50 protein-coding genes and 1 pseudogene (2 of these 51 only partly in view) are annotated in these 57,671 nt (G+C 62.9%); 30 read left to right on the top strand and 21 right to left on the bottom strand.

Features of this window, described 5'->3' with window-relative positions:
* Nucleotides 1-905: the 5' portion of an isovaleryl-CoA dehydrogenase gene (locus LPB73_RS04945; RefSeq protein WP_305801699.1), read on the bottom strand. The gene continues 268 nt to the left of window position 1, outside the view; the window shows 905 of its 1,173 coding nt (coding positions 1-905); the start codon lies at nucleotides 903-905; its stop codon lies beyond the left edge, outside the window.
* Between the two features lie 259 nt (nucleotides 906-1,164).
* Here LPB73_RS04945 and LPB73_RS04940 point away from each other — a divergent pair, with 259 nt between their 5' ends.
* From LPB73_RS04940 to LPB73_RS04910, 7 genes are all read left to right on the top strand, one after another.
* On the top strand, nucleotides 1,165-2,361 hold the full coding sequence (locus LPB73_RS04940) for a cytochrome P450 (RefSeq protein WP_231081074.1): 1,197 nt from the start codon (nucleotides 1,165-1,167) through the stop codon (nucleotides 2,359-2,361).
* Between the two features lie 48 nt (nucleotides 2,362-2,409).
* Entirely contained in the window at nucleotides 2,410-3,681 is a 1,272-nt protein-coding gene (locus LPB73_RS04935; protein WP_231079801.1) for a cytochrome P450, read from the top strand.
* A 67-nt stretch (nucleotides 3,682-3,748) separates the two neighbouring features.
* Nucleotides 3,749-4,924 carry an acyl-CoA dehydrogenase family protein gene (locus LPB73_RS04930; protein WP_231079800.1) on the top strand — a complete coding sequence of 392 codons (1,176 nt, stop codon included), beginning with the start codon at nucleotides 3,749-3,751 and terminating at the stop codon, nucleotides 4,922-4,924.
* Between the two features lie 9 nt (nucleotides 4,925-4,933).
* Complete coding sequence (locus tag LPB73_RS04925) at nucleotides 4,934-6,028, top strand: CaiB/BaiF CoA transferase family protein (RefSeq protein WP_231079799.1); 1,095 nt, start codon at nucleotides 4,934-4,936, stop codon at nucleotides 6,026-6,028.
* 25 nt (nucleotides 6,029-6,053) lie between these two features.
* Nucleotides 6,054-6,905 carry an FAS1-like dehydratase domain-containing protein gene (locus LPB73_RS04920; protein WP_231079798.1) on the top strand — a complete coding sequence of 284 codons (852 nt, stop codon included), beginning with the start codon at nucleotides 6,054-6,056 and terminating at the stop codon, nucleotides 6,903-6,905.
* 340 nt (nucleotides 6,906-7,245) lie between these two features.
* Complete coding sequence (gene mdlC, locus LPB73_RS04915; RefSeq protein WP_231079797.1) at nucleotides 7,246-8,874, top strand: benzoylformate decarboxylase; 1,629 nt, start codon at nucleotides 7,246-7,248, stop codon at nucleotides 8,872-8,874.
* A gap of 29 nt (nucleotides 8,875-8,903) precedes the next feature.
* Nucleotides 8,904-11,246, top strand: coding sequence for a molybdopterin guanine dinucleotide-containing S/N-oxide reductase (locus tag LPB73_RS04910; RefSeq protein WP_231079796.1), 2,343 nt, complete (start codon nucleotides 8,904-8,906; stop codon nucleotides 11,244-11,246).
* Nucleotides 11,247-11,490: 244 nt separating this feature from the next.
* On the opposite strand, the gene LPB73_RS04905 is transcribed toward LPB73_RS04910, so the two are convergent.
* Nucleotides 11,491-12,285, bottom strand: a complete 795-nt coding sequence (locus LPB73_RS04905; protein ID WP_231079795.1) for an SDR family oxidoreductase — start codon at nucleotides 12,283-12,285, stop codon at nucleotides 11,491-11,493.
* Nucleotides 12,286-12,370: 85 nt separating this feature from the next.
* On the bottom strand, nucleotides 12,371-13,069 hold the full coding sequence (trhA, locus tag LPB73_RS04900) for a PAQR family membrane homeostasis protein TrhA (protein WP_089265299.1): 699 nt from the start codon (nucleotides 13,067-13,069) through the stop codon (nucleotides 12,371-12,373).
* A 224-nt stretch (nucleotides 13,070-13,293) separates the two neighbouring features.
* Here trhA and LPB73_RS04895 point away from each other — a divergent pair, with 224 nt between their 5' ends.
* Both LPB73_RS04895 and LPB73_RS04890 read left to right on the top strand, forming a co-directional pair.
* Nucleotides 13,294-14,757 (top strand): YcjX family protein, encoded by a 1,464-nt coding sequence (locus tag LPB73_RS04895; RefSeq protein WP_231079794.1) that lies wholly within the window; start codon nucleotides 13,294-13,296, stop codon nucleotides 14,755-14,757.
* Nucleotides 14,754-15,782 carry a YcjF family protein gene (locus LPB73_RS04890; protein WP_231079793.1) on the top strand — a complete coding sequence of 343 codons (1,029 nt, stop codon included), beginning with the start codon at nucleotides 14,754-14,756 and terminating at the stop codon, nucleotides 15,780-15,782. The genes LPB73_RS04895 and LPB73_RS04890 overlap by 4 nt, the downstream gene beginning before the upstream one ends.
* Nucleotides 15,783-15,944: 162 nt before the next feature.
* Here the strand turns inward: LPB73_RS04890 and LPB73_RS04885 are convergent, their stop codons facing one another.
* Nucleotides 15,945-17,543, bottom strand: coding sequence for a glycosyltransferase family 39 protein (locus LPB73_RS04885; protein WP_231079792.1), 1,599 nt, complete (start codon nucleotides 17,541-17,543; stop codon nucleotides 15,945-15,947).
* Between the two features lie 119 nt (nucleotides 17,544-17,662).
* On the opposite strand from LPB73_RS04885, the gene LPB73_RS04880 reads away from it, so the two are divergent.
* The 3 genes from LPB73_RS04880 (at nucleotide 17,663) to LPB73_RS04870 (ending at nucleotide 20,358) form a co-directional block, all read left to right on the top strand.
* Nucleotides 17,663-19,423 (top strand): adenylate/guanylate cyclase domain-containing protein, encoded by a 1,761-nt coding sequence (locus LPB73_RS04880; RefSeq protein ID WP_231079791.1) that lies wholly within the window; start codon nucleotides 17,663-17,665, stop codon nucleotides 19,421-19,423.
* 166 nt (nucleotides 19,424-19,589) lie between these two features.
* Nucleotides 19,590-19,835: a hypothetical protein gene (locus tag LPB73_RS04875; RefSeq protein ID WP_068734241.1), complete on the top strand. Its 246-nt coding sequence runs from the start codon at nucleotides 19,590-19,592 to the stop codon at nucleotides 19,833-19,835.
* Nucleotides 19,836-20,157: 322 nt separating this feature from the next.
* Nucleotides 20,158-20,358, top strand: coding sequence for a cold-shock protein (locus LPB73_RS04870; RefSeq protein WP_068734210.1), 201 nt, complete (start codon nucleotides 20,158-20,160; stop codon nucleotides 20,356-20,358).
* Nucleotides 20,359-20,639: 281 nt separating this feature from the next.
* On the opposite strand, the gene LPB73_RS04865 is transcribed toward LPB73_RS04870, so the two are convergent.
* Both LPB73_RS04865 and LPB73_RS04860 read right to left on the bottom strand, forming a co-directional pair.
* Nucleotides 20,640-21,281 carry a hypothetical protein gene (locus LPB73_RS04865; RefSeq protein WP_414716859.1) on the bottom strand — a complete coding sequence of 214 codons (642 nt, stop codon included), beginning with the start codon at nucleotides 21,279-21,281 and terminating at the stop codon, nucleotides 20,640-20,642.
* Nucleotides 21,282-21,373: 92 nt separating this feature from the next.
* Nucleotides 21,374-21,838: an Lrp/AsnC ligand binding domain-containing protein gene (locus LPB73_RS04860; protein WP_068734214.1), complete on the bottom strand. Its 465-nt coding sequence runs from the start codon at nucleotides 21,836-21,838 to the stop codon at nucleotides 21,374-21,376.
* A 112-nt stretch (nucleotides 21,839-21,950) separates the two neighbouring features.
* On the opposite strand from LPB73_RS04860, the gene putA reads away from it, so the two are divergent.
* From putA to LPB73_RS04845, 3 genes are all read left to right on the top strand, one after another.
* Nucleotides 21,951-24,953: a bifunctional proline dehydrogenase/L-glutamate gamma-semialdehyde dehydrogenase PutA gene (gene putA, locus LPB73_RS04855; protein WP_231079790.1), complete on the top strand. Its 3,003-nt coding sequence runs from the start codon at nucleotides 21,951-21,953 to the stop codon at nucleotides 24,951-24,953.
* A gap of 277 nt (nucleotides 24,954-25,230) precedes the next feature.
* Entirely contained in the window at nucleotides 25,231-26,436 is a 1,206-nt protein-coding gene (locus LPB73_RS04850) for a CaiB/BaiF CoA transferase family protein (protein ID WP_231079789.1), read from the top strand.
* 217 nt (nucleotides 26,437-26,653) lie between these two features.
* Nucleotides 26,654-27,220 (top strand): fasciclin domain-containing protein, encoded by a 567-nt coding sequence (locus tag LPB73_RS04845; RefSeq protein WP_175368393.1) that lies wholly within the window; start codon nucleotides 26,654-26,656, stop codon nucleotides 27,218-27,220.
* A gap of 71 nt (nucleotides 27,221-27,291) precedes the next feature.
* On the opposite strand, the gene LPB73_RS04840 is transcribed toward LPB73_RS04845, so the two are convergent.
* The 3 genes from LPB73_RS04840 to LPB73_RS04830 form a co-directional block, all read right to left on the bottom strand.
* Nucleotides 27,292-27,450 carry a hypothetical protein gene (locus tag LPB73_RS04840; RefSeq protein WP_231079788.1) on the bottom strand — a complete coding sequence of 53 codons (159 nt, stop codon included), beginning with the start codon at nucleotides 27,448-27,450 and terminating at the stop codon, nucleotides 27,292-27,294.
* A gap of 12 nt (nucleotides 27,451-27,462) precedes the next feature.
* Entirely contained in the window at nucleotides 27,463-28,977 is a 1,515-nt protein-coding gene (locus tag LPB73_RS04835; protein WP_231079787.1) for a hypothetical protein, read from the bottom strand.
* 94 nt (nucleotides 28,978-29,071) lie between these two features.
* Nucleotides 29,072-30,043, bottom strand: coding sequence for a hypothetical protein (locus LPB73_RS04830; RefSeq protein ID WP_231081289.1), 972 nt, complete (start codon nucleotides 30,041-30,043; stop codon nucleotides 29,072-29,074).
* A gap of 173 nt (nucleotides 30,044-30,216) precedes the next feature.
* Between LPB73_RS04830 and LPB73_RS04825 the strand changes: the two genes are divergently transcribed.
* A complete protein-coding gene (locus LPB73_RS04825; protein WP_231079786.1) occupies nucleotides 30,217-30,828 on the top strand; it encodes a glutathione S-transferase family protein in 612 nt (203 codons plus the stop codon).
* A gap of 122 nt (nucleotides 30,829-30,950) precedes the next feature.
* Here the strand turns inward: LPB73_RS04825 and LPB73_RS04820 are convergent, their stop codons facing one another.
* Genes LPB73_RS04820 through LPB73_RS04810 form a run of 3 tightly spaced genes read right to left on the bottom strand, consistent with a single transcriptional unit; the run spans nucleotide 30,951 to nucleotide 32,961 of the window.
* Nucleotides 30,951-31,448, bottom strand: coding sequence for a TPM domain-containing protein (locus LPB73_RS04820; RefSeq protein WP_231079785.1), 498 nt, complete (start codon nucleotides 31,446-31,448; stop codon nucleotides 30,951-30,953).
* Nucleotides 31,448-32,329: a TPM domain-containing protein gene (locus tag LPB73_RS04815; RefSeq protein ID WP_231079784.1), complete on the bottom strand. Its 882-nt coding sequence runs from the start codon at nucleotides 32,327-32,329 to the stop codon at nucleotides 31,448-31,450. Before LPB73_RS04815 ends, LPB73_RS04820 begins: the two co-directional genes overlap by 1 nt.
* Nucleotides 32,330-32,352: 23 nt before the next feature.
* Nucleotides 32,353-32,961 (bottom strand): LemA family protein, encoded by a 609-nt coding sequence (locus tag LPB73_RS04810; protein WP_089265314.1) that lies wholly within the window; start codon nucleotides 32,959-32,961, stop codon nucleotides 32,353-32,355.
* Between the two features lie 188 nt (nucleotides 32,962-33,149).
* Here LPB73_RS04810 and LPB73_RS29195 point away from each other — a divergent pair.
* The 6 genes and pseudogenes from LPB73_RS29195 to LPB73_RS04775 all read left to right on the top strand — a co-directional run bounded on the left by LPB73_RS29195 (nucleotide 33,150) and on the right by LPB73_RS04775 (nucleotide 42,330).
* Nucleotides 33,150-34,686: pseudogene (locus LPB73_RS29195) on the top strand (AMP-binding protein).
* A gap of 198 nt (nucleotides 34,687-34,884) precedes the next feature.
* Nucleotides 34,885-35,388: a helix-turn-helix transcriptional regulator gene (locus tag LPB73_RS04795; protein WP_175368385.1), complete on the top strand. Its 504-nt coding sequence runs from the start codon at nucleotides 34,885-34,887 to the stop codon at nucleotides 35,386-35,388.
* Complete coding sequence (locus tag LPB73_RS04790) at nucleotides 35,385-36,791, top strand: MATE family efflux transporter (protein ID WP_231079783.1); 1,407 nt, start codon at nucleotides 35,385-35,387, stop codon at nucleotides 36,789-36,791. Before LPB73_RS04795 ends, LPB73_RS04790 begins: the two co-directional genes overlap by 4 nt.
* Nucleotides 36,792-36,974: 183 nt before the next feature.
* Nucleotides 36,975-38,366 carry an MFS transporter gene (locus tag LPB73_RS04785; RefSeq protein WP_231079782.1) on the top strand — a complete coding sequence of 464 codons (1,392 nt, stop codon included), beginning with the start codon at nucleotides 36,975-36,977 and terminating at the stop codon, nucleotides 38,364-38,366.
* A gap of 198 nt (nucleotides 38,367-38,564) precedes the next feature.
* Nucleotides 38,565-39,986 (top strand): glycogen synthase GlgA, encoded by a 1,422-nt coding sequence (glgA, locus tag LPB73_RS04780; RefSeq protein WP_184519038.1) that lies wholly within the window; start codon nucleotides 38,565-38,567, stop codon nucleotides 39,984-39,986.
* Between the two features lie 130 nt (nucleotides 39,987-40,116).
* On the top strand, nucleotides 40,117-42,330 hold the full coding sequence (locus tag LPB73_RS04775) for an SLC26A/SulP transporter family protein (RefSeq protein ID WP_231079781.1): 2,214 nt from the start codon (nucleotides 40,117-40,119) through the stop codon (nucleotides 42,328-42,330).
* A gap of 5 nt (nucleotides 42,331-42,335) precedes the next feature.
* Here LPB73_RS04775 and cnbZ read toward each other — a convergent pair whose 3' ends face one another.
* From cnbZ to LPB73_RS04745, 6 genes are read right to left on the bottom strand one after another with little or no spacing between them, the layout of a single operon-like run.
* A complete protein-coding gene (gene cnbZ, locus LPB73_RS04770) occupies nucleotides 42,336-43,091 on the bottom strand; it encodes a 2-amino-5-chloromuconate deaminase CnbZ (protein ID WP_231079780.1) in 756 nt (251 codons plus the stop codon).
* 26 nt (nucleotides 43,092-43,117) lie between these two features.
* Complete coding sequence (locus tag LPB73_RS04765; RefSeq protein ID WP_231081071.1) at nucleotides 43,118-43,834, bottom strand: ABC transporter ATP-binding protein; 717 nt, start codon at nucleotides 43,832-43,834, stop codon at nucleotides 43,118-43,120.
* 7 nt (nucleotides 43,835-43,841) lie between these two features.
* Nucleotides 43,842-44,603: an ABC transporter ATP-binding protein gene (locus LPB73_RS04760; protein WP_231079779.1), complete on the bottom strand. Its 762-nt coding sequence runs from the start codon at nucleotides 44,601-44,603 to the stop codon at nucleotides 43,842-43,844.
* Entirely contained in the window at nucleotides 44,596-45,546 is a 951-nt protein-coding gene (locus tag LPB73_RS04755) for a branched-chain amino acid ABC transporter permease (RefSeq protein ID WP_231079778.1), read from the bottom strand. The genes LPB73_RS04760 and LPB73_RS04755 overlap by 8 nt, the downstream gene beginning before the upstream one ends.
* Nucleotides 45,543-46,409 (bottom strand): branched-chain amino acid ABC transporter permease, encoded by an 867-nt coding sequence (locus LPB73_RS04750; protein ID WP_089265322.1) that lies wholly within the window; start codon nucleotides 46,407-46,409, stop codon nucleotides 45,543-45,545. Before LPB73_RS04750 ends, LPB73_RS04755 begins: the two co-directional genes overlap by 4 nt.
* 27 nt (nucleotides 46,410-46,436) lie before the next feature.
* The gene (locus LPB73_RS04745) at nucleotides 46,437-47,654 is read right to left on the bottom strand and encodes an amino acid ABC transporter substrate-binding protein (RefSeq protein WP_231079777.1); all 1,218 of its coding nucleotides are present in this window, start codon (nucleotides 47,652-47,654) and stop codon (nucleotides 46,437-46,439) included.
* 158 nt (nucleotides 47,655-47,812) lie between these two features.
* On the opposite strand from LPB73_RS04745, the gene LPB73_RS04740 reads away from it, so the two are divergent.
* Nucleotides 47,813-48,718: a LysR family transcriptional regulator gene (locus LPB73_RS04740; RefSeq protein ID WP_231079776.1), complete on the top strand. Its 906-nt coding sequence runs from the start codon at nucleotides 47,813-47,815 to the stop codon at nucleotides 48,716-48,718.
* 5 nt (nucleotides 48,719-48,723) lie between these two features.
* On the opposite strand, the gene hutX is transcribed toward LPB73_RS04740, so the two are convergent.
* From hutX to LPB73_RS04725, 3 genes are all read right to left on the bottom strand, one after another.
* Nucleotides 48,724-49,230 carry a heme utilization cystosolic carrier protein HutX gene (gene hutX / locus LPB73_RS04735; protein WP_231079775.1) on the bottom strand — a complete coding sequence of 169 codons (507 nt, stop codon included), beginning with the start codon at nucleotides 49,228-49,230 and terminating at the stop codon, nucleotides 48,724-48,726.
* A 47-nt stretch (nucleotides 49,231-49,277) separates the two neighbouring features.
* Nucleotides 49,278-49,616: an antibiotic biosynthesis monooxygenase family protein gene (locus LPB73_RS04730; protein ID WP_068735293.1), complete on the bottom strand. Its 339-nt coding sequence runs from the start codon at nucleotides 49,614-49,616 to the stop codon at nucleotides 49,278-49,280.
* Between the two features lie 98 nt (nucleotides 49,617-49,714).
* The gene (locus LPB73_RS04725; protein WP_231079774.1) at nucleotides 49,715-52,096 is read right to left on the bottom strand and encodes a TonB-dependent hemoglobin/transferrin/lactoferrin family receptor; all 2,382 of its coding nucleotides are present in this window, start codon (nucleotides 52,094-52,096) and stop codon (nucleotides 49,715-49,717) included.
* Between the two features lie 255 nt (nucleotides 52,097-52,351).
* Between LPB73_RS04725 and hemP the strand changes: the two genes are divergently transcribed.
* From hemP to LPB73_RS04690, 7 genes are all read left to right on the top strand, one after another.
* Nucleotides 52,352-52,546, top strand: coding sequence for a hemin uptake protein HemP (hemP, locus tag LPB73_RS04720; protein ID WP_068735289.1), 195 nt, complete (start codon nucleotides 52,352-52,354; stop codon nucleotides 52,544-52,546).
* Nucleotides 52,543-53,523 (top strand): heme/hemin ABC transporter substrate-binding protein, encoded by a 981-nt coding sequence (locus LPB73_RS04715; protein ID WP_231079773.1) that lies wholly within the window; start codon nucleotides 52,543-52,545, stop codon nucleotides 53,521-53,523. The genes hemP and LPB73_RS04715 overlap by 4 nt, the downstream gene beginning before the upstream one ends.
* Nucleotide 53,524: 1 nt before the next feature.
* Entirely contained in the window at nucleotides 53,525-54,622 is a 1,098-nt protein-coding gene (locus LPB73_RS04710) for a FecCD family ABC transporter permease (protein ID WP_231079772.1), read from the top strand.
* Nucleotides 54,623-54,627: 5 nt separating this feature from the next.
* Nucleotides 54,628-55,449, top strand: a complete 822-nt coding sequence (locus LPB73_RS04705) for a heme ABC transporter ATP-binding protein (RefSeq protein WP_231079771.1) — start codon at nucleotides 54,628-54,630, stop codon at nucleotides 55,447-55,449.
* Between the two features lie 141 nt (nucleotides 55,450-55,590).
* Nucleotides 55,591-55,956 (top strand): response regulator, encoded by a 366-nt coding sequence (locus LPB73_RS04700; RefSeq protein ID WP_068735283.1) that lies wholly within the window; start codon nucleotides 55,591-55,593, stop codon nucleotides 55,954-55,956.
* A 116-nt stretch (nucleotides 55,957-56,072) separates the two neighbouring features.
* Complete coding sequence (locus LPB73_RS04695) at nucleotides 56,073-57,362, top strand: amidohydrolase family protein (RefSeq protein ID WP_231079770.1); 1,290 nt, start codon at nucleotides 56,073-56,075, stop codon at nucleotides 57,360-57,362.
* Between the two features lie 34 nt (nucleotides 57,363-57,396).
* Nucleotides 57,397-57,671, top strand: partial view of an FAD/NAD(P)-binding protein gene (locus LPB73_RS04690; protein WP_231079769.1) — the beginning only. The gene runs 1,084 nt beyond the window's last position; 275 of the gene's 1,359 nt are visible here — the first part of the coding sequence; its start codon is at nucleotides 57,397-57,399; the stop codon falls past the right edge of the window.

The following is a 57,671-nucleotide window of genomic DNA, read 5'->3' as shown; positions in this document are numbered from 1 at the left end:
GAACTCAGCGCGACATACATGTCAGCGATCTTGCCCTGCACGAGCTGGAAGTTGCCGATCGGCTCACCGAACTGTTTGCGCTCGTGCACATAAGGCTGCGCGACGTCGAGACAGGCCTGCATGATGCCGAGCGGGCCTGCCGCGAGCACCGCGCGCTCGTAATCGAGGCCGGACATCAGGACATTGACGCCGCGACCGACCTCCGCGAGCACGTTCTCCTCGGGCACCTCGCAATCTTCGAAGACGAGTTCGCAGGTATCCGAGCCGCGCATGCCCAGCTTGTCGAGCTTCTGCGCCGTCGAAAAACCCTTCATGCCCTTTTCGATGATGAAGGCGGTGATACCGCGCGGGCCGGCAGCCGGATCGGTCTTGGCATAGACCACCAGCGTCTGCGCCACCGGGCCATTGGTGATCCACATCTTGTTGCCGTTGAGAATGTAGCGGTCGCCCTTCTTGTCGGCGCGGGTCTTCATCGACACCACGTCCGAGCCCGAACCCGGCTCGGACATCGCGAGGGATCCCACATGTTCGCCCGAGATCAGCTTCGGCAGATATTTGCGCTTCTGCGCCTCGTTGCCATTGCGACGCAACTGATTGACGCAGAGGTTCGAATGCGCGCCATAGGACAGGCCCACTGACGCCGAGGCGCGCGAAATCTCTTCTACCGCGATAACGTGTTCGAGATAGCCGAGCCCGGCGCCGCCGAACTCTTCCTCCACCGTGATACCGTGCAGGCCGAGCGCGCCGATCTTGGGCCAGAGATCGAGCGGAAACTGGTTGGTCTTGTCGATGGCTTCGGCGCGCGGCGCGATCTCGTTCTGGGAGAAGTCACGCACGGTCTCGCGAATCGCGTCCGCAGTCTCGCCGAGATCAAAATTGAACATCCGTTGAGCGTTCGCAATCACAGGGTCGCCTCCGGTCAGAACGGCGCGCAAGCGCACCGGTTTTGTTGATTGAAATCACCATGTCACGGGCTGAACGGGCTGAGAAGAGGCATAAAGTGGTCCTTGCTCTTGGCCGCCCAACGGGTTGTAATTCATCCAAATAAGCCCTCCGGGACCAACCACGGAGGACATGCCAGGGAGAGAACCGATGCTCGATCGCGTCCAGGATTCCGACAGCAGCAAATCCGCCCAAGCCGCCGCTCACGCCCAAGCTTACGGGATGCCGCTCGATGAGTTCGATCCCGGCAATCCCGAACTATTCCGCACCGATACGTTCTGGCCTTATTTCGAACGGCTGCGCCGCGAGGATCCCGTCCACTACTGCAAGGACAGCATGTTCGGACCGTATTGGTCGGTGACCAAGTACAACGACATCATGCAGGTCGAGACCAATCACTCCACCTACTCCTCCGCCGCGGCTTTCGGCGGCATCACCATCCGCGATGCCGGTGTGCAGTTCCGCCGGCCGATGTTCATTGCGACAGATCCGCCGCATCACAGCGCCCAGCGCAAGACAGTGGCGCCGATGTTTGCGCCTCACCACATGGACGAGCTTTCGAGCCTGATCCGCAGTCGCACTGCCGAGGTGCTGGACTCCCTGCCCCGCAACGAGACCTTCGACTGGGTCGACCGCGTGTCGATCGAATTGACCACACAGATGCTGGCAACCCTGTTCGACTTTCCCTGGGAGGAGCGCCGCAAGCTCACCCACTGGTCGGATGTCGCCACAATGTTGCCACCCACGCCCGAGGCCGAGCTGGAGCGGCAGAGAGAACTGCGGGAATGCGGCGAGTATTTCGGGCGACTGTTTCAGGAGCGACTCAATGCGCCGCCGAAGAGCGACCTGATATCGATGATGGCGCATAGCGAGGCCACGCGGCATCTCGATCCGGAGAGCTTTCTCGGCAACATCATTCTGCTGATCGTCGGCGGCAACGATACCACGCGCAATTCGATGTCCGGCGGCGTCTACGCACTCAATCAATTCCCCGGCGAATATGACAAGCTGCGCGCCAATCCCGCGCTGATCGAGAGCATGGTGCCGGAGATCATCCGCTGGCAGACGCCGCTGGCGCATATGCGGCGCACGGCGGTGCAGGACACCGAGCTCGGCGGCAAGCAGATCAGGAAGGGTGACAAGGTCGTAATGTGGTACGTCTCGGGCAACCGCGATGACGAGGTCATCGAAAACCCCAACGAATTCATCATCGACCGCGTGCGACCGAACCGCCATCTGTCATTCGGCTTCGGTATCCACCGCTGCGTCGGCCTCAGACTTGCCGAACTTCAATTGAAGATTGTGTGGGAAGAGATCGTCAAGCGCTTCGACAGGATCGAAGTCGTCGGCGAGCCGCGCCGCGTCTTTTCGAGCTTCGTGAAGGGTTATGAAACACTGCCTGTGCGGATCGCTGGCTGAACCCGCGACCGCAACAGCTCAGGATCGATTTTTTGGAGAGCAGACGCCATGAATATCCAAGCCAGGATCAATCCTGACAAAGCCGAGATCCAGCGCGTCGCGCGCGAGATCGCCTATTCGACGCCGCTGAAGGATTTCCATCCCGGCGCGCCGAAATTGTTCGCGACCGATACGCTGTGGCCGTTCTTCGAACGGCTGCGCAAGGAAGAGCCGGTGCATTACTGCACCAATGCACCGATCGAGCCCTACTGGTCGGTGACTAAGTATCACGACATCATGCATGTCGACACCAATCACGGCATCTTCTCCTCCGACGTGAAGCATGGCGGCATCGCGATCCGCGACGTGCCGGAAGGCTATGACTGGCCGAGCTTCATCGCCATGGATGAGCCGAAGCACAGCGCCCAGCGCAAGACCGTGACGCCGATGTTCACGCCTGATCATCTCGACGAGATGGCGGTGCTGATCCGTGGGCGCGTCTGCAAGGTGCTCGACGGATTGCCGCGCGGCGAGACCTTCGACTGGGTCGAACGCGTCTCGGTCGAACTCACCACGCAGATGCTTGCGACCCTGTTCGACTTCCCGTGGGAGGAGCGCCGCAAGCTGACGCGCTGGTCGGACGTGTCCACCGCGCTCCCAAAAAGTGGAATCGTGTCGTCGGAGGAAGAGCGTCGCCGCGAGATGGACGAATGCGCCGCCTATTTCCAGAAGCTCTGGAATGAGCGCGTGAATTCCGACCCGCGGAATGACCTGATTTCCATGATGGCACATAGCGACGCGACGCGCTTCATGGATCCCGACACGCTGACGGGCAATATCATCCTGCTCATCGTCGGCGGCAACGATACCACCCGCAACACCATGACCGGTTCGGTGCTGGCGCTGAACGAGAACCCCGACCAGTATCAGAAGTTGCGCGACAATCCGTCGCTTATCGAGACCATGGTCCCGGAAGTGATCCGCTGGCAGACGCCGCTCGCGCATATGCGCCGTACCGCCATGCAGGATACTGAACTCGGCGGCAAGACCATCAAGAAGGGCGACCGGGTGGTGATGTGGTACGTCTCGGGCAACCGCGACGAGGAGGTCATCGAGCGCCCGAACGAGTTCATCATCGACCGCGCGCGGCCGAAGATTCACCTGTCATTCGGTTTTGGCATACACCGCTGCGTGGGCATGCGCCTGGCGGAGTTGCAATTGAGGATCGTTTGGGAGGAGATACTGAAACGGTTCGAGAACATCGAAGTTGTGGGGGAACCCAAGCGCGTGTATTCGAGCTTCGTTAAAGGCTACGAGACCCTCCCGGTTAAAATTACGTAAGACCGGAGGATTTCGTAATGCCGGTCAGGATTCATAATTTTCCCCTCAAGAAGAGAAGCTCAATTCCTTGACGAAACACCATCCCGCGGAACAGGACGAATTCCACGATATCCGCGATGCCGTTGCCAAACTGTGTGCACAGTTCCCCGGTGAATACTGGCGCAAGCTCGACCGCGAAATGGCCTATCCGAAGGCTTTCGTCGATGCATTGACGGAAGCCGGCTACCTGTCAGTACTGATCCCCGAGGAATATGGCGGCTCCGGCCTCAAGCTGTCGGCCGCAGCGGCGATCCTCGAAGAGATTCAGCGCGCCGGTTGCAACGGCGGCGGCTGCCACGCGCAGATGTATACGATGGGCACCGTGCTGCGTCATGGCAATGACGAGCAGAAGGCCAAGTGGCTGCCGAAGATCGCCAGTGGCGAAGTTCGCCTGCAGGCCTTCGGCGTCACCGAGCCGACCTCGGGCACTGACACATCCTCGCTGAAGACGGTGGCGAAGAAGGACGATAACGGCGACTACATCGTCAACGGCCAGAAGATCTGGACCAGCCGCGCCGAATATTCCGACCTGATGGTGCTGCTCGCGCGCACCACGCCGAAGGAACAGGCGGCGAAGCGCACCGACGGTCTGTCGGTGTTTCTGGTGGACATGAAAGAGGCCAAAAAGAACGGCCTCGAGATCCGCCCGATCCGCACGATGATGAACCATGCCACCACCGAAGTGTTCTTCACCGATATGAAGGTGCCGAAGGAAAACCTGATCGGCGAAGAGGGCAAGGGCTTCCGCTACATCCTCTCCGGCATGAATGCCGAACGCATCCTGATCGCCAGCGAATGCGTCGGCGATGCCAAGTGGTTCATCGCCAAGGCGAGCGCCTACGCCAAGGAGCGTCAGGTGTTCGGCCGCCCGATCGGCCAGAACCAGGGCATTCAGTTCCCCATCGCCAAGGCCTATGCGAATATGCGCGCGGCCGAGCTGATGGTGAAGGAAGCGCTGCGCAAATACGAAGCCGGCATGGAATGCGGCGCCGAAGCCAACATGGCCAAGATGCTCGCGGCCGATGCGTCCTTCGAAGCGGCCAATGCCTGTATCCAGACCCATGGCGGTTTTGGATTTGCCGAGGAATACGACGTCGAGCGCAAATTCCGCGAGACCCGTCTGTATCAGGTGGCGCCGATCTCGACCAACCTGATCCTGTCCTTCGTGGCCGAGCACGTGCTCGGCATGCCGCGCTCGTATTGAGATAGACATATGCTGCCGCTCAAGGGACTGACCGTCATCGCCGTTGAACAGGCGGTGGCTGCACCATTCTGCAGTTCGCGGCTCGCGGACGCCGGCGCGCATGTCATCAAGATCGAGCGCCCCGAAGGCGACTTTGCCAGGGGCTATGACGCCGCGGCGAAGGGCCAGAGCAGCTACTTCGTCTGGCTCAACCGCGGCAAGGATTCCGTCGTCGTTGATCTCGCCACGCCGGACGGCCGCAAGGCCATGGAAGAGCTGATCGCCACCGCCGACGTGCTGATCCAGAACCTCAAGCCCGGCTCGATGGACAAGCTCGGTTTCACCCGCGAGCGGCTGCGCAAGGATTATCCGCGGCTGATCTGCGCCACCATCACCGGCTATGGCGACACCGGCCCCTATGCCCATCGCAAGGCCTATGACCTGCTGATCCAGGCAGAGAGCGGACTCGCCTCCATCACCGGCGGCCCCGAAGGCCCGTCGCGCGTCGGCGTCTCCATCGTCGATGTCGCCACCGGCGCTGCCGCGCATGCGGCGATCCTGGAAGCGCTGATCGGGCGTTCGGTGACCGGCGAAGGCGCCGATATCCGCATCTCCATGTTCGACGTGATGGCCGACTGGCTCACCGTGCCGCTGCTCAATGCCGAAGCCGGCAATGAGCCGAAGCGCATGGGCCTCGCGCATCCCTCGATCGCGCCCTATGGCGTGTTTCGCTCGAAGGACGGCAAGGACATCCTGATCTCGATCCAGAGCGAGCGCGAATGGAAGATTCTCTGCGCCAAGGTGCTCGGCGATGCCGCGCTGGCGAGCGATTCACGCCTGGTCAACGGCGTCGAGCGCGTACGCAACCGCGCCTTTACCGACCAGACCGTCAGCGACATCTTCGGATCGCTCAGCCGCGATGAATTGCTGAAGCGCCTGACCGACGCCGACATCGCGTTTGCGGAAGTGAACACCATGGCGGATCTCACCACCCATCCGCATCTGCGCCGCATCACCGTGAACACGCCGAACGGCGAGGTGTCGTATCCGGCGCCGGCCGCGATCTGGGTCGACGCGCCGCGCAGCTATGGCGCGGTGCCCGGCATCGGCGAAGTGCAGAAGTGAACTTCAAGATCAGATGGAGGTCGTCATGACCGACAAGCTCGACATCGATCATCTCAAGCAGTGGATCGGTCGCACCATTGAGGCCTCCGACGTGGTCACCGCGCAGCTCGTGAAGGGCTTGCGCGCGACGCTGTTTCTCGACATCGGCACGCCGAAGCCCGGTGATGCCGCGCCCTTCACCACGCAGTGGTGCCTGGCGCAGCCGGTGGCGGCGATGGACAAGCTCGGGCCCGACGGTCATCCCGCGCGCGGCGGTTTCCTGCCGCCCGTGCCGCTGCCACGCCGCATGTGGGCCGGCGGTGAGTGCCAGTTTCTCGACCCGCTTGTTGTCGGAGATGAAGTCACACGCTCGTCGAAGATCCTCGACGTCAATCTGAAGACCGGCTCGACCGGCGCGCTGTGCTTCGTCAATGTCGAGCACCTGATCACGACGAAGCGTGGCCTCGCCATCCGCGAGCGCCAGGACATCGTCTACAGGGACATGCCGACCAGCATGGCGCCGCCGGCCCCCGCGCCGAAGGAAGTCCCTGCGGCCAAGCATCAGGAGACGCATTACGCCGATCCCGTGCTGCTGTTTCGCTACTCGGCGCTGACATTCAACGGTCACCGCATCCATTACGACCGCGACTATGTCACCAAGGTCGAATTCTATCCCGGCCTCGTGTTTCATGGGCCGCTGCAGGCGGCCTTGCTGGTGGAGTTCGCCGCCAAGCTGAAGGGCGGCAAGGCGCCGGCGAAATTCAGCTATCGCGGCGTGTCACCGCTGTTCGACGGCGCGGATTTTTCGGTGAATGCGAACGAGACGGCGGACGGGCTCGACGTCTGGACCGCCAACGACAAAGGCGCGCCGACCATGAAAGCGACCGCGAGCTGGTAGCCGCAGCGACGCTCTAACCTAACCTCTCCCCGCATTGCGGGGAGAGGTCGCCGCGTCTTCGCGGCGGGTGAGGGGCCGCACGCTATAGAGACCCAGGGGCCTCACCTATCGGATCTCGACTTTTCGATCCGCAATCTCCCCAACCTTTCGTGGGCCATGTGCCCCGCCCCTCACCCCACCCCTCTCCCCGCGCAAGAGCGGGGAGAGGGAGCGACGGCGCGCCTCCGCTCCGTCGGGGCGGTTTTGCCCCCTCCTCCCCGATTGACTCCCGGCCCTCTCCTGCTGTTGATGAGTCAACAACACACGGCAGACAACTGCCCGATCCCGTGAGGAAACGACCTTGGCCCGCGACAGCAAGACAACCGCCGCCCGTACTCCCGTGACCGTCAAGGACGCCACGCTGAACCTTCTGCGCGGCTTCGGCATCACCAAAGTCTTTGGCAATCCCGGCTCGACGGAACTGCCGTTTCTGTCCGACTGGCCCGACGATATCGATTACGTGCTCGGCCTGCAGGAAGCCTCAGTCATCGGCATGGCCGACGGCTATGCGCAGGCGACGCGCAATGCCGCTTTCGTCAATCTGCATTCCGCTGCCGGCGTCGGCCATGCGCTGGGCAATATCTACACCGCGCATCGCAACCAAACGCCGATGGTCATCACCGCCGGCCAGCAGGCGCGCAGCATTTTGCCGCTGCAGGCGTTTCTCTATGCCGAGCGCGCCTCGGAATTTCCGCGGCCCTATGTGAAATACAGCGTCGAGCCCGCACGTGCCGAGGATGTGCCCGCCGCGATCGCGCGCGCCTATTATGTGGCGATGCAGCCGCCTTGCGGACCGACTTTCGTGTCGGTGCCGATCGACGATTGGACGCATCAGGCCCAACCTCTTGAAGCACGTTATGTGAGCCGCGAGCTCGGGCCAGATCCCAAGGCGATGCAGGAACTCGTCGCCGCACTCGGCACAAGCAAGAACCCGGCGCTCATCGTTGGCCCCGGGATTGATCGCGCAAACGCCGTCGATCTCATGGTCAGCGTTGCGGAGAAGACGAAGGCTGCCGTCTGGGTCAGTCCGTTTTCGGCGCGTTGCAGTTTCCCGGAACTTCATCCGCAATTTGCGGGGTTCCTGCACGCCTCGCCGGCGCAGCTCTCCGACGCACTCCGCGAACACGATCTCGTCGTCGTGATCGGCGCGCCGGTATTCACCTTCCACGTCGAAGGTCATGCCGCAATCTTCGATGGCGACACCACGATCTTCCAGATCACGGATGATGCGGACTCGGCTGCCGTCGCACCGATCGGCACCAGCATCATTGCGACCATGAAGCCGGCGCTCAAGCTGCTGCTCGATCTGCTACCAGACACCAAGCGACATGTTGCGAAGGGCCGCATCCTGCCGCCACCGCCCGCGGGTGCTGACCCGATCCCGATAGATTATCTGCTGCACACGCTATCGCGGGCCATGCCTGCAGACGCGATGCTGGTGGAAGAAGCGCCGTCGCATCGCCCGGCGATGCAGAAGTATCTTCCGATGCGCGGTGCCAACAGTTTCTACACCATGACCTCAGGCGGTCTCGGCCACTCGCTGCCGGCCTCGGTCGGCATGGCGCTGGGCTATCCGGATCGTCGCACCGTGTGCCTAATCGGCGACGGCTCGGCGATGTATTCGATCCAGGCACTGTGGACCGCCGCGCAGCGCAAATTGCCTTTAACCATAGTGGTTATCAACAATTCCGGTTACGGCGCGATGCGTTCCTTCAGCCAGGTGATGCAGGTGCGTAATGTTCCCGGGCTGGATCTGCCCGGTCTGGATTTCGTCAAATTGGCCGAAGGCATGGGCGCGCATGCGGTGCGCATCAGCAAATCATCGGAACTTGCGCGTGCATTTACTGCCAGTCTGCAACATCCGGGCGTCAGCCTTGTCGAAGTCATCGTCGACTCGGCCGTTCCCGTGCTTTATGGACAGAAGCACTGATATGACGGGATCATAACGGAAGGTCAGGCATGACGAAGCAGGCAGGCGACTCCTCGAAGAAAACGCACAGCTCCCACTGGGGTGCCTTTTCCGGACAATGGGTCGACGGCAAGCTGGTCATCACGCCGCATCCGATCGACCCCGATCCGAATCCGATCATCCAGAATTTTCCCGACGCGCTCCGCCACAAGGCGCGCATCGCCAAGCCGATGGTGCGCCGTGGCTGGCTCGAGAACGACCCGGGCCCGGACGATCGTCGCGGCCGCGATGCATTCGTCGAGATGGAATGGGACGAGGTGCTCGACCTGCTCGCCGGTGAGCTAAAGCGCGTCAAGGACACCTACAGCGCCAAGGCGATCTATGGCGGCTCCTATGGCTGGTCCAGCGCCGGACGCTTCCATCACGCGCAGAGTCAGATCCATCGTTTTCTGAATGTCGCCCTCGGCGGCTATGTGCGCTCGGTGAACAGCTACTCGGCCGGCGCGTCGACGGTGCTCATTCCGCACATCCTCGGCAATTACGAAGATATGACCCGCCGCAATATCGGCTGGGATGAAATCGTCGAACACACCGATATTATTCTCGCCTTCGGCGGCATGAATACCAAGAACTCGCGCGTTGCCGGCGGCGGCATCAGCAAGCACACCGAACATCGCGACATGATCGCACTGAGCAAGCGCGGCGGCGAACTCGTGCTGATCTCGCCGCTGAAGAGTGACCTGCCCGATGAAGTGAACCAGGACTGGGTCGCCGCGCGTCCCGGCACCGATGTGGCACTGATGCTCGGCATCGCGCACACCGCCGTGATGGACGGCACCCATGATCGCGCGTTCCTCGACAGCCACACGCACGGCTGGGATATCTTCGAAGACTATCTGATGGGCCGCAGCGACGGCCAGCCGAAGGATGCCGCCTGGGCCGCTGCGATCACTGGCCTCAAGGCCGATGACATTCTCAAGCTCGCGCGTCGTCTGCCCGGCAAGCGCGCGCTGTTCGTGGTCGCGCATTCGCTGCAGCGCGCGAAGCATGGCGAACAACCGGTGTGGATGGCCTCGGTGCTGTCGGCGATGTTCGGACAATCGGGCCTGCCCGGCGGCGGCTTCGGCTATGCGCTCGGCGCCATCGCAAACTATGGCCGTCGCCAGAATGCCGTGCCGATCGCCGGCCTGCCGCAGGGCAAGAACGGCGTCAGCGAATTCATCCCGGTGGCGCGTGTCAGCGACATGCTGCTCAATCCCGGCGCACCGTTCGAATATAACGGCGCGCATATGACCTATCCGGATATCAAACTGGTCTATTGGGCCGGCGGCAATCCGTTCCATCACCATCAGGACCTCAACCGCCTGCGCAAGGCTTTCGCGCAGGTCGACACGCTGGTGGTGCACGATCTCGCCTGGACCGCATCGGCACGCCACGCCGACTTCGTGCTCCCCTGTACTATGAGCCTGGAGCGCGAGGACATCGGGTCATCGCAGACCGATCCGCTGATGGTCGCGATGCATCAGATGGCTGAGCCGTTTGGCGACGCGCGCGACGACTATGCGATCTTCACCGGCCTGTCGGAGCGTCTCGGCAAGGCCAATGAATTCACCGAAGGCCGCACGCCGCGTGAGTGGCTGAAACATCTCTATCAGCCGACCTATGACGGCCTGGTCGCCAAGGGCCTCGACGCGCCTGATTTCGATGCCTTCTGGGCGGCCGGCGAAGTGATGCTGCCGCAACTGCCGCTCGATGGCGGCACGCTGCGTGCATTCCGCGAGGATCCCGAGGGCACGCCGCTGCCGACCACCAGCGGCAAGATCGAGATCACTTCCGATACCATCGCCAGCTTCGGTTACGACGACTGCCCCGGCCATCCGGTCTGGCTGACGCCAGAAGACACTGTCGATGCGACCAACCCGCTGCAGCTTGTCGCCAATCAGCCGGCGTCGCGCCTGCACAGCCAGCTCGATTTCGGCGGCCATAGCAGCGCCGAGAAGCGCCGCGGCCGCGAGGTCGCGCGCATGCATCCGATCGATGCGGATGCGCGCGGCATCAAGGACGGCGACATCATCAAGCTGTTCAATCAGCGCGGTTCGTGTCTCGCCTCGGTGGTGGTCACCGAAGACGTGATGGCCGGCGTTGTGCAGCTGCCGACCGGCGCCTACTACGATCCCGAGGATCCGAACGAGGAGAAGCCGCTCTGCGTGCACGGCAATCCGAATGTGCTGACAAGGGACACCGGCACCTCGCGCTTGGCGCAGGGCTGCACGGGCCAGCTCACGGTGGTGAATGTCGAGAAGTTCACCGGCAACCTGCCGCCGATCCAGGCCTATGATCCGCCAGTCCCGGTGATCCGGCCACGCCCGCCGAAGCTGGAAGCGGCGGAATGATCTTACCTCTCCCCGCTCTTTGCGGGGAGAGGTCGCCGCGTCTTCGCGGCGGGTGAGGGGCCGCGCGCGACATTCGCCACAGCGCCAGTCTCTCGGGTCGCGAAATTCCTTGAACGACACGGCATCATTCAGAGAGATCCGAGAGGGCTTCTGTGTGGCTGGCCGTGTGCCATGCCCCTCACCCGGCGCTACGCGCCGACCTCTCCCCGCAAAGAGCGGGGCGAGGTTGAGAAAGCATCCACCCCTACTTCCCAAACGTCTCCCGCATCTTCGCCTGGATCTTGGCCATGCCGCCGATCCAGCGATCGTAGTTCTCGGTCTTCTTGCGCATGTAGTCGATGACCTGCTTGTGCGGCAGGATCAGGAACGTCTCCGCCTCGATGCCGGCGAGTGCATCCTGCGCCACCTGTTCCGGCGACAGGTTGCCGTCATTGGATTGCGGACCCTTCGGAATGTTCTTCAGCATATTGGTATCGACACCCTGCGGGCACAGGATCGAGACCTTGATGTTATCTGCCCGGTGGGAGATCGCGAGATTTTCGGCGAACCCCACCGCGGCATGTTTGGTGGTCGAGTAGGCCGGGCTGCCGACTTGCGAGAGGAGCCCCGCGGCAGAGATCGTGTTGAGGAAGTAGCCGCCGCCGCGCGCCTTGTAGAGCGGGATCAGATGCCGCGCCGCATAGACATGGGCCATCACATGAATCGCCCAGCTCTTCGCCCATGGTTCATCCGACGTGCCACCGGCATTCGGGCTCATGGGATCGAAGCCGCCGCCGATGCCAGCATTGGAGCAGAACAAAGCGATCGGCCCATAATGCCGTTCGGTCAGTTCGATCACATGCTGGATGTCTTTTTCCTTGCCGACATCGCATCGGAACGCGGCGCCGCCGATGGCCTCCGCAACGGCCGTCGCCCGCTCACCATCGAGATCGACGACGACGACTTTCGCTGCGCCTGCTTTATGAAATGTCTCGCATAGCGCCTGGCCGATGCCATTGGCGCCACCGGTCACGACGACGACCTTGCCGTCTACCCGCATGCCGCACTCCCTTTTTGTTTGTTTTTGTTTCTTATTAGAGCATGATCTGATCCGAAAACCGGTACCCACTTTTCGGGATCATGCTCTAGGTGCTCAGCACCATGTCGAGCACGGCCGTATAGTGGCATGCGGCGCCGAGCAGGACAAATGCGTGCCAGATGGCGTTCTGGAAACGCAGCCGCTGCCAGGCGTGGAATACGACGCCCAGCGTATACAGCGTGCCGCCGGCGGCGACGAACCACATGGTGAGCGGCGGCAGCGGCGTGAACACGGCGTCATAGGCCATCAATCCGCTCCAGCCCATGGCGAGATAGAGCACGACCGCAAGGCGATCGAAACGGCCGGGATAAACCAGCTTGATCACGATGCCGGTGATGGCGACGCTCCACACGCCGGCCAGCAGCGAGATCGCGAGCCGCGTGTTGGCGATCTGCGCGAAGAACGGCGTGTAGGTCGCTGCGATCAGCAAGTAGATCGCGGAGTGATCGAAGCGGCGCAGGAACCATTTTCGCGGCGACACCGGCCACATATTATAGATGGCCGACAGCACCAACATGGCCAGCAGGCCCACGGAATAGACCGAGACGGTCACCACTTCATAGGCGGTGGCGAAAACGGCAGCGAGCACGATGAGGACAGTGGCGGCGATCAGGCCGGAGAACACGCCGAGACCGTGAACGATGCCGTCGGCGATCAGTTCGGCACGGTCGTAATTCCAGCGGATCGCGCCGGCCACCATGTGAGCGGAATTACTGGTCAGTTCTTTGAATCGGAAAACGGTCATGGTGGCGTCAACCCGGCCGGTGCGATGCGGTGAGCTTGCCCCGTAAGCCCGCCTGTGACTTCCCCTGAAATCAGCGATAGATCATAGGCTGGAGATCGTCAACGAAAGCCAAACGACGAAGTAACGACGCTTTCGTGACGAACTTGATTTCAGTCAGACAATCGCCATTTTTAGAGGCAGACCAACACCCGCGCACCATTCACCATGATGAGCTTTCCCGCACGATGCCCAGCCTGTCCGAACTCGTCGAAGAAGCACGGCTGTCCGCGCGCGCATTGCTCGATTATGGCGATGGTCTGTTCAATCCCACGGTGCGGCTTGGGGTCACAGGCCTGTCGCGCGCCGGCAAGACGGTCTTCATTACCGCGCTGGTGCATGGCCTGACGCGCGGCGGACGCTTTCCCGTCTTCGAGTCGCTCGCCACCGGACGCATCGCCAAGGCGCGTCTCGCGCCGCAGCCCGACGATGCCGTTCCCCGGTTCGCCTATGAAGAGCATCTGCGCACGCTGATCGACGACCGCCGCTGGCCGAACTCCACCACCGATATCAGCGAGCTGCGTCTGGTCATCGACTATCAGCGCACGAGCGGCGCCGACCGCACGCTGACCCTCGACATCGTCGACTATCCCGGCGAATGGCTGCTGGATCTGCCGCTGCTCAGCAAGAGCTATGAGGAATGGTCCGCGGAGAGCCTTGCGCTATCGCGGCAGGGACCGCGCGCGGCGCTGGCTGCGGCGTTTCACGCGCATCTTGCCACGCTCGATCCCAATGCACCGGAGAACGAGCAGGCGACGCTGATCGCAGCAAAACTCTTCACCGACTATCTGCGCGCCTGCCGCGACGAACGCTTTGCCATGAGCCTGCTGCCGCCGGGCCGCTTCCTGATGCCCGGCAATCTCGCGGGCTCGCCGGCGCTCACCTTTGCGCCGCTCGACGTCGCCAGCGATGGCAGTGCACCGGATGGTTCGCTGTGGGCGATGATGAAGCGACGCTATGAGGCCTACAAGGACGTCGTCGTCCGCCCGTTCTTTCGCGATCACTTCTCGCGGCTGGATCGGCAAATCGTACTCGTCGATGCGCTCTCTGCCTTCAACGCGGGACCCGAAGCACTCCACGATCTCGAAGCCGCCCTCGCCGGCATTCTCGATTGTTTCCGCATCGGCCGCAGCACGATCCTCAGCACGCTGTTCCGCCCGCGCGTCGATCGCATCCTGTTTGCGGCGACCAAGGCCGATCATCTGCATCACCTCAGCCATGACCGGCTGGAGGATGTGCTCAGGCGCACCGTGACCAAGGCCGTTGCACGCTCGGAGTTGGCCGGTGCGTCGGTCGATGTCGTCGCCATCGCCGCCGTGCGCGCTACCAAGGAAGCGCTGGTGCAACGCGGCCGTGACAAGCTGCCGTCGATATTGGGCACGCCGGCCGCCGGCGAGGTCGCCAATGGCGAGACCTTTGACGGCGAGACCGAAGTCGCGACCTTTCCCGGCGATCTGCCGACCGATCTCGATGGCTTGTTCACCGGCGGTTCTTTCAAGGGCCTCTCGACAGATGGCGCCGACAAGGCCGACTATCGCTTCCTGCGCTTCCGCCCGCCGCAACTCACGCGCGATGGCGGCGAGGAGCCGGCACTGCCTCACATCCGCCTCGACCGCGCGCTCCAGTTCCTGATCGGAGACAGGCTGCAATGACCGACCGCACGCGCCGCCCGGCTACGTTCCGGCTCGACGATCCCCACGTCACCGTCCTGGACGCCGACGAGGACGCCGGCCACCTCAAACGCGGCACCATCCGCATCACGCCCGAAGCCGATCCGATGGCGGTGCCCGTCGTCATCGACGAGCCGCTACGGTCCGTCCGCACAGGCTTCCGATGGGGCACGCTGTTCTGGACCGGACTCGGCGGCCTCGTGCTGCTCGGCACGGGTCTGGGCGTCACGCAACTGGTCCGCGACCTGTTCGCGATCAATGACGGCCTCGGCTTTCTTGGTCTCGGCTTCGCCGCGCTGGTCAGCATCGCGCTGATCGCCATCATCGCACGCGAGGCGCTGAGCCTGATGCGGCTCGCCACCATCGAGAAGCTGCATACCCGCGCGCTGGCCGTGATCGCCAGCGACGACCATGCCGAAAGCCGCGCGGTGCTCGCCGACTTGCTGAAGCTCGCGCACGCCAATCCGCGCCTCGCCCGCGCACGCACCGCATTGCAGGGCCATGCCGACGATATCATCGACGGCGCCGATCTCATTCGCGTGGCCGAGCGTGAATTGATGAGCCCGCTCGATATTGAAGCGCGTCGCCTCGTCTCGGTCGCCGCGCAACGCGTCTCGGTGGTGACCGCCGTCAGCCCGCGCGCGGTGGTCGATGTGCTGTTCGTCGCCGCCGCGGCGGTCCGGCTGGTCCGGCAGCTCGCAAAACTCTACGGCGGCCGGCCGGGGACGCTCGGGATGATCACGCTGATGCGTCATGCCATCAGCCATCTCGCCATCACCGGCGGCATGGCCGCCAGCGACAGCATGATCCAACAGGTGCTCGGCCACGGCATCGCGGCAAAGCTCTCGCAGCGGCTCGGCGAAGGCGTGCTCAATGGCCTACTCACTGCGCGCCTGGGTCTCGCCGCCATCGACGTGACGCGGCCATTGCCGTTCACGGCGCTGCCACGCCCGCAGCTTGGCGATCTCGCGAAGGATCTGCTGCGCAAGCGGGATGGGGAAGAGTAGTCCCTCGCCCCGCTTGCGGGGAGAGGGTGGATCGAATGGCCGAAGGTCATTCGAGACGGGTGAGGGGGAGCCGGTGTTTCATTCGCGGGCTCCCCCTCACCCGCCTTCCACATGCTTCGCATGTGAAAGTCGACCTCTCCCCGCAAGCGGGGAGAGGTTATCTCAGCGCGCTGCCAGCTGAATGCGTGACGGCACAGTCATCTCCGCCAGGGCCGGCCAGCGATAGAACGGCGTATCGGGCTTCGGCGTCAGGTCAGGCGTCCAGCCGGTGAGCTTGTCGATCGCATAGTGCTTCATGGCCGTGCCGCGCCAGATGGTATCGACTTCGGCAACAGGCGTGAGCACTGCGCGGGTCGTCGCCAGCAGCGGGCGCTGATTGTCCGCGGTCTGCGCGATGTAAAGTCCGGTGTGCCCCTTAATTCTGTCCATGCCGGGATCGCGAAAACCGATAAATCTGGCGCGCTCGTTGACCTGCACCACCGGCACCCTGTCCTTGAGATGCCAGCGCAGCATCGCATAGGTGCGGTAGTCGGTCGTCGCGATCCACGTGGCGCCGGTGGTCTTCATGTCAGCCAATGCGCGGTCGGCCAGCACCTGATAGCCGCCCTCGCCGCCAAGCGGATCGTTCTTGCCGATCAGGTTCCATGGCGCGGCCACGCTATAGAGGAAGACCAGCACCACCAGCGGAATGCCGGTGGCGATGGCGGCGATGCTCCAGCCATAGGAGGCACGCACCATGCGCGGCGACCAGCCGTCGCCCGCGAGCTTCGTCAGGTTGATCGCCGCTGCAGCGATGCCGGCGGGCCACAGGAACATCGGCCAGGTATCGCCGACACGCAGGGTCAGCGACTTCCATGCAAAGAAAAAGAACGGCACCAATACGCAGGTGGCGAGCAGGATCGCGACCGGTTCGCGGCGGCGATAGCCACGCCATGCCGTGACGACAACCGCGGAGAGAATGACCGGCATCAGGATGAAGCCGACCTGACCGAACTGCAGGCCGAGAAAATCGCCGAGCGTGCGCAGCGACACCTCGTTGTTCGTGGTGGCGCGGATGAACTGGAACCTGAACGATGCCCAGTCGTGGCCGGCATTCCAGATCAGGACCGGCGACGAGATCGCCAGTGCGATCAGCACGGCCAGCCATGGATACGGGCTGCGCAGCCAGCGCCCGCGCCATTCCGGCACCAGCATGAAAGCGAGAATGCCCGGTACGAACATCACCACGGTCAGCTTCGACAGCAGCGCGAGACCACCGAAGACGCCGGCCGCGAGCCACCAGCGCCCGTCATGGCTTTCGGCAAGCCGCACCAGCGACCACAGCATCGCCATGGCGAAGGGGATCAACGCGACATCCGGCGCGACCTTGGCCATCAACAATCCGTAATACAGCGCCGCTTCCGACATCAGCACCGCCAGCAGCACCGCGCGCAGATCCTGCGTGACGCGGCGAACGATGTCGGCGAGCAGCAATTGCGTCACCGCCATCGCCACGATACCGGCGAAACGCGCGCCGAAATTGGTGTCGCCGAAGGTCAGCGTGCCCGCACGGATGAACCATGAGATCATCGGCGGATGATCGAGGAACGACAGCACGTTTTCCTTCGACCAGGTCCAGTAATAGGCCTCGTCGGTGCGCAGATCGAACAGCCCGGCATAGACCAGCCGCATCGCTGTCAGCGCGACCAGCAATGCACCGATCACCCAAAAGGCGCGGCGGGAGACATTCCGATCGAGGTAAGGGTCGGGGAAAGACGTCATCGCCGAGCTTTTCGGCGGACTTCGCCATGCTGTCAACTTGTTGACTTTACTGCTGGATAAGGTCTGTCCGGAGGCCGCTCCGGATGGCATCGGAGCGCGTCTCGCCGTAGGGTTTCGCCATGGACGCGACGTTCAAGACAGCCGGCAGGCCGCCCGGGGCCACCCCCGCCACCGCGTGGTGGCGCGGCATCGGGCTGCGCCAGGTCAGGCTGGTCTGCGGACTCGTGCTGTTCACCTATCTGCTCAGCCATTTTCTGAATCACGCGCTTGGCAATATCTCGCTCGACGCGTTGCAGACCGGCGTCGTCATCCATGCCGGCTTCTGGCAGTTCTTTCCGGTCGCGGTGACCTTCTATTCGGCGGTGACGATCCATGGCGTGCTCGGCATCTGGGCGCTGTTCGAACGCCGGCAATTCCGCTGGCGAGCCGTCGAGCCGCTGCAACTGGTCCTCGGGCTCAGCATTCCCGCACTCATCGTCGGCCATGTGGTCGCTGTCCGCCTGGGAGAAAACCTGTACGACATCAATCGCAGCTATCCTCAGGTGTTCTATGGCTGGATCACGTCGCCCGCGAAGACGTGGTCGATGTATCTCGTGGTGGTCGTCTCCTGGCTACATGCTTGTATCGGATTGTATTTCTGGCTGGGGCTGAAAGCACACTTCAGGAGCCTGGCGCCCTATCTTCTGTCGGCTGCCGTGCTGATCCCGACACTGGCGCTGCTTGGCATCTTCCAGGGCAAGCGTGAGGTCGAGGCCAAGCTGGCATCGCCGCAATGGCAGGCCGAGAATTTCGGCCCGGACCGGATGGGCACCGCTCCACAGCAGCAGACACTGGGCGACATCACCGACGATCTCCTGATCGGCTATCTCGCGCTGCTTGGTATCGTGCTCGCGGCCCGCGCCATCCGCATGGTCGTCGAACGCCGCGCCGGGATGATCAATCTGTCCTATAGCGACGGTCGCAAGCTGCGCGTCCCTCTCGGCCTCAGCGTGCTGGAAGCGAGCCTACGTCATCGCGTGCCGCATGCCAGCGTCTGCGGCGGACGCGCGCGCTGTTCGACCTGCCGCATTCGCGTCACCAGCGGTGTCGAGACATTGCCGGCACCTTCCGCGCGGGAAGCCTTCGTGCTGAGCAGGATCGGCGGCGCTGCAGATCCCGCGGTCCGGCTGGCCTGCCAGTTGCGGCCGACAACTGATGTGGCCTTCGTTCAACTGTTCGCGCCGCAGGTGACCAGCGCGAATGCGCACGCATCGCAGCCGGCGCGGATCGGCCAGGAGCGTTATCTCGTCTGCATGTTCGTCGACATGCGCGGCTCCACCATGCTCGCCGAGAAGCGGCTGCCTTACGACACCGTGTTCATCGTCAACCGCTTTCTCGACGCCGTCTCGCGAGCTGTGATCGCAAGCGGCGGCAAGCCCAACCAGTTCATCGGCGACGGCGAGCTGGCGCTGTTCGGCCTCGCCTGCGATCCGCAGACCGCGTGTCGTCAGGCCCTGCAGGCTGCACGGCTCATTGCCGAGAATATCGACGAACTCAATCGCGCCCTCGCCCATGACCTGCCGCAGCCGCTGCGTTTCGGCATCGGCATTCACGGCGGCGAAGTCATCGTCGGCGATATTGGCTATCGCGATCACATGGTGTTCACCGCACTCGGCGATGCGGTCAATGTCGCCGCGCGCCTGCAGGACATGACCAAGAGCCTCGCTTGCGAAGTCATCATCTCCGAGGAAGTAAGCACCACTGCAGGCCTCGCGGGTGACGCGCTGCCACAACAGGACGTTGCGATCCGCGGCCGTGCCGCGCCGATGAATGTCCGCACGATCACAGATGCGAAGGTGCTTTCGTCTCTCGTTACCAGCGACATGGTTTCCGCGTTTTAACACTGTTCCTGCAGGGCGCACACGCTTTGCTTGCCTGAACAAGCATTCAGAAAATTCCTACAGAATTTCTTCGAACCCGCTCCGAAATCGATGCGACGAATTTGCGATGGATCGAACAGACAGATCCCGCAACCAGCGCTTCGCGCATCACTGAAGGAGAATGACCATGTTTCGCAAACTCGCACTCGCATTCGTTGCAGCAGCTTCCCTCGGCGCGATGGCGCTCACGCCGTCCACCGCATCGGCCCATGGCTGGGGCTGGCATGGCCATCACCACCACTTCCATGGCGGCGGCTTCTACGGCCCCACTTTCGGCGTCGGCTATGTCGGTGGCGGCGGTGGATGCTATGTGAGCCGCCGCGTGATGACGCCCTACGGCCTACGCTGGCGCACGGTTAACGTCTGCTACTAATCCTCGCATGAGGGCTGCGAACCCCGGTCACCTTGGCCGGGGTTTTGCATTGCAGCGATATCACCCGCGTGCAGGCGACAACGCATGGTCGTATTGCGACCGAACCCGGCACTCTACTTTTGCGACCTTCCGCCGCGTCGGAAACATCCTGAATAGCGACGAATCCCGGCAAATTGGACAGATAACGGTCGGTTTGGACGATTTCTGCACGCCGTTTGAGCTATCAAGCTTGGCAATCCGCGGGTAACGTGCGCATGTCGGATATGCCGGTTTGCGGGGACCGGCAGTTCGTTATCGATTTTGATCCCGCGGAGACGACGTGATGACTAAAGGCACTGTGAAGTGGTTCAACCCGACGAAGGGTTATGGATTCATCCAGCCGGCGAATGGCGGCAAGGACGTGTTCGTTCATATTTCGGCAGTTGAGAAGGCTGGCCTTTCGACACTGAACGAAGGACAGACCGTTGAATTCGAGGAAGTTGCCAACCGCGGCAAGACCTCGGCTGAGAACCTCAAGGTCTGATACATCTGGTTTGATACCAGTGTGATCCGGCTGCTTCCCCGAAGTTTTCCAGATCACGCCTCAACAATGTAGAGCGCATTCGGCACGAGCGGTTTCCTCCAAAGGGGCACCTCTCCTGCAACGCAATCAGTTTCACGCAGGATTGCGCTAATTCGATCCGCGGTGTGCGCTCTAGCCTAACTCCAAAAACCCGAGCTGAGATCTTTCGAAGGTCCGCTCCTCAGAGCCGCCAGTTGACGTGACGCACGCCTCAGCGACGCGACGGCGCTCCATTCCCCGCTTCAGTTTTCCTTGACCCACTGATCGGCCGGTTTGACGTCCGGGAGCTGCGCATAGCCGCGCGTCCACATGTCGACGACCCATTCGGTGCCTGTCGCGCGGTCCAGCAGCACGGCGGTATTGTGCGGCGTCTGCAGCACCAGCGCATTGCCGCGATAGCGCGGATTGCCCACCGTGTGATGCTTGAGCAAACCCCAGTCCTGGATGATCAGCAGCAGGCTGGTGACGTTGCGCGTCGTGTCCCAGCAATCGAAATTGTGCTTGTCGTCGAAATAGCGGAAATCCGCATTGGCGATCCGCTTGTCGGTGCCGAGCACCGGGCCGACGCGGCGGTCCCACCACACCACCACCTTCTGCACCGCGGCGCGTTCCGCCACGGCCGACGCCTTGCCCGCGGCGAGAAGCTTGGTGAGCGCCGCCCTGTCGGCAGGCGTGAAATCGAAGGCGTGGCGACGCCGGCAGACGAAGCCGTAGCAGATGGTCATGGAACCGGCGGATGGCGGGTAGATCGACACCGACGTGTAGAGATCACTGACCTCGCGGGACATTTCGATCGCGCGCGCATGAGACGCGGAGAGGAGTCCTGCCGCAGCAAAAATTGCTGCCGCTACCGCGACACGAAGATTGAAGTGGCCTGCCCGCATGATTTGCTCCGAGAAAAACGCGCGGAAACCTAACGCAGGGTCTCCACGCTGCCAAGACAACGGCAAGGCAACGGTGGTGTTATCCCGGTTCGCTATCCCACCGGCAGCGGTGCGTCGCGCTTCACTTCTTCCATGACGGCGTAAGTGCGGCTCTCGCGCACGCCGGGCAGCGCCAGCAGGCTCTCGCCGAGAAAACGGCGATAGGCGCTCATGTCGGCAACGCGCGCCTTCACCAGATAATCGAAACCGCCGGCCACCATGTGGCACTCCAGCACTTCCGGCGCGAGCCGCACGGCGCGGGCGAAGCGCTCGAATACATCGGGCGTGGTCTTGTCGAGCAGAACTTCTACGAACACGAGGAGGCCGAGACCGAGCATCTGCGGGTTGAGCCGCGCGCCATAGCCTTCGATGTAACCGTCGCGCTGCAGCCGCTTCAACCGCTCGCCGATCGAGGTTGGGGACAGGCCGACCTTCTCGGCGAGCTCAACATTGGCGATTCGGCCGTCAGCCTGCAGGACGGCGAGGATTTTCCGGTCGATTTTGTCGATATCGCTCATATCGGAGGTATAGCACGGCTATTTCCGGAATATCTAAGGTAAAATCGCGATATCTCCTATCGAACTACGGAAAGACCGGGATTAGGCTTGCAGGATATTCAAGGAAACGCCCATGCCGCCCGATTTCATGCCTCCCTTCACCGCTCCCTATGCACCGGATGATGGGGCCATCGCCGCCGGGCTTCTGGCCGACGCAGCCATGACGCCCGCCCAGGACGCGCGGATCGACGCAACGGCAACGCGCCTGATCGACGCGATCCGCGCCAAAGACGACCGCTTCGGCGGCGTCGAGGACATGCTGCGGGAATATGCGCTGTCCACCAAGGAGGGCCTTGCGCTGATGGTGCTGGCCGAGGCGCTGCTGCGGGTGCCGGACGCACGCACCGCCGACGCCTTTATCGAGGACAAGCTCGGCCAGGGTGATTTCATCCATCACGAGACCAGGTCGAGCGCATTCCTGGTCAATGCCTCGGCCTGGGCGCTCGGCATCTCGCAGCGCGCGATCCAGCCCGGCGAGACGCCGACGGGAACGCTCGGCCGGCTGGCAAAGCGGATCGGCCTGCCCGCAGTGCGCACCGCGACGCGCCAGGCGATGCGGCTGATGGGCAGCCATTTCGTGCTCGGCGAAACCATCGACGCGGCGCTGGCCCGCGCCCGCACGCCGTCCGAGCGTCCGGCGCGCTATTCCTTCGACATGCTCGGCGAAGGCGCCCGCACTGCCGACGACGCGCAGCGCTATTTCGACTCCTATGCCTCGGCCATATCAGCCATCGGCCACGCCGCGGGCAACAACCTGCTGCCGGACCGGCCGGGTATCTCGGTCAAACTCTCGGCATTGCATCCGCGCTATGAGGCGGTGAGCCATGAGCGCGTGATGCATGAACTGGTGCCGCGCCTGATCGCGCTGGCGCAGCAAGCGAAGAGCTATCACCTCAATTTCACCGTCGATGCCGAAGAAGCCGACCGGCTCGAATTGTCGCTCGATGTCATCGATGCGGCCTTTGCCGATCCGTCGCTGGCGGGATGGGACGGTTTCGGGCTTGCGATCCAGGCCTATCAGAAGCGCTGCGCGGATGTGATCGACCACATCGACGCGCTGGCCCGCAGTCACGATCGCAAGATGATGGTGCGCCTCGTCAAGGGCGCCTATTGGGACACCGAGATCAAGCGCGCGCAGGAACGCGGGCTCATTGGCTATCCGGTATTCACACGCAAGGCGATGACCGACCTCAACTACATCGCCTGCGCGCGAAAACTGCTGGCATTGCGGCCGCGCATCTTCCCGCAATTCGCCACGCATAATGCGCTGACGGTAGCGACCATCCTCGAACTGGCCGGCCCCAGCGGCAGCTACGAATTCCAGCGCCTGCATGGCATGGGCGACGCGCTCTATGAGCAACTCGGCCAAGATAATCCCGCCATTCGCTGGCGCACCTATGCGCCGGTCGGCAGCCATCGCGATCTACTGGCCTATCTGGTGCGGCGCCTGCTGGAGAACGGCGCGAATTCATCTTTCGTGGCGATCGCCGCGGATGACGCTGTGCCGATCACGACGCTGCTTAAGCGGCCTACCGCGATCATCGGCGCGCCCGACGGCGCACGACATGCGAAGATTCCGCTGCCTGGCGATCTCTATAGATCCGAGCGCACCAATTCACACGGCATCGAATTCGGCGAACGCGCTGCGTTGAACAAATTGCTGGCCGAGATTGCGACCAGCAAGCCTGACATGGACAAGGTGGTCGATGCCAATGCCGAGCAGGCAGGTGCTGCAGTGACGGCAGCACGCGCCGGCTTTGCGTCATGGAGCCACACCCCGGCTGAAAAACGCGCGGCTATCCTCGACAACGCCGCCGATTGTCTGGAACAGCGCCGCGCGTCCTTCATCGCATTGCTGCAACAGGAAGGCGGCAAGACGCTTGATGATGCGCTGTCGGAAGTCCGCGAGGCCATCGACTTCTGCCGCTATTACGCCGCGCGGGGCCGCAAGCAATTCGGCACTAGCCAGACAATGCCCGGGCCCACCGGCGAGAGCAACGTGTTGAGCCTGCGCGGCCGCGGCGTCTTCGTCGCCATCTCGCCATGGAATTTTCCGCTGGCGATCTTTCTCGGCCAGGTCAGCGCCGCACTGATGGCGGGCAATACGGTTGTCGCCAAGCCGGCCGAACAAACGCCACGCATCGCGGCACGGGCCGTACGCCTGCTTCATGAAGCGGGTGTGCCCACATCAGCACTGCATCTGATCCTGGGCGACGGCCGCACCGGGGCGGCGCTCGTCGCGCATCCCGCCATCGCCGGTGTGGTGTTCACCGGCTCAACAGAGGTGGCGCGATCCATCAACCGCGCCCTCGCCGCCAAGGATGGCCCGATCGTGCCACTGATCGCCGAGACCGGCGGCATCAATGCGATGATCGTCGATGCCACCGCGCTGCCGGAACAGGTCGCCGACGATGTGGTGATGTCGGCGTTCCGGTCGGCCGGGCAGCGTTGCTCGGCACTGCGGCTACTATTGGTGCAGGTCGATGTCGCCGACCGCATGATCGAGATGATCGTGGGCGCGGCCCGGGAACTCAAGCTGGGCGATCCCCGTGATGCCGCCACCCATATCGGCCCGGTGATCGACGCCGAGGCGAAGCAGAAGCTCGATGCGCATATCGCGCGCATGACCATCGAGGCACGCGTACACTTTGCGGGCACGGCACCTGTAGGCAACTTCGTCGCGCCGCATATTTTCGAACTCGCGAGCGCACGTGGGCTCACCGAGGAAGTGTTCGGCCCGATCCTGCATGTGGTGCGCTACCGCGCTGCCGGCTTCGACAAGGTGCTGCAGGATATTGCCGACACCGGCTTCGGGCTCACGCTCGGCGTGCATTCGCGGATCGACGATATGGTTGAGCGCGTTATCGCGCGCCTGCCGGTCGGCAATGTCTATGTGAACCGCAACATGATCGGCGCCGTGGTCGGCGTGCAGCCCTTCGGCGGCTTCGGCCTGTCCGGCACCGGGCCGAAAGCCGGCGGCCCGCATTACCTCGCCCGCTTCGCCACCGAGCAGACCGTCACGATCAACACTGCCGCGGCGGGTGGCAATGCAGCATTGATGACAGATCAAAACTGATCCTTCTTACCCTCCCCTGGAGGGGGAGGGTCGGTGAGCAGCACGCAACGCGTGTTGCGAGACGGGGTGGGGTGAAGCCACAACGACGGAGCTTGCTGCTTCACCCCACCCGCTGCGCGCTATGCACGCAGCGACCCTCCCCCTCCAGGGGAGGGTTAGCTGAGCCCGTTGCATCACCCGTCGAAGATGGGTCAAATGCGCCACCGGATTCCAGATGGAATAAAATTCCGGCAGACGGCAAGAACAACACACAGAACAAAAGCGACGGGAGTGACGCATGGAAGACGGTCTGTTCAAAGGGCTGAAGGTGCTGGACTGCGCGAGTTTCATCGCCGCGCCCGCCGCAGCCACAGTGCTGTCCGACTTCGGCGCCGACGTCATCAAGATCGAACCGCCCGGTGCCGGCGACCCCTATCGCAATCTGCCCAACCTGCCCGGTTATCCCAAGAGCGAGCACAACTATGCGTGGATGATGGAGAGCCGGAACAAGAAGAGCCTCGCGCTCGACCTCGCCAAGCCGGAAGGCCAAGCGGTGCTCTACAAGCTCATCGCCGAAGCGGACGTGTTCATCACCAATTTCCCACCGCCGGTGCGCAAGCGCCTGAAGATCGCCTATGAGGATATCGCACCGCTGAACGAGAAGCTGATCTATGCCTGCTTCACCGGCTATGGCGACAAGGGCGCGGAAGCCGACAAGCCAGGCTTCGACTCGACCGCTTGGTGGGCACGCTCCGGCATGATGGATCTCGTTCGCGCCGACGAGGACACCACGCCCGCGCGTTCGATCGCCGGCATGGGCGACCATCCCTGCGCCATGGCGCTGTATGGCGCCATCGTCACCGCGCTTTACAAGCGCGAGAAGACCGGCAAGGGCTGCCAGGTGAAATCCAACCTGATGGCCAATGGCGTGTGGTCGTCGAGCGTGCTGGCGCAGGCCAAGCTGGTGGGCGCCAAGTTCGAGAAGCGCCGCTCGCGCGAGGAAGCGCTCAACGCCGTCACCAATCACTACAGGTGCCGCGACGGCCGCTGGATCATGCTGTCGCTGCTCGCCGAGGAGCGGCAGTGGCCGGCTTTCACCAAATGCCTCGGCCGCGAGGACCTGCGCGACGATCCGCGCTTCGCAACCAAACCGGATCGCCATGCGCGCTCGGTCGAACTGATCAAGATCCTGGACGAAGTGTTCGCGACCCGCGACCTCGCCGACTGGCGCGAGCGACTTGACGGCAATGGCCTCGTGTTCGGCTTTGTCGGCATCCTCGACGATATTCCGAACGATCAGCAGATGAAGGACAACGATGTGCTGATCCCGTTCGAGGGAACCGACATCCTCACCATCAACAGCCCGATCTGGATCGGCGGCGAGACCAAGCGCAAGCCGCATCTGCCGCCGTCGATCGGCCAGCACAGCGACGAGATCCTACGCGCTGCGGGCTTCAATGATACCGATATAGCGCGGTTGCGCGCTTCCGGCACGGTAGCATAGTCGCGCACGGCGGGGACTACGCAGCCCGCGCGAAAGAGTTTCAAATTGCGATGCGGCCTGTGATCACGAAGTGGTCACGGGCCGACCTGAAACCGTCTCTCCCAAAATGCGTAGCTGATCTTGTTAGCGCAACAGGCACTGGCCATGTCGCGCACGACGAGATCACGACGTCTGCGGATTCCCCGCCGGCGACGCCACTATCAACCGGGAGACGACCATGTCCAAGAAGCGCATTGCACTGCTGTCATTCGCCGCCTTCAGCACGCTAATGATTTCGGCGAGCTTCCTTGAGCCTGCTGCTGCCAAGATGATGAAGGGCGAGAACACCGTCATGGTAGGCGGCGCCGCGATGTATCCGTCCAAGAATATCGTCGAGAACGCCGTGAATTCAAAGGATCACACCACACTGGTCGCCGCCGTGAAAGCTGCCGGCCTCGTCGATACGCTGGCCAGCCCCGGCCCGTTTACCGTCTTCGCGCCGACCAATGCCGCATTCGGCAAACTGCCGAAGGGCACGGTCAATACGCTGGTGCAGCCCGAGAACAAGATGACCCTCACCAAGATCCTCACCTATCACGTGGTGCCCGGACGGCTCTCGGCGGCCGACCTCACCGATGGCAAGAAGCTGACGACTGTTGAAGGCGAACAGCTCACCGTCAAGCGTTCGGGCGGCAAGGTCACGATCGTCGATGCCAAAGGTGGCGCCTCCACGGTGACGATCCCGAACGTCAACCAGTCGAACGGCGTGATCCACGTCGTCAACACTGTGCTGATGCCGGGCTGATCGTTCCAACGCACAGTCCGAATTGACGCATCTCGCCTCTCCCTGTCCGCAGGGAGAGGCATATTTTTCGACTAGCGCGCCAGCAGCCAGCCGAAGAAGCCGAGCCCGAGCAGAACCGTTACACCGATCGCCCAGACGCTGACGCGGATGCTGCTTGTCGTCTGCTGTTTGCTCTCGTTCTCGGCGATCGCGATGTCGCGTTCCTTGATCTCTTTGTCGGTCTCGTTCATCGCGTCCTCATTTCATTTCACGAAACACATGCCGATTGCAGACGACGCATCCGCGCCAACCTGCTGACAGGCGAGACCTTCGGCACAGGTCCAGGACGCGAAGCTCTTGTCCGCGACGCCGTTCTGCTTCGGTCGATAACATGTCGCGCCCCAGCCATCGAGGAGAGGCGATCCCGCGAGTTCATTGTTACCACGCATCTGCGGGCGATCCGAAAAGCCGCGCGAAAAATCCGGCGCCTTTCCATCGCGTATCGCCATGACGATATCGCGACGGCGGGGCTGGTCACCGATGAAATGCGGCGATGCCGGAACCGTTCCCTGCGATTGCTCTGCCAGCGTATTCGCACCAGGAAAATGGAAGCCGCCGATGCCGCGGATCTGGTGACAGCCACCGCAGGTAATGTCGTTCAGCCGGCGCGCGAAGCCAGCGGGCGAGCGGATGTTCTCGAGCGCGCCGCCCTGCGCCACCGCCCGCTCCAGCGCGGCGATGACGCCACGCTCGCTGAACACACCCCTCCCCTTACCATCCGCTGCCATCAGCCCGAACTCCGGCTGTAGCGCCGACGGTGCAAAGCCGGCTGGTGTCGACGACAGCGACATGGTCGCAAGGAATTTCTCGGGGATCAAAACTGTACCGCGATCGAAAGCAAGGAGATTGACGGGCGCAAGCAGCCAGTCGCGAAACGCGCGACCGAGCGCCGCATCAGCCAGCAACCGGTCACGGTCGATCTGGTTCTCCATGGGTGCCTCGCGAAACTGCTTCACGGTGGCATCGAAGCGAAACACCTTCTGCAAATAGTCGGTGCGGAATTCCTGCGTCTCGGACTTCGGTCGATGCACAATCTGCAGATTGGTCTCGACGCGATCGACATGCGCGGCTGTGATTGTCGCAAGCGGACCATCCGGTTTCAGCAAGCGATCCGCGCGCGCAGCGCCAGTCTCGGTGAACAACGCAGAATCGAGCCAGCGCCCGGCGAGATCCGCGCATGTCACCGACGCATCGTTCGGATCCTTCGCACGAAGCACAAGATTGAGCGTCATCGGCAGGCGCGGCGGCGTTGTGCCAGCGGCCGTGCGCGTGAGGCGATAGATCAGCCTGATCTCACCGCAGGTATCCGGCGCGACATAGGCCCGATCCATGCGGTTAACGATTCCGGCGAGAACGAACCGCGCGTCCGGCGATGTCAGCATCGCCTGGTCGAACAGTTGCACGTCATGGCCGGGGCCGACTCCGATCCTCACGCGCGGCTGATGCTTTTGATGATCGGCGAGATAGCGCGCAAAGGCATCATCCAGCGCGGCGCGGATTTGTGTCATCGCAGGCAGAGCAAACAGCGCGTCGTTGGGGATCGGCGTTGTCCGCGCGGGATCTAGCAGCTGCGCGAGGCTGAGACCGTGGGTGTTGTGCGTTTCCAGTGCCCGCAACACACCGGGATCGGTGACGGCGAGACCATTGCCCTCATCCGCCCGCGCGACGGGAGCCTCGAGGCAGAGCAGCACGGCAATGAAGCTCAAGCGAAGTCGCACGGCGCAATCCCAAACGTCACGTCGGGAGGCTAGCCCAAAACAAAGGCCGCTGCACCAGCAGCGGCCTGAGCGCAGTCATCACAGGAAGGGCGGATCAGCGGGCGACGATCAGGCCGCGGCTCGTGACCACTGTCCAGCGACCGTCCTGCTTGCGGATCGCATCGACGCGGCCGAGACCCGGAACCGGATCGCCGGCATAGACTTCGAAGATTCCGGCACGGCCCTCGATAGTGGCACCGCCGCCGGCGATGTCGATGATGCGCCAGCCTTCGACCATGGGCAGGCGCGCAACTTCGGGCTTCGGTGCGGGGGTCGGCACCGGGGTGTTGATCGAACCGGTGACTTCCTTGGCCGGTGCCGAGGCAACCGGTGCAGGGGCCGGCGCGGGCGTAGCAGCAGGCGGCGGCGTGGTGCGCAGCTTTTCGACGGTCTCGCTCAGCTTGGCGAGTTTCGCGGCCGGTTCAGCCTGCGCCTTCTCGAGCTTGTCGAGACGATCGGCAGACTTCGCGCGCGCCGCAATGGACTGCTTGGCGTTGCGGTCGACCTCGGCCTTGAGCGCCGAGAGTTCGCCGTCGAGACGGGCGATGTGTTCTTCCAGTGCCTGGTTGGTCGACTTGGTATCGTCGGCGGCAAACAGCTTGCCGAGGCCCGACATGGCCACCGAACCGCCGACTGCGCCGACGGTGATGCCCAGCGCGATCATCGCGGCAATCGCCATCATCCGGCTGCGGCCAGCCTTCTCTGCCGACTCGATCTTCGGCTCGGAATTGACGAAGTCTTCCCACGAGCGCTCGCGCGACGCATTCTCGCGGGACGCGCCATCATGCGGGCCGCTGTCGCGGGAGGGAGCCATGATGGTGATCCGACCGGGCGCGCCGAGCTTCGGCGCTTCCCTCTTTGGCATCTGGGCGGGGCGGTCAGCACTGCTGCGATCGTCGCCTTGCTCCGGTGCGAGCTTCGGCGAATCCACGTGGATGTCAGCATCGTGGGAACCGGCCGCCGCCGCGCCGGTGTCGACGTGATCGCCGCTGACGTCTGGGGTGGAATCGGCCTTGTGCTCGCTCACGATCAAATTCTCCGGAATAGATGAACACTTTGGTAACTTTCATTGCTTGCCAAATCCTTACCGGCCACCGTGCTTACGAAAATTTCACCTCTTATCCGGCGGCGGAACCGTTGCTTGACGCGCACGCGCCCCGCTCGCACAACACCTGCAAACAGAACAATCGGGGAAATGCCATGAAGCTCTACGATTCCATCGGACCGAATCCGCGCGTGGTGCGCATGTTCTTGGCCGAGAAGGGCATCAGCCTCCCCGTCCAGACCGTAGATCTTGCTGCTGGCGAGAACCGCGAACCCGCGCATCTGGCGCGCAATCCGCATGGGCAGATGCCGACGCTCGAACTCGACGACGGCGCCTATGTGTCCGAAACCGTCGCGATCTGTGAATATGTCGAGGAAACACATCCGACGCCGCCGCTGATCGGCACTACGCCGGAACAGCGCGCGGAGGCACGGATGTGGCGCCAGCGCGTCGATCTCAACATCTGCCAGCACATCGCCAATGGCTATCGCTTTTCGGAGGGGTTGAAGCGCTTCGAGACGCGCATCGTCTGCGTACCCGAAGGCGCGCCGGGCCTGAAGACAATCGCCATCGACCGGCTGCGCTGGCTCGACGGACAGATGGGCGGCAAGACCTTCATCTGCGGCGAGCGGTTCACGATGGCCGACATCGTGTTGTTTTGCTGGCTCGATTTCGCCGACAAGGTGAAGCAGCCGTGGGATCGGGGCAATGCGAAGGTCGCGGCGTGGTTCGAGCGGGTGAATGCGCGGGAGAGTGTGAAGGCGTGAGCGGAGGTCAATGGCCTCTCCACGTCATTGCGAGGAGCGAAGCGACGCGGCAATCCAGAAGGTCACAAGCGAAGACTGGATTGCTTCGCTACGCTCGCAATGACGGCTGAGGGAGCAGCGCGTTACAGCACCACCGGCGCATCGGGCAGCTCATTCACAGACGCGCCGTCCCGCGGGAAGTGAGCCGCCAGATGCTGCGTCACAACAGTGATGCCCTTGATCACGCCCTGTTCGAAATGCCCGGCGCGAAACTCGGCTTCCATCATCTGGCAGATCGCTTCCCAGCCGGCTTTGCCGACGCGGGCATCGATGCCGCGATCGACCACGATCTCGACGTCGCGATCGGCGAGCAGCAGATAGATCAGCACGCCGTTGTTATGCGCGGTGTCCCAGACGCGCAGTTGCGCGAACACATCGATGGCGCGTTCGCGGGCGGACTGATTGCGGAACAGCGGCGCGCCGTCCAGCGCGCCCTCGACGACAAAGCGGATCTGTCCGGCATGGCTGGCTTCGGAGGCCTTGATGGCCTGCTCGATCCTTGCGAGCGATTGCGGCGGGAACGCCTTGCGGACCCGCGAGCGATTGCCGAGCAGATGGTTGCCGATGCGTTTCAGGCTCATCACCAACTCCCCGAAGCGCCGCCGCCACCGAAACTGCCACCGCCTCCACTGAAGCCGCCGCTGCTCGATGAACTCCCTGACGACCAGGAACCGCCGACGCCCCCAATATAGCCACCACCGCGGCGTCCACCGCCTCCGCCGCCCGACATGAGGGCTTCGCTGATCAGCGTAAAGAAAAACGCGATCGCGCCGAGAATGCCGCCGAACAGCAGGCTGCCGGCGACCAACCAGACCACCGTGGTGACGAGCCCGCCGGTCGCCAGCGAGCCGAACAGCCGGCCGAAGATATTGCGCAGGATGCTGCCGAAGATCAGCACGCCGAACAGCAGGAACGGGGCATATTCCACGATCTGATCGAGGGCATTCGAATTGCCCTTCCATTCATCCGGCGCCGGCAGCGGCTCGCCGTCGATCACCTTGATGATCTGGTTGACGCCGGCTGTGATGCCACCGGCGAAATCGCCGGTCTTGAAGCGCGGCGTGATGATCTCGTCCATGATCCGTTTTGTCGTGACGTCGGTCAGCGCGCCTTCGAGGCCGTAGCCAACTTCGATGCGGAGCTTGCGATCATCCTTGGCGACCAGCAGGATCGCGCCGTCATCGACTTTCTTGCGGCCGATCTTCCAGGCTTCGGCAACGCGGATGGAGTATTGCGCGATGGCTTCCGGCGCCGTGGTGGGCACGATCAGCACCACGATCTGGCTGCCCTTGCGCGACTCGAAATCACGCAGCGTGCTGTCGAGGGACGCCTGTTCGCTCTGGCTCAGCGTCGCGGTCTGGTCGACCACGCGCCCCGTCAGAGCCGGCACAGCCACATCGGCCAGAGCGACGGCGCTCCAGCACATCAGTAATGCCAGCAGACAGGCTTTGATCGCCTTCATCGGATCGGCCTGATCGGCACCGGCTATTTCGCGGGCGCCGGCGTCGGGTTGAAGTCGACCTTCGGTGCGGTCGAAATCTCGCTCTCATTGGCGACGGAGAAATTCGCCTTCTCCTTGTAGCCGAACATCATGGCCGTCAGATTGTTCGGGAAGGTGCGCACACCGACGTTATAATCCTGCACCGACTTGATGTAGCGGTTGCGCGCCACGGTGATGCGGTTCTCGGTGCCTTCGAGCTGCGACATCAGATCCTTGAACAGCGCGTCCGACTTGAGCTGCGGATAATTCTCGGTGACCACGAGCAAGCGCGACAGCGCGCTGGAGAGTTCGCCTTGCGCGGCCTGGAATTTCTGCAGCGCGGCAGGATCGTTGACCACATCAGGCGTCGCCTGCACCGAGCCAACCTTGGCGCGTGCATTTGTGACGCCCAGAAGAACGTCCTTCTCCTGTTGCGCAAAGCCCTTCACGGAATTCACGAGATTCGGCACGAGGTCCGCGCGGCGCTGATACTGGTTGACCACTTCCGACCAGGCCGACTTGACCTGCTCATCATTGGTCTGAATCGCGTTGTAACCGCAATTGGTCAGGCTGAGGGTCGCCAGTGCTGCCAGCACGGTCAAAAACTTGCGCATGAAATTCTCCTGTGACGCGGCTCAAATGGCTCGACCGCTTCTAGCACAGGCAAACGACGAAAGCCGCCACAAGTTCATCGCGAATGCTGCAATGCCCATACGGGTTTATGTTTGCATGCCCGGCATTCATTGTTAGCCTTGCCAGAACCATCGGCCCACAGAAGCCGAGGACATTTGGGGAGGTTTCCATGACGGACGTGCTGAACACGTTTCCGACGGTCGGGGCGCAGACCTTGCGGGCGCTGGCGCGCTATCCGGATCGCATCGCTTTCAGCTGGCCCGGCGGCTCGATCACCTATCGCGGCACCACGGACCTGATCGGGCGGCTGCAGAATGTGTTCATGAACCTCGGCGCATCGCCCGGCACGAAAGTGGCGCTGCTCACGGCCAACCGCGCCGACACCTGGTGCGCCGGCGTCGCCGCGCAACTGTCGCGTTTCGCAATCTCATGGCTGCACCCGCTGGGCTCGATGCAGGATCAGATCGACCAGATCGAGGACGCCGAAGCAACGATCCTGATCATCGATGCCGACAATTTCCTGCAGCGCGGCGGCGAGCTCGCCTCGCGCGCACAGGGCCTGCAACACGTGTTCACGCTGGGCCGTGCGGATTATGGCATCGATCTTCTGAAAGTCGTCGGCTCGGGCGGCAGCGCCACTGCGCGGGACTTTGCACAGGTCGATGACATCGCCGTTCTGAACTACACCGGCGGCACCACCGGAAATCCAAGTGTCGGGCTTTGCCAGCGCCATTCTGTCCGACTTCGAGATCCCGGACACGCCGAGCTATCTCACGGTGGCGCCCATCAGCCATGTCGCCGGCACCAAGGTGCTGCCGACGCTGATGCGCGGCGGCACGGTACATATGCTGAAAGGTTTTGATCCCGAAGCGGTGCTCAAGACCATCGAACGGGAGCGGATCAATTTCACGCTGTTCGTGCCGACCATGATCTATGTGTTGCTCGACAACCCGACGCTGTCAAAGACCGACCTATCGTCGCTCGATCTGGTGCTTTACGGCGCATCGCCGATGTCACCGAGCCGGCTGGTGGAAGGCATCGAACGTATCGGCCCGGTGTTCTCGCAACTTTATGGGCAGACCGAATGCTATCCAGTGTCGGTGCTGCGCAAGACGGATCATGATCCGAAGAAGCCTGAGCTGTTTTTGTCCTGCGGTTTTCCAATCGCGGTCTGCGATGTCCGCATTCTCGACGATGACGATCAGGAGGTCTCGCCCGGCGAGGCCGGCGAGATCTGCGTGCGCGCACCGCATGTGATGAAGGAATACTGGAAGCGGCCGGAGCAGACGGCCGAAACGCTCAAGAATGGCTGGCTGCACACCGGTGACATCGCCCGCGCCGACGAGCGCGGCTACATGTTCATCCTCGACCGCAAGAAGGACATGATCGTCTCCGGCGGCTTCAACATCTTCCCGCGTGAGATCGAGGATGTGTTGACCACCCATGCCGATGTCGCCATGTGCGCCGTCGTCGGCGTTCCCGACGACAAATGGGGCGAGGCTGTCACCGCCATCGTGGTCGCGCGTGGCGGTGCGAAGCCGGATGCGGATGAGCTGATCAATCTGGTGAAGACCCGCAAGGGTTCGGCCCATGCGCCCAAGCACATCAAGTTCGTGACGGAGCTGCCGATGACCGGCGTCGGCAAGATCGACAAGAAGGCGCTGCGCGCGAGCTTCTGGGTCGGGCGCGAGCGGATGGTGGGGTAAGCGCTTAGCACTAACGCCGTCATTCCGGGGCGCGTGTGCATCTTGCGCACGCGAACCCGGAATCTCGACATGGCTGAACACTTCGGGATTCCGGGTTGCCTGCCAGCGGCTTCGCCGCTGACCTGCGCCCCGGAATGACCGTGGAGGGTCACCACCTAGTGACTTGCATGATGATAGTTACTCCCCTATCTTCCCCCCATGGAGCGCAAGAGTTTCGAAAAACTGGAATGCCCGGTCGCCCGCAGCCTTGAGCGCGTCGGCGAGTGGTGGAGCATTCTGATCATGCGCGACGCCATTTACGGCATGACGCGGTTCGACCAGTTCCAGAAGAACCTCAACATCGCGCCGAACATGCTGACCCGTCGGCTGGCAGTCCTGGTCGAGGCCGGGCTGCTGGAGAAGCGGCTATATTGTGAAAAGCCACCGCGCTACGAATATATCGTGACGCCGCGCGGCCGGGATTTCCGCTCCGTGCTGTGGTCGCTGCAAAGCTGGGGCAACCGGCACTTCGCGCCGGAGGGTGAAAGCGTTGTTCTGATCGACAAGGAGACCGGCGAGACCGCCGATCCCATCCTGGTCGACCGCCGTACCGGCAAACCAATCACCGAAGCCACCCACGCCAATGCGCCCGGCCCTGCCGCCAGCGCACGCGTGCAACGGCGGCTCAGCAAACCGCGCCCGCAGAAGGACGGATCACCATGAAACTGGAAACGCCGCAGGCCATCGTCGCCGCCACGGCTGCGCCCGTCCACGAGATGAACCCGCGGACGCGGATGCTGCTGCAGGCGCCAATCGCCTCCACGCTGGTCAAGCTCGCCTGGCCCAATCTGCTGGTGATGCTGGCGCAGGCCTCCACCGGCCTGATCGAGACCTGGTGGGTGTCGCATCTCGGCAGCGACGCGCTGACCGGCATGGCCGTGGTGTTTCCCGGCTTCATGATGATGCAGATGCTGTCGGCCGGCGCCATGGGCGGCGGCATTTCCTCGGCGATTGCGCGTGCGCTCGGTGCGCGCCGCACCGACGATGCCGAAGCACTGGTGATGCATGCCACGCTCATCAATATCCTGCTCGGCCTGATCGGCTCGGCGATCTTCCTGATCTGGGGCCGTGCGATTTACACGGCGATGGGCGTCAGCGGCGGCGCGCTGGACGCGGCCATGCAATATTCCAACGTGGTATTCGGCGGCAGCGTTTTAGTTTGGCTGATGAACGGCTTTGCCAGCATCATCCGCGGCACCGGCAACATGCTGGTGCCGTCGCTGTCGATCTGTATCGGCGTGGTGCTGCTGATCCCGCTGTCGCCGCTGCTGATTTTCGGCTGGGGACCGATTCCGGCCCTCGGCATTGCCGGCGGTGGCTGGGCCGTGGTGCTGTCGACCTTCACCGTGGGCGCCGTGCTCGCGGGCTACATTCTCTCCGGCCGCTGTATCGTCCATTTCAAACTGGCGCGGCTGCGCTGGGATCTCTCAGCCGACATCTTGCGCGTCGGCGCCATCGCTGCGGTGATTTCGCTGCAGACGAGTTTCACGGTGCTGCTGACCACCGCACTGGTCGGCGGCTTCGCTGGCGGCGACGCCGTGGCGGGCTTCGGCACCGGCGTCCGGCTGGAATATCTGATGGTGCCGCTGGCCTTCGGCTTCGGCGGCCCGCTGGTCGCCCTGGTCGGCACCAATATCGGCGCCGGGCAGGAGCAGCGCGCGCTGCGGGCGGCGCTGATCGGCGGCGGTATGGTGTTCGTGATCACCGAAACCGTCGGCCTGGCGGCCGCGATCTGGCCGGCCGCGTGGCTCGGCCTGTTCGGGTCGGATCCACAGATGATCGAGACCGGCAGCGCCTATCTGCGTATCGTCGGCCCGGCCTATGGCTTCTTTGGCCTCGGCTTGTCGCTCTATTTCGCCTCGCAGGGCGCCGGCAAGATGCTCTATCCGCTGCTCGCCGGCGTGCTGCGGCTGCTGATCTCGATCGGCGGCGGCTGGCTGGCGCTGCGGCTGACGGGATCGCTGACCTGGCTGTTTGCCTGCCTGACATTCGCCCTGGTCGTCTACGGCACTATCATCGTCACGGCGGTGGCGTCCGGGACCTGGTTCAAGACCAAGCCGGTCTGATGGCGATGTGATCGCCAGCGATGTAATCGCCTGACAGCGATGTGATCAGCCGACAGCGGATTTTCCGCTGGGAATAAAGATGTGCATATGCCTCATGCAGTTGCACGCCTGTAGGAGCAAAGCGAACTATCCTAGATAGCGCGGATCGGCAGCCAGTTCGGCCGCACCCAGGAATCCCCAGCTATGGCAGACGGTATCGCGGCACAGGCTCCCCAGCCGACGGAAGGGCTGACGCCGAGCCAGCAGCGTTGGGCGCGGCTTGCCATCTTTACCGCCCTTGCCATGGCCTCGCTCGATACCGCCATCGCAAATATCGCGTTGCCCTCCATCGCCACCGACCTGCATGCGACGCCAGCGGATGTGATCTGGGTGGTCAATGTCTACCAGATCGCCATGGTCGCCACGCTGCTGCCATTGGGCGCGCTGGGCGAGATCGTCGGCCATCAGCGCATCTATCTCGGCGGGCTGATCCTGTTCACGATCGCGTCCGTCGCCTGCGCATTCGCGTGGTCGCTGGACACTTTACTGTTCGCGCGGGTACTGCAGGGCCTCGGCGCCGCCGGCGCCATGAGCGTCAATGCCGCGCTGGTCCGCGTGGTTTATCCCCCAAGCCATTTCGGCCGCGGGCTCGGTCATAATGCCCTCGTCGTCGCGACGGCCTTCACCCTCGGCCCTACCATCGCCTCGGGCATCCTGTCGGTTGCAACTTGGCCCTGGCTGTTCGCGATCAACCTGCCTTTCGGCCTCGCCGCCATTATCATCAGCCTCAAGACACTGCCAAAGACCACGCGCGCCACCCATCGTTTCGATTTTCTCGGTGCCCTGCTGACCTCGCTCTGCCTCGGCCTGCTGATCCTCGGCATCGACAGCGCCGCCCATCACACGGCGCCATCCATCGTCGTCGCCGAACTGGTTGCCGGCCTGCTGTTCGGCTGGCTGCTGCTTCGCCGGCAGGCCGATCACCCTGCACCGATGCTGCCGATCGACCTATTCCGCCGCCCACTGTTCGCGTTGTCGGCGGCCACGGCGGTTTGCTCCTTCTCCGTCCAGGGCCTCGCCTTCGTCTCGCTGCCGTTCTATTTCGAAGAAGTTCTGCATCGTTCGGCAGTCGAGACCGGCTTCTTCCTGACGCCCTGGCCGCTGGTCGTCGGCATCATGGCGCCGATCGCCGGCCGGTTGTCGGACCACTATCCCGCCGGGCTTCTTGGCGGTATCGGCATGGCCCTGCTCGGCATCGGCATGGTGCTGCTGGCCACCCTGCCGCCCGACCCGAGCGTCGCCAATATCGTCTGGCGGATGGTGATCTGCGGCGCCGGCTTCGGCTTCTTCCAAGCGCCGAACATGAAGGCGATCATGTCGAGCGCGCCGGCCGGCCGCAGCGGCGGCGCCAGCGGTATCGTGGCCACCGCCCGGCTGACCGGCCAGAGCATGGGCGCAGCGCTTGCCGCCTTCTGCTTCGGCCTGTTCGGCCATGGCGGCGCGACCTGGGCGCTGGCGCTCGGTGCCGGTTTTGCCGCGCTCGGCTGCGTCATGAGCTTCCTGCGGCTGATCGTCCCGTCGTCACCCAGTCACTGATTTCAGAGATAATTTAGCGAACTCACATTTCTCTTTTGCAATGCCGTATTAAGTGATGTGATATACTGCAGTGCAGAGACAGATATTTTGCAGCGCAAGTAACAAAACTGAGTTCCATTGCCCTTCGGTTCCATAAGTACCCAAAGACGCTGGACCAGTTTTGTATCCTTGTAGTCGCGGCGGGCACGAGGGCGTTTCTTGAGGGTACTGTTCGTCACTCCAGAGATTGACGACTTCATCCGGGTGGGCGGCCTTGCAGCCGTGTCCGCCGCCCTCCCTAGAGCCTTGCGCATCTGGAGCGACGTTCGGGTCATCCTTCCCGGCTACCGCGACGTCGTCACGCAGTTTCCTGATATCGAGATCGTCGGCGAATGCCCGGCGCTGGCGGAAATGCCGGCGTGCTCGGTCGGTCTGGCTGCGACCAAGGATGGACTGCCTATCTATATCCTGCTCTGCCCGCAGCTCTATGACCGTCCCGGCAATCCCTATGGCGACGCCTGCGGCCGCGACTGGCCGGACAATGACATCCGCTTCGCACGCTTCGCCTCCGCCGCGGCACTGCTCGCCTCCGGCAAGCTCGACAAGAACTGGTCGGCCGATCTGGTTCACGCCAATGACTGGCAGGCGGCCTTGGTGCCGGCCTATCTCGCCTGGAGCGGGGTGAAGATCCCGACCATCCTGACGATCCACAATCTCGCTTATCAGGGCCTGTTTCCGAAGTCTTCGCTGCGCCGGATCGGTGCACCGGCGGAGTCGTTCCATATCGACGGGCTGGAATTCTACGACAAGCTGTCCTTCCTCAAGGGCGGGCTGATCTACTCGTCGCACCTCACCACGGTGAGCGAGACCTATGCGCGCGAGATCACCACACCGGAACTTGGCTGCGGGCTGGAAGGCCTGCTGACCAAGCGCTCCAACGAGTCGCGTCTGACAGGCATTCTCAACGGCATCGATGAGAGCTGGGATCCGCGCGTCTGCGCGGAGCTCATGAGACCGTTCGGCGCGGGCGACTGGGAAGCCAAACGCGCCAATGCCGATGGGGTACGTCAACAATTTGGGCTCGCGCTCTCCCGCGGGCCCATTTTTGGTTTGGTCGCCCGCCTCGTGCATCAGAAGGGCGTCGACCTCGTATTGTCGGCGGCCGACGCCATCGTGTCCGCCGGCGGACAGATCGTCGTGACCGGCCGCGGCGAGACCGAACTGGAGAATGCGCTGATGGACGCGCATCGCCGCCGTCCGGATGCGATCGGCGTCGCCATCGGCTTCAACGACCGCGAGGCACGGCGCATCTTCGCCGGCAGCGACTTCACGCTGATGCCGTCGCGCTTCGAGCCGTGCGGACTGAGCCAGATGTATGCGCAGCGCTTCGGCTCGCTGCCGATCGGCCACCAGACCGGCGGCCTCGCCGAAACGATCGTCGATGGCGAAACCGGCTTCCTGTTCACGCAGCCCTCCACCGAGTCATTTCTGGGCGGCATCCTGCGGGCCTTCGCGACCTATGGCTCGAAGGATCGCCTGAACTCGATGCGTCGCAGCGCCATGTCGAAATCATTCAGCTGGAATATTTCTGCCGCCAGCTACAGCGCGCTGTATCGCAAGACGATCGTCGCCGGCGTGTAGCGCGGGAAATCGGCGGGCGAACCCCGATCTTGGCTTGCGGATCAGTTCCGTTTCACAATAATGGCAAAAGCTGGCAACAACTATCATCCATGAAGGCGTGGCCGGTACCCCCTGTGATGAAGGCCAGCCCGTGCTCAAAGCTTCGCCTCCCGCCGAGCCGCTCGTCGACTGGCGATCGGAAATCAGCGCCGGTCTGATCTCCAGCCTCGTCTGTCTGCCGCTCTGCCTTGCTTGCGGACTGCTGGTGTTTGCGCCGCTCGGCCCCGACTATGTCGCGGCCGGCGCTGCGGCCGGCCTGTATGGCGGCGCCATCGTCGGCCTGGTCGCGGCCGTGGTCGCCACCTCGTCCTATATCGTGACGACGAGCCGCGTCAGCATGGCCCTGGTGCAGGCCGGCCTGACTACGACGCTGGTCAATGACGCCACGCTTGCGAGCCAGCCTGCGATGATCGTGACCGCGATCATGCTGTGTTTGTTTCTGGCCGGGCTGTGGCAGGTCCTGTTCGGACTGCTCGGCCTGACGCGCGCCATCAAATTCGCGCCGCACCCGGTACTCACGGGCCTGCTCAATGGCGTCGGGATGCTGATCGTGATTTCCCAGTTCAAGCCGTTCTTTGCCGCGCAGACGCTGTGGCCGAACAAGCCCGCGATGCTGGTTTACGTCGTGGCCCTGGCGCTCTTTGTTCTGAACTATCCGGCCATAGCAGCCTGGCTGCGGCTGCCGGACTGGCTGCGGAAAATACCGGGATCGCTTGCAGGCTTCGTCGCCGGCACCGCGCTCTACTATCTGATCAGCATCCCGACCGGTCTCGATCTCGGGCCGACCATCGGTGAGATCCATGTCAGCTTCCCGCCCGCCATGCCGCTCGGCGCAGTGTTCGACGGCTCCATCACGCCGGAACTGACCGCCGTGCTTCCGCATGTCGTGCTGGTGTCGCTGGTGCTGGCGATCATCGGCACGGTGGAGACCATGCTGGCGTTTCGCGTGGCACAGCAGCTCGACGACACGCATATCCATCCGGTGCGCGACCTCGCCGCACAAGGCATCGCTAATGCGGCAGCAGCACTCGGCGGCGGCATTGGAGGATCTGCGATTCCATCGGTGATCCTGCTCGGCTATCGCATGGGCGGCCGCACGCGCTGGACCAGCATTTTCGTGGCTCTCAGCCTGTTGGCCATCACATTCGCGCTGTCCTCGGTGCTCGCACAGGTGCCGCGCGCGGTGTTCGCCGGCCTGCTTCTGGTGATCGGCATCGTGCTGTTCGATCGCTGGAACCTGCAACTGCTGGCCGATATCCGATACAGCATCGAGCCGCAGGTTCGCCGGCACGCGGTCTACAACCTGATCGTGGTGCTCGCGGTGATGGCCGTGACCGTGTTCAGCTCGGTCGTTTCCGGAGTGATCGTCGGCATCATCCTGTCCTGCATCATCTTCGTCATCAATATGAGCCGGCCACTGGTACGCCGCGCCCATCTCGGCGACACGCTGTTCTCCAAGCGCATTCGCTCGGCCGACGATCTCGCGATCCTGCAGCAGACCGGGCAGCAGCGCGCCATCCTGCAGCTCGAAGGCGCGCTGTTCTTCGGCAATGCCGACGACCTCTCGCTCCGCGTCAAGGACTTGTTCAACAGCACGGACATGATCCTGCTCGACATGGGCGCCATCTCCGACCTCGACATCTCCGGCATCAACGCATTGCGAACCCTGCGCCAGAAGGCGACTGAAAAGAAACGGCGACTGATCTACTGCAACGTCCGGCCCGTCCATGCCGCCATCATCGGCAACGGGATCGGGCACGATCCCGCATCGCCGTCCATGACGCAGGATCTCGATTCCGCACTGGAGTGGATGGAGCAGACCATGCTCGACCGCTCAGCTACGAGGCAGGGGCAAGCGGATGAACTCACGCTCGAGCAGATCGACTTTCTCGATGGTGTATCGGCGAACGAGATGGCCGAACTGACCACAGTGATGACCAGACGCGAATTCGCGTGCGGCGATACGATCTGCCGCGAGGGCGACGCCGGCGACCGCATGTGGCTGATCCTGAAAGGCAGCGTCAGCGTGCTGCTGCGTACCGACGGACATCACGAGCGACGCCGCATCGCCGGACTTGGCCGCGGCACGACGGTCGGAGAAATGGCGCTGGTGGAATCGGTACCACGCTCGGCGACCATCGTCGCCGACGACGCGGTGATCTGTTACGAATTCCCGCGCGACGGCTTCGACCTGATCCTGAAGAAAAATCCGGTGCTCGCCACCAGGCTGCTGGGCAACCTGGCGCGCGAACTCACCCGGCGACTACGGCAGACCTCGCAAGATCTGCGCATCACCCATCATTGAGATAGTTAGACTTCCACCACGCGCTCGACATGCACGCGGCGGCAATCCATCTCATACTCGAGATCGACGACCGGTGGGCGGTTGAAGTGCCAGGTCAGGCCGTTGCGGAACACGCCGCGGCGACCAAGCTCGCTTTCGAGCAGCGCATAGACGTCGCGCACGGTGTAGAGCTGCGCGCCGGTGGTCTGGTCCCAGGTGCCGGAGAATGCGCTCATGCGGCGCTCCATCTCGTCGAGCACATATTTGGCCTTTTCCAGCATGCCCGACGGGCTGATGTCGCCGAGACGTACCGTGTTGTCGCGATAGTCGCCCTTGCCCTCAGCCGCTTCGCCGCTGCCGGCGATAACGAAGGATGCCGGCGCATTCGGCGCGACGGTCGTGAACGAGAAGGCATGGAAACCGGGCTCCGACGGCGGATCGATCTTCGGACACACATTGCTGCGCGCGATGGGATTCACGCGATCCTTCATGATGCCCCAGTCTTCGAGGGTCTTGATGTAGATCTCGTTGAAGTCGATGAACCCCTGCTCCGTGAACGGCGCCGGCGAGCGCAACTCGCAGGCCGCAAAGGCGGTCAGCGGCCGGCCGGCGGCCTTGATGATCTCGGCGACTTTCGCGAAGCCTTCCTTCAGCGGAACGACTTTGGAGAAACGCACGCGCTCCAGCGCGAAGCCGGGCAGCGCGCCGACGCCGCAGGAATACTGGCTGACGCCGGGCATGTAACGGTAGCCGCTATTGGGGGCTTCGACGGTCTCGATCATGTTTGCCTCTTTGGATGAAGTGAAAATTAGTCTTCGAGGACGCCTAGATAGGCGTCGCGGATGATCGGATCGGCCAGCAATTCGGCGCCCTGCCCGGTGCGCACGATGCGGCCCATATCCATGATGTAGGCGTGATGGCAGAGGTCGAGCGCCGTGGTGACGTCCTGCTCGACCAGAAGGATCGACATGCCTTCGCTGTTGAGCTGCCGCAGGGCTGCGACGAGCTGCTCGACCAGCAGCGGCGACAGGCCGAGCGAGAGTTCGTCGATCATCAGAAGACGCGGCGCGCTCATCAGCCCGCGGCCGATGGCGCACATCTGTTGTTCGCCGCCGGAGAGCGTAGCCGCGGCCTGATTGCGGCGCTCGCGGAGCTTCGGAAAGGTCGTGTAAACCCGATCGAGATCGCGATTGAGCTCGGTGCGGCTGACGCTACGCGAATAGGCGCCCATCAGCAGATTGTCCTCGATGCTCATGGCGCCGAACAGACGGCGCCCTTCCGGCACATGGACGATGCCATGGGCCAGCATCTGCGCCGCCGTCGCCTTCGACAGATCGACGCCTTCGGAGACATATTTGCCTGATGTCAGCGGGATCAGCCCGGACAGCGCACGCATCAGCGTAGTCTTGCCGGCGCCGTTGGAGCCGATCAGCGCGGTGATCTCGCCGGAACACACCACCATGTCGATGCCCCACAGCACCTGGATTTCGCCGTAACCGGCGCAGACCCCATTCAGTTCGAGCATCGGATGATCAGCCACGGGCGGCGTTCCGTTGTGCATATTGCTGGCCCAGATAGGCATCGACGACGGCGGGATCCTTGATGATGTCGCGCGGCGCACCGTCAGCGATCAGCCGTCCGTTATGCAGCACCGCGATGCGGGTGCAGACATTGAGCACGACCTTCATCAGATGTTCGATCATCACGATGGTGATGCCGTCGGCGGCGAGCTGATGGATCAGCTTGGTGGCGCGTTCGACCTCGGCGCTGTTGAGGCCGGCATTGACCTCGTCGAGGAACAGCAGCTTCGGTTTCATCGCCAGCGCCTTGGCCAGCTCCAGCCGCTTGCGCATGGCCAGTGTCAATGTCGCTGCGGACTGGTCGGCCTGGGCATCCAGACCAACGAATGCGAGATGCGCGCGGGCAGCCTCGCGGGCCGATTTCAGGCTCTCGCCCGGCTGCGAGAACAATGCGGCCGCAGCGACATTGTCGAGCGCCGAAAATTCCGCAAAGGGCTGCACGATCTGGAAGGTGCGTGACAGGCCGAGCCGCGCAGACTGGTAGGTCTTGATCCGCGTAATGTCTTTGCCGTCGAAGGTGACGACACCGGACGATGCCGGCGTGACACCGCAGATGGTGTTGACCAAAGTGGTCTTGCCGGCGCCGTTCGGACCGATCAGGCCGACCACCTCGCCCTTGTTGACCGAGAGCGAGACGTCGCTCAGCGCCTTCAACCCGCTGAAGTTTCGCGAGACCTTGCTCAGATGCAGGATTTCGTGACGGATCTCAGACATGCTTTGCCTTTCGTCCGAACAGCCCGCGCCAGATCTTGCCGGCATGGAGCGAGACCAACCCATGCGGCAGGAACAGCAGCAGCAGGATGATGAGGACGCCCAGCACGCCCGAATGGATCTGGATGTAATTGCGCCAGACTACTTCCTCGAGGCCGAGATAGACGAAGGCGCCGCAGACCACGCCGAGCGGCGAGCCGAGCCCGCCCATCAGCGCCATCACAATCGGCTTCACCGAATAGAGAATGTCGAACACGTCGGACGGATCGATGTAGTGCACCCAGGCCGCATAGAGACCGCCGGCGGCGCCGACGAAGCACGCAGACAGTCCGAAGGCGATGGCCTTGTAGAGCGTGGAATTGAGACCGACCATGTTCGACGCCGTCTCGTTCTGCCGGATGCAGTTGAGACCGAAGCCGAGCTTCGACATCGAGACTGCGATGACGACGAGCGCGGTGATCAGCAGCAGCCCCCACATGGCGTAGAAGAAGAACGTCGCGTCGGACAGGACACTGGAGCCGGACACCAGCGGAATGTTCAGGCCCATGCCGCCGCCGGTGAGGTCGGTGGCATTGTTGACGAGTTCGCGGAACACTTCGACCAGCGACAGGCTGGCGATGGCGAAGTAATGCCCACGCAGCCGCAGCAGCACGGCACCGAGCGCCGCGGCCAAGAGCAGGCACAGCACCAGCGACCCCAGCAGCGACAGGGGCAGCGGCACGCCCTTATTCATGAGAATGCCGGTCGTATAGGCACCGAGCCCGAAGAAGGCAGCCGTCGCAAAAGACGGATAGCCGGCAAAGCCGCCGACGATGTTCCATGACAACGCGAAGATCGCATACATGCAGGCCATGGTGCCGAGACGTAGCGCATAGGCATCGCCGAACAGCGGCAGCGATGCTACGCAGGCAATGAGGACGAGAAGCGCGATATTGGTCCGGGTCATTCAAAACCCTTTCGGCCGAGCAAGCCCTGCGGCCTGACGACAAGGAAAATGATGAGCAGGACGAAAGACAACGTCACCGCATGGGCCGGGCCGAGATAGACCGAGCCGACGCCCTCGACGAGCGCCAGCAGCAAGCCGCCAGCCAATGCGCCGGACACGCTGCCGAGTCCGCCGAGGACGCAGACCACGAAGGCCTTGCCGAGATAGGCTGACGAGGTCAGCGGCGAGATCGGGAAGATCAGCGCCATCAGCACACCGGCGCAGCCGGCGAGCGCCGCACCGAGACCGAAGGCGATGGCGTAGATCGATTTGACATCGACGCCCATCAGCACGGCGGCATCGCGGTCGAGCCGGACCGCGACGATGGCGCGGCCGACTTTCGAACGCCGCAGCAGCAGATAGAGCAGAAAGGTCAGCGCCAGCGCTGAGGCGGTTGCGATCAGACGGTCGACGGGAACGACGACGTCGAAGATCGAGATCGATCCCGTGGGCGGATTGAGGATCAGCTTCCGGTAATCGGCCTTGAAGTAATAGATCATCGCATTGTTCAGGATCAGATCGAGCCCGAAGGTCAGCGTCAGCGTCACCAGTACCGGGGCGGTGATGACGCGGTTGAGCAGCAGCCGTTGCAGCAAATAGCCGAACACGAAAAAGGCCGGCGCGGCGATCAGCAGCGCATACCAAGGCGACAGCCCGAGCGAATTATAGGCCCCCCAGGCCAGATAGGCGCCAAGCACGATGAACGAGCCGTGGATCAGGTTGATGACGTTGAGCACGCCCCAGACCAGCGAGAAACCGATCGCGATACAGGCATAGAGACACCCGAGCACGAGTGCATTGATCAGGACCTGGATGGCCAGCATATCGTTTCCCCGCCGGTCAGCCGTGGCTCAGTTCACGCCGAGCTTGAACTCGCCCTGCTTGATCGCATCCGGGAATAGCACCACCGGCTTGCCGGCCTGGATCTGGAAGACCGGAGGTTCGAGCGAGTTGATCTGGCCATTGGCGCCAAACTTCACAGGACCCCAGAAGGTGACGACGTCCATTTTGGCAAGTTCGTCACGCACCTTGTCGCGATCCAGCGAACCGGCCTTCTCGATGGCCATCTGGAACAGCGCACCGCAGACCGCAGCCGAAGCGTGAGCGTAGTCGGGCTCAAGCTTGTACTTGTCCTTGAACAGCTTCACGAAGTTGGCCGTGGTGCCGAAAATGTCTTTGCCGTTGTACTGTTCGGCCGGATGCCACCACGAGGCGCTGGAGATGTTCTCGGCGCTCGCCCCGGCGGATTCGATGAATTCCTGATAGGCCGGACCGGCGATCATGGTCACGACATTGGCCTTCATCTGCTGATCGACCATCTGCTTGCGGATCAGCAGCAGATCGTTGGTATAGCCGGTGACGAACACCCATTGCGGATTGAGCGACTTGATCTGCGACAGGGTTGCGGAGTGGTCGAGCGTGTTGATGGCGTATTTTTCGAAGTACACGACCTCAAGACCGTTGGCCTTGGCGGACTTTTCCATTTCCTGCGCGATGGCCAGCGGGAACAGATCGTTGCGCGCGAGGATCGCAACCTTCTTGACGTCCGCCGCCTTGGCCTTGACGAGCTGCGTCAAGGGCGTGGTCAGCGTGTCGTTCGGCGTGAAGGTGCCGAACAGATATTTGTAGTTCTGGTCGTAGACCTGGGATGACGATGCCGTCGCGGCCAGCATCGGCACCTTGTACTTCTCGGCGATCGTGCTGGCGGCCTTGGCGGCGCCCGAACCGAACGGGCCGAACATGAAGTTCACCTTGTCCTGGGTGATCATCTGTTCGGTGGTCTGCACCGAGCGCGGCGTGTTGGACTGGTAGTCCGAATAGACGATCTCGACCTTGTACTTCTTGCCGCCGACATCGATGCCGCCGGCCTTGTTGGCCTGCTCGGCCCAGAGGTCATAGCCCTGCTGCTGCTTCACGGCTTCCGGCGCCAGCGGCCCGGTAATCGGCAGCGGCGCGCCGAAGCGGATCACATCCTGGGCCGAGGCCACCGAGGATGTCGCTCCCAGGCCAGTCGCAGCCAGCAGGAGGGATGCGGAAAAAGCCGAGACAGCAAGCCGGGGATGAAACATCCAAATTCTCCATCGATGACGGGACCGTGACCTGATCAAAACTCTGTCAAATTTAGATTTCGAATAAAAGCATTGAATTTCGATGTGAGAGGTCTGAAAATCAGAACGCTAATCAGGTGCTGCCATCGCGCTGGGCAGCCAGCCGCGAGGGACTGACCATGATCGAATCCGCCGCCATTCGTTATTTTCGCGTCGTTACCGAGTCCGGATCGATCAAACAGGCGGCCGCAGCGCTCCGCATCGCCCCCTCCGCCATCAGCCGGCAGGTGCAGGGGCTGGAGGAGGAGCTAGCGGCCAAGCTGTTCGAGCGCGGCGCGCGCGGCATGAACCTGACCGATGCAGGCCACGTGCTCTATCGCTATGCAGTCGAGAACCGCAGCCAGCTCGACGGGCTGCGCAGTCAGGTCGAGGAATTCGCATCGCTGCGCCGCGGCCAGGTGAAGATCGCCACCGTCGAAGGCATGCTGTCGAGCTTCCTGCCCAACTCCTTCGTCGACCTGTCGCAGCAATATCCGGGGATCGCGCTATCTGTCACCGCCGTGGGCGCTCGCGATGTGGTCGAGATGGTCAGCCAGAACGAGGTCGATCTCGGCCTGATCTTCGGTCGTGCGCCACGACGCGATCTGATCGAACTCGGACGCATGCGACAACCGGTCTGCCTGATCGTCGCGCCCACGCATCCGCTCGCCGGCCAGAACTCATACGCGATGAAGGATCTCGCAGGGTTGCGCGTGATCCTTCCGGACCCATCCTTCGGCATTCGTCAGGAACTCGACAAGTCCTGCGCCCAGGCCAGCGTGCGGCTGGAAATGTGCAGCGAGACCAACTCGCTGGCCTTCACCCAGACCGTCGCTGCCCGCACCGATCTTGCGACGTTCCTGCCGATGGTCTCCGCGACGGCGGCCATCAATGCCGGCACACTGGTCGCGATCCCGCCGCGCGACCGCAGGCTTGAGTCAACACAGGTGACGCTGGTGCAGTCGGCCGCACGCATGGCATCGCCATCAACGCGACTGGTCGCCGAGATGCTGGTGGCGCAGATGAAGGACAGTGAAGAAGGGTAGACGCCTTAAGCAGCGAGCTTTCCAGCCAGCGCGCGGAAACGCTCAAGCTGATCCTGCTTCAGCGCACGGGTCTCGTCACGGCCGACGAAGACCTTGAACATCACGCCGCCATCGACATTGAGGAATGCGACGAAAGCCGACGACTTGCCCATGAAGGGCCGCTCGACGAAAGCCACGCCGCCGCAGCGCTCATGACGCAGATGGCCATGCAGGCCCTTGGGCTGCGTCAGATTATAGTAGCCGTGGCCGATGGCGCCCGGCGACAGCGGCGCCGTCGTTTCGAAGATGCCGTCCTCGGTATGCACGATCAGCGTCACCTCGCCCCATTCGGCGATATCCGTCATCGCGGTCACGAAGGCATCGGCGCCGCCGCCGATGGTCACCATTCCCTCGGGCAGCGCTTCCAGCACCGCACGCGGCGTGACGCCCCGCTCGCGCGCAACGGTCTCGATCACGGCGCCGGGATTCTCCGCCATATAGGTCTTCAGCGCGGCGAGATCCGTATTCAGCATGAGATGGCTCCGTGATCGATCATTGATGTGAGACGCAGGGCCTGCGATCAGGCCGCAGCGCTCTTGCGGCGCTCGGACTGGATCACTTCGAAACCCTCGAACTTGGGGTGACCGAGATAGAGGCTGGCGCCTTCCGACTTGTTGTCCGCGCGGGCATGCGCCTTGCGGAACTGCTCGGACTTGGTCCAGCCCTCGAAGTCCGCCTTGCTGGCCCAGACCGTATGCGACGAATACAGCGTGTGATCCTCGGCCACCGGACCTTTCAGCAGGCTGAACTCGATGAAGCCCGGCAATTCCGAGAGATAGGATTCGCGGGTCGCCCAGATGTTTTCGAATGCGGCTTCGGATCCGGTTTTGACCTGAAAGCGGTTCATGGCGATGAACATGGATGTCTTTCCTTTCGTGACGTCGAGAACCTATCATAACCGAAATCGCGCCCGGACATGAGCGCGATTCCTTGGAGGCTGGTGGATGCAGATGGCGATTATGCGCCGCCGAAATGCACCTTGATGCCACCCTTGTAAACGATGCCCGGACCAGGGGCGGTCCACAACGCGTCGTTCTGCGTTGTGCCATCGCTGGTCGACCCGGGAATAGCATAGGGGCGGTAATACTGGTTCAGGATATTGTCGACCCCGAAATTCAAGGTGATGTCCTGCGTCGGTTGATAGGCGACGTAGAGATTGACGAGATCGTAGGAGGTCGATGGCACGTACCCGGCCGGAAGGTCGGTATTGGCCGCGACCGAAGCCCACTGAGCCGAGATTGTCAGCTTGCGATCGAGCAGGCGGACGCCACCGGTGGTCGTGACCTTGCGCGGCTGGATTGTCGCCAGACCAACATTGGTCTGGGTGTTCTTGCCGCTTTGAACCGTCGCGCCGACGCCCAGGAACCAAAGGCCCGCGTCATAGGCCGTCTCGGCCTCGAAGCCTTCGATCTTCGCATTGGCAATGTTTTGGTACTGATAGAAGTTGCTGTTGAGGATGGTGCCAGGACGCCCCATGAATACATAGTTGACGAGAACTGGCGTAGAGGCGACGAGGTCGATGTAGTCATCAACGTCGTTGCGGAAGAAGTTAAACTTGGCGCGGAAACTGTCGCCAGACGTAAAGACGTCGTTGTATTTCAGATTGATGCCGACTTCCTTGTTCTTGCCGACTTCTGCCCGGAGGTTCGGGTTCGGCAAGAAGCAGAATAGGCCAGCGGTACCATCAGCACAGGTGACGAAAGTCGGTCCGCCGCCGGAAGCGTGGCCACCTGCAATGAGCGTTTCACTAATGGATGGTGCACGATAACCCTCCGCATAGCTCACATAGGGCGTAAAGCCCGCTACCGGCGTCACGCCGAGTGTGATCTTGGGCGACAGGCGGTCACCGCTGGATGAAACATTGTTAACACCCACGGCTGTCCCGCTTGAATTGAGCTCATAGTGGTCATAACGCAGCGCGCCTATGACTTCGAGCCAACTCGAATAGTTGGTCTTTAGCTGGACGAAGCCGCCGGAGACTGTGCGCTCGCCGCTCGGCGTGGTGATGTTGGAGTTTCCGCGCGAGTCGAATGTTTTCACCTTGTCGTTGAAGACGTCGAAGCCATAGGTCACAGCATTGCGCCACTCACCGATATTGAAGCGAGACGTGTTGTTGACGTCGACGCCGAACGTATCCAGCAAGTAGCCGCGCTGATCGCCAACGCAACCAGAAATGTTGTTACCGGCACTACCAGCACCGCAGAGCGCGGTGCCGGCCGTCGAATAGTGGTAGGTCTTGGTCTGGTCGTTGTCGACGCGATTGCCGTAAAGCGAGACATTGAAATCGAACAGCATGTCCTCCGGACGCGCGTATTTCCACGTCACCGTACCGGTATAGTTCTTTGCATTGGAGGCGTAGACGGATGAGCCCTGATTCAGAGCGATCAAGGCCTGCGTTGTGGTTGGACCACGATTCAACTGACCAATTGTGTAGCTATAGTCCTGGAACAGGCCGCCAAACTTCACCTCATGGCCGTCGGCCGGGCGAACCGTAACTTTCATCAGGCCCGCAGCGATGTCGTTGCCTGTATTGCCGATCTCGGTACCGGCGCCATCCTTGTAGTTGCCCTGGGTGCGATAGACCGCACCGCCGAACACATCGACCGTCGGGTCGACACGCACGCCGCCGAACACGGAGCCGAGACCGCGATTGTTGTTGGAGCCGTAGGAGCCGCTCATATCGACGCCCCAACGCTCGCCCGGCCGGAGGACGTCATTGATGTCCTTGGTGCGGAACGAGGCCACGCCGCCGATGGCACCAGAGCCGTAAATATTGGCAGTCGGGCCGCGGGTGATATCGATGCCGCCGATCAGCTCGGGATCGAGAAAGAACGAGCCATTCGCATTGTGACCGGAGCGCTGATAGTTCTGGCGAGCGCCGTCAACGACAACGGCGACACGTCCGAAATCCTGCAAGCCGCGGATATTGATCGCCGTGGACGGATCATCGCCACGATCCTGCATCCAGACACCGGGGACATTGTAGAAAAGCTGGCTCAGCCGGCTCGGCTGCTGCAGCTGGATCTGCTCCTGCGTCACGACGCTGACGGGCGCCAGCGCATCGATGGCGCGCTCCTGGGTCTTCGAAGCCGTCACCGTGATTTCATCGAGTGACTGGCCGCTGCGGCTGGCCTGCGCATTGGCGTTAGCTACCTGCGCCGGCACGGCCGCCGGCTTGGCAGCAGCACGCTTCTTCTTGGCGGGTTTCGGCTTCTGCGGCTGCACGTCGCCTGCCTGCGCGGCGGCCTGTGCCAAGGCGGTCTCCGAGACCAACGCCCCCATTGATACGATCGACACACCCAACAACAAGGCGCGCGTAGTCATGCCCCCAAGAGCCATAGCCTAATCCCCAAACACAAATTTCAACGGATCGTGGCTGGCTGGCGCTGCACGAGGCAGTGAGCTTGCTGGCTCTCGAATGCGACTCGGGGACCCCTGCCACCAAGTTGCCATTTTCGATTACGGTTCATTAACGGGAGGGTCAAGCAATCCCCGCCCTGTTTATACTGATTATAGACTGCAGTGCTTGGCGATGAGGTGCGACAAAACCTATAACGATGACAGAGACTTTTACGGATGGGATAGATCGGCGCTATGGATACGGGTTCTCACGACGGCAGCGCTGCCGCTCACGCCAAATCCTCAGCCGGACGCAATGTGGTCATAAATGGCGACCGGATGGACAGCAAGGAGCTGTTCGCGGATCAGCGCGAGTTGCTGATTACGCATGGCGACGAGACCTATCGCCTGCGCCTGACATTCCAGAACAAGCTGATCCTCACCAAATGACCGCCAGTCTCCCCGTTCGACGTCATCGCATCGCGCATGCGCTGCAATGTGTAGCGCTTGCCAGCACGCTGGTATTCTCCGCCGCCGCCTCAGCGGAAGACGCCGTTGTGCGCGACGCACGCGGACGCGACGTCACTATCGGCCATCCGACCCGCATCGTCTCAATCGGCGGCGCGGTGACCGAAATCCTTTATGCCCTCGGCGCTGACGACCGTATCGTCGCCGTCGATACGACCAGCCTGTATCCACCGAAGGCCATGGCCGACAAACCCAATGTCGGTTACATGCGCCAGCTCTCCGCGGAAGGCGTACTGGGGCTGAATCCGCAACTGGTGCTCGCCATCGCGGGCTCCGGCCCGAAGGAAACCATCGACGTCATCGACGCCGCCAAGATCCCGCTCATCTTGGTGCCGGATACGTTCACCGAAGCCGGCATGGTGGAGAAGATCCGGTTGATCGCCAAGGTCGCGGGCGTCGAGGCACGCGGCGAATGTCTCGCCAATGCCGTGGGCGGCGATCTTGCCACGCTGCGTGAATTGCGCGCCAAGGTGAAGACCCCGCCACGGGTGATGTTCGTGATGTCCTTCCTCGATGGCCGCACCATGGTCGCTGGCCAGAAGACGGCAGCCAATGAAATCATAAAGCTGGCCGGTGGCGTAAATGTCGCGGACAGTTTCGACGGCTACAAGATCATGAGCGATGAAGCCATCGCCGCAGCCAAGCCGGATACCGTGCTCTCGATGGAGCGCGGCAAGGATACGCTGCAGGCCGACACCGTGTTTGCCAGCCCGGCATTCGCACTGACGCCGGCCGCGAAGACCAGGAACCTGGTCGCCATGGACGGCCTCTATCTGCTCGGCTTCGGCCCACGCACGGCGGCCGCCGCGCGCGACCTTGCCGTGAAGCTCGACCCGGCGCTGTCGTCCGACGCCGCAACGTTCAAGCCCGTCTCGCTCGCCGTCAACTGTCGTCAGTAAGATGACTGCTGCCGACGCCAAGTTGACTGCGTTTGTCAGAACGAAGGGCCGGGTGCGCCGCCCTGCAACCATCGTCGTCCTGTGCGGTCTGTTCGCAGCACTCCTGCTGACGGTGCTGCTTGCTGCCACGGTTGGCGCCGCCGGAATCCCACTGTCCCGCCTGCCCGCAGCACTTGGCCTCGCGGCCGCCGATCCCGCCAATCCACTTGCCACGCGCGATCAGCTGATCCTGTGGTCGATCCGGATTCCGCGCATTGCCATCGCCGCCATGATCGGCGGCATGCTGGGCGCCGCCGGCGCGATCATGCAGGGCCTGTTTCGCAATCCCCTCGCCGACCCGGCGCTGGTCGGCGTCTCCAGCGGCGGCGCATTTGCGGCAGCCGGCGCCATCGTCATCAGCGACAGCCGCTTTGCGCATTATGTGAGTTTTCTGCAGCCCTTTCTATTGCCATTAGCCGCCTTCATCGGCTCGCTACTCACCACCATCATTCTCTACCGAATTTCCAGCCGCAGCGGACGCACCTCCATCGCGCTGTTCCTGCTCGCCGGCATTGCCATCGCCGCGATTGCCAATGCGGGCATCGGGCTGCTTGTCTTCATCGCCGACGACCGTCAGCTCCGCGACATCACATTCTGGCTGCTCGGCTCGCTCAGCGGCGCGACCTGGAGCAAAGCGGCAACGATTGCGCCTATGCTGGCTCTCGGCCTGATCGGGATGCTGTTCACCAGCCGCGGCCTCGACGTGCTGATCCTCGGTGAGTCCGAGGCCTTCCATTCCGGCGTCGATGTGGAGCGCCTCAAGCGCATCTGCATCGTGCTGGTGTCCGTCATGACCGGCGCGGCCGTGTCCGTCTGCGGCGTGATCGGCTTTGTCGGCATCGTCGTGCCGCATCTGCTGCGGCTGATGATCGGACCGGGTCATCGGCTGTTGCTGCCGGCCTCAGTCGGTCTCGGCGCCAGCCTGCTGGTCGGCGCCGATACGCTGGCCCGCACCATCGTGGCGCCGGCCGAGATGCCGATCGGCATCCTGACTGCCGCCGTGGGCGCGCCTATATTCCTGCTGATTCTGCTGCGTCAGCGCGGGCTGGTGGGGCTGTGACGCCGATGGCCGATACACCCGTCCTCACAGCATCCGGCATCTCGCTGACCATCGGCCAGGCCACGCTGCTCAATCACGTCGATCTCGCCATTACCAGCGGCGAGATGGTCGCCATTGTCGGTCCCAACGGCGCCGGCAAGTCGACGCTGCTACGCTTGCTGTCAGCCGATCTGCGTGCGTCGCGCGGCGCCATCACGCTGAAAGGTCGCAACCTCCATGCCTGGTCGCCCGCCGAACTGGCGATGCGGCGCGCGATGCTGTCGCAACATGTTAGTGTGAGCTTTCCATTCACGGTCGAGGAAGTCGTGCAGATGGGTCGGGGCAACCTGCCGCTGGCTTCTGCGCAAGCGCTCGTCAATGCCGCCATCGATGAAGTGGGCCTTGGCGACTTCCGTCATCGCGAATTACCAACGCTGTCAGGAGGCGAGCAACAGCGCGCGCATTTCGCGCGTATCCTCGTGCAGCTCGCCTGCGGCGAAGCTGCCCATGGTCCAGGCATCCTGCTGCTCGACGAGCCCACATCATCGCTCGATCTGCGCCATCAGATCGAACTCGTCGAAATTTCGCGGAAACGTGCGCGCAACGGCACGGCCGTGATCGCAGTGCTGCACGATCTCAATCTCGCAGTTCGGTTTGCTGACCGCATCATCGTGATGCGCAACGGCGCCGTTGCAGCGGAAGGAACGCCTGCGGAAACGATCACCAGCGACGTGATCCGTCGGGTCTTCGATATCAACGTTGTCGTCGCACGCACCGATGACGGCGCGCCTTATCTGCTGCCGCAAATGATGCAGCAGATTGCGACTTCAACTTCCGTAGTGGGTTAACTGCGTTTCTGCCGGCACATCATCCTGCGCCGGCGCATATTCATGAGTAACATTGTTGCTCACGGGAACTCACTTTTATCTGAACCCCTGATGAACTCACGCATTGCCCTCCTGTCGCAACCAAACCACGGAGGCTCCCCCATGGGTTATGCACACAGGTCGACAGCGCTGGTGGTCGAGAACGACGAAGCACAACGCACACTGGTCAGCCTGCTGCTCGAAGAGAGCGAGATGAACGTCATCGAATGCGAAAGCGCGGAGGCGGCCGTACTGGTACTGGAGGAATCCGGCGACAATGTTGCGATGGTCTTCACCGACGTGGAACTCGCGGGCATGATGGACGGCATTGAGCTCGCTTATCTCGCCAAGCAACGATTCCCCGATATGCATGTGATCGTGACTTCGGGTGCGCCTCGCGTGCGTCGGCTGCCCGACGGCACATTGTTCATGGCCAAGCCATGGAGCCCGATCGATCTGCTCCGCGCCGCACAACAATCGTTTCACTGATACAGGTCAAATCGGTCCGCGCGGACCGGCGGATGCCCGTCCGCGTGGGACTGTCTTGCATTGCTGCAGCGCAACGCCGATAATTCGGTGATCGCACCTGCAGCAGCAAGGGTTTCATGCCGTTCGACCTCCTCATTCGCAACGCCACGCTTCCCGACGGCCGCACCGGCCAGGATATCGCCATCGCCGCGGGCCGTATCGTCGCGGTGCAGCCCAATCTGGCGGGAGAAGCCGGACGCGTGATCGATGCCGCCGGGCATCTGGTCTCGCCGCCATTCGTCGACATCCACTTCCATATGGACGCGACGCTGTCGCTCGGCCTGCCGCGCCTGAATGTCTCCGGCACCCTGCTCGAAGGCATCGCGCTGTGGGGCGAGTTGAAACCACACCTCACCTATGAGGCACTGGTCGAACGCGCGCTGCGCTATTGCGATCTCGCGGTGGCACAGGGCCTGCTCGCGGTGCGTACCCACGTGGATATCTGCGACGACCGGCTGCTGGCTGTCGATGCGCTGCTCGACGTCAAGAAGCAGGTCGCGCCCTATCTCGATCTCGAACTGGTGGCGTTCCCGCAGGACGGCTATTTCCGCTCGCCGACGGCTGCGCAAAATCTTGCGCGCGCGCTCGACAAGGGGGTCAGCATCGTCGGCGGCATTCCACATTTCGAGCGCACCATGGCCGATGGCGCCGCGTCGGTGAAGGCACTCTGCGAGATCGCCGCCGCGCGCGGACTGCGCGTCGACATGCATTGCGACGAAAGCGACGACCCGCTCTCGCGCCATATCGAGACCCTCGCCTATGAGACCCAGCGTCTCGGACTGCAGGGCCGCGTTGCCGGCTCGCATCTGACCTCGATGCATTCGATGGACAACTACTACGTCTCGAAGCTGCTGCCGCTGATCGCGGAGGCCGGCGTCGCTGCGATTGCCAACCCGCTGATCAACATCGTGCTGCAGGGGCGCCACGACAGTTACCCCAAGCGCCGCGGCCAGACCCGCGTGCCGGAGATGCGGCCCTACGGCATTAACGTGGCTTTCGGCCAGGACTGCTGCATGGACCCGTGGTACTCGCTGAGCTCGGCGGACATGCTGGAAGTCGCACATATGGGCCTGCATGTCGGACAGATGACCAGCCGCGATGCAATGCGATTCTGTTTCGACACCGTCACTACCAACCCGGCCAAGATCATGGGCCTCGACGGCTACGGCCTCGATGTCGGCTGCAATGGCGACCTCGTGCTGCTGCAGGCGCGCGATCCGATCGAGGCGATCCGGCTGAAGGCGACACGGCTCGCGGTCGTGCGCCGCGGCAAGGTGATCGCCGAGACGCCCGCGCGGATCGGCCGACTCGCACTCGATGGCCGCCCGGCATCGGTCGATCCCGCCGCTTACGCACCGCCGAGCTGATCTCTCGACCCCCTCCCTCGCATCGTTTGGCAGCATGACATCAGCCTCTCCCCATTCTCTGCGCGTTGCCGTTATCGGCGGCGGCGTGGCCGGCGCATTCGCCGGCATCATTCTGGCCAGGCTGCCGCAGATCGGGCCGATCACCGTGCTGGATCGCGATGGCGCCTTCGGGCGCGGACTCGCCTATTCCGCGAAAGCCAAGTGGCACCGCATCAACGTCCCAGCCTCAAAGATGGGCGGACTCGGCGCCGAAGATAACGGCTTCGTCGAATGGTTGACGGAGACGGGCCAGGCAAACTGGCCGGACTA

The sequence above is a fragment of the Tardiphaga sp. 37S4 genome (assembly GCF_021044645.1).
Taxonomy (GTDB): Bacteria; Pseudomonadota; Alphaproteobacteria; order Rhizobiales; family Xanthobacteraceae; genus Tardiphaga; species Tardiphaga robiniae.
This window is presented reverse-complemented; position numbering and strand designations above follow the sequence as displayed.

Bases quoted from the DNA above. Each gene is read 5' to 3' on its own strand.
- LPB73_RS04940 (WP_231081074.1), top strand. From the start codon at position 1,165: ATGCCGCTCGATGAGTTCGATCCCGGCAATCCCGAACTATTCCGCACC.
- LPB73_RS04935 (WP_231079801.1), top strand. From the start codon at position 2,410: ATGAATATCCAAGCCAGGATCAATCCTGACAAAGCCGAGATCCAGCGC.
- LPB73_RS04925 (WP_231079799.1), top strand. From the start codon at position 4,934: ATGCTGCCGCTCAAGGGACTGACCGTCATCGCCGTTGAACAGGCGGTG.
- LPB73_RS04920 (WP_231079798.1), top strand. From the start codon at position 6,054: ATGACCGACAAGCTCGACATCGATCATCTCAAGCAGTGGATCGGTCGC.
- LPB73_RS04910 (WP_231079796.1), top strand. From the start codon at position 8,904: ATGACGAAGCAGGCAGGCGACTCCTCGAAGAAAACGCACAGCTCCCAC.
- LPB73_RS04905 (WP_231079795.1), bottom strand. From the start codon at position 12,285: ATGCGGGTAGACGGCAAGGTCGTCGTCGTGACCGGTGGCGCCAATGGC.
- trhA (WP_089265299.1), bottom strand. From the start codon at position 13,069: ATGACCGTTTTCCGATTCAAAGAACTGACCAGTAATTCCGCTCACATG.
- LPB73_RS04895 (WP_231079794.1), top strand. From the start codon at position 13,294: ATGCCCAGCCTGTCCGAACTCGTCGAAGAAGCACGGCTGTCCGCGCGC.
- LPB73_RS04890 (WP_231079793.1), top strand. From the start codon at position 14,754: ATGACCGACCGCACGCGCCGCCCGGCTACGTTCCGGCTCGACGATCCC.
- LPB73_RS04885 (WP_231079792.1), bottom strand. From the start codon at position 17,543: ATGACGTCTTTCCCCGACCCTTACCTCGATCGGAATGTCTCCCGCCGC.
- LPB73_RS04880 (WP_231079791.1), top strand. From the start codon at position 17,663: ATGGACGCGACGTTCAAGACAGCCGGCAGGCCGCCCGGGGCCACCCCC.
- LPB73_RS04875 (WP_068734241.1), top strand. From the start codon at position 19,590: ATGTTTCGCAAACTCGCACTCGCATTCGTTGCAGCAGCTTCCCTCGGC.
- LPB73_RS04870 (WP_068734210.1), top strand. From the start codon at position 20,158: ATGACTAAAGGCACTGTGAAGTGGTTCAACCCGACGAAGGGTTATGGA.
- LPB73_RS04865 (WP_414716859.1), bottom strand. From the start codon at position 21,281: ATGCGGGCAGGCCACTTCAATCTTCGTGTCGCGGTAGCGGCAGCAATT.
- LPB73_RS04860 (WP_068734214.1), bottom strand. From the start codon at position 21,838: ATGAGCGATATCGACAAAATCGACCGGAAAATCCTCGCCGTCCTGCAG.
- putA (WP_231079790.1), top strand. From the start codon at position 21,951: ATGCCGCCCGATTTCATGCCTCCCTTCACCGCTCCCTATGCACCGGAT.
- LPB73_RS04850 (WP_231079789.1), top strand. From the start codon at position 25,231: ATGGAAGACGGTCTGTTCAAAGGGCTGAAGGTGCTGGACTGCGCGAGT.
- LPB73_RS04845 (WP_175368393.1), top strand. From the start codon at position 26,654: ATGTCCAAGAAGCGCATTGCACTGCTGTCATTCGCCGCCTTCAGCACG.
- LPB73_RS04840 (WP_231079788.1), bottom strand. From the start codon at position 27,450: ATGAACGAGACCGACAAAGAGATCAAGGAACGCGACATCGCGATCGCC.
- LPB73_RS04825 (WP_231079786.1), top strand. From the start codon at position 30,217: ATGAAGCTCTACGATTCCATCGGACCGAATCCGCGCGTGGTGCGCATG.
- LPB73_RS04820 (WP_231079785.1), bottom strand. From the start codon at position 31,448: ATGAGCCTGAAACGCATCGGCAACCATCTGCTCGGCAATCGCTCGCGG.
- LPB73_RS04815 (WP_231079784.1), bottom strand. From the start codon at position 32,329: ATGAAGGCGATCAAAGCCTGTCTGCTGGCATTACTGATGTGCTGGAGC.
- LPB73_RS04810 (WP_089265314.1), bottom strand. From the start codon at position 32,961: ATGCGCAAGTTTTTGACCGTGCTGGCAGCACTGGCGACCCTCAGCCTG.
- LPB73_RS04795 (WP_175368385.1), top strand. From the start codon at position 34,885: ATGGAGCGCAAGAGTTTCGAAAAACTGGAATGCCCGGTCGCCCGCAGC.
- LPB73_RS04790 (WP_231079783.1), top strand. From the start codon at position 35,385: ATGAAACTGGAAACGCCGCAGGCCATCGTCGCCGCCACGGCTGCGCCC.
- LPB73_RS04785 (WP_231079782.1), top strand. From the start codon at position 36,975: ATGGCAGACGGTATCGCGGCACAGGCTCCCCAGCCGACGGAAGGGCTG.
- cnbZ (WP_231079780.1), bottom strand. From the start codon at position 43,091: ATGATCGAGACCGTCGAAGCCCCCAATAGCGGCTACCGTTACATGCCC.
- LPB73_RS04765 (WP_231081071.1), bottom strand. From the start codon at position 43,834: ATGCTCGAACTGAATGGGGTCTGCGCCGGTTACGGCGAAATCCAGGTG.
- LPB73_RS04760 (WP_231079779.1), bottom strand. From the start codon at position 44,603: ATGTCTGAGATCCGTCACGAAATCCTGCATCTGAGCAAGGTCTCGCGA.
- LPB73_RS04755 (WP_231079778.1), bottom strand. From the start codon at position 45,546: ATGACCCGGACCAATATCGCGCTTCTCGTCCTCATTGCCTGCGTAGCA.
- LPB73_RS04750 (WP_089265322.1), bottom strand. From the start codon at position 46,409: ATGCTGGCCATCCAGGTCCTGATCAATGCACTCGTGCTCGGGTGTCTC.
- LPB73_RS04745 (WP_231079777.1), bottom strand. From the start codon at position 47,654: ATGTTTCATCCCCGGCTTGCTGTCTCGGCTTTTTCCGCATCCCTCCTG.
- LPB73_RS04740 (WP_231079776.1), top strand. From the start codon at position 47,813: ATGATCGAATCCGCCGCCATTCGTTATTTTCGCGTCGTTACCGAGTCC.
- hutX (WP_231079775.1), bottom strand. From the start codon at position 49,230: ATGCTGAATACGGATCTCGCCGCGCTGAAGACCTATATGGCGGAGAAT.
- LPB73_RS04730 (WP_068735293.1), bottom strand. From the start codon at position 49,616: ATGTTCATCGCCATGAACCGCTTTCAGGTCAAAACCGGATCCGAAGCC.
- LPB73_RS04725 (WP_231079774.1), bottom strand. From the start codon at position 52,096: ATGGCTCTTGGGGGCATGACTACGCGCGCCTTGTTGTTGGGTGTGTCG.
- hemP (WP_068735289.1), top strand. From the start codon at position 52,352: ATGGATACGGGTTCTCACGACGGCAGCGCTGCCGCTCACGCCAAATCC.
- LPB73_RS04715 (WP_231079773.1), top strand. From the start codon at position 52,543: ATGACCGCCAGTCTCCCCGTTCGACGTCATCGCATCGCGCATGCGCTG.
- LPB73_RS04710 (WP_231079772.1), top strand. From the start codon at position 53,525: ATGACTGCTGCCGACGCCAAGTTGACTGCGTTTGTCAGAACGAAGGGC.
- LPB73_RS04705 (WP_231079771.1), top strand. From the start codon at position 54,628: ATGGCCGATACACCCGTCCTCACAGCATCCGGCATCTCGCTGACCATC.
- LPB73_RS04700 (WP_068735283.1), top strand. From the start codon at position 55,591: ATGGGTTATGCACACAGGTCGACAGCGCTGGTGGTCGAGAACGACGAA.
- LPB73_RS04695 (WP_231079770.1), top strand. From the start codon at position 56,073: ATGCCGTTCGACCTCCTCATTCGCAACGCCACGCTTCCCGACGGCCGC.